Origin of the sequence: Streptomyces rugosispiralis (assembly GCF_024505145.1) — a bacterium.
GTDB lineage: Bacteria > Actinomycetota > Actinomycetes > Streptomycetales > Streptomycetaceae > Streptomyces > Streptomyces rugosispiralis.
Genome location: NZ_JANIAA010000045.1, coordinates 1 through 57,671, shown reverse-complemented (window position 1 = coordinate 57,671; position 57,671 = coordinate 1). Strand labels below are relative to the sequence as shown.

General features: G+C 69.6%; 46 protein-coding genes and 3 pseudogenes (1 of these 49 running past the window's edge). 25 read left to right on the top strand and 24 right to left on the bottom strand.

Going from position 1 to position 57,671, the window contains the following annotated elements:
• Positions 1–24: pseudogene (locus tag NP777_RS48315) on the top strand (transposase) (its annotated part extends 81 nt beyond the left edge of the window); the annotation flags it as partial.
• Between the two features lie 29 nt (positions 25–53).
• On the opposite strand, the gene NP777_RS40020 reads toward NP777_RS48315, so the two are convergent.
• Positions 54–683 (bottom strand): TetR/AcrR family transcriptional regulator, encoded by a 630-nt coding sequence (locus NP777_RS40020; RefSeq protein ID WP_256655088.1) that lies wholly within the window; start codon positions 681–683, stop codon positions 54–56.
• Positions 684–753: 70 nt separating this feature from the next.
• On the opposite strand from NP777_RS40020, the gene NP777_RS40015 reads away from it, so the two are divergent.
• The 3 genes from NP777_RS40015 (at position 754) to NP777_RS40005 (ending at position 3,436) form a co-directional block, all read left to right on the top strand.
• Positions 754–1,623 carry a ketopantoate reductase family protein gene (locus NP777_RS40015; RefSeq protein WP_256655087.1) on the top strand — a complete coding sequence of 290 codons (870 nt, stop codon included), beginning with the start codon at positions 754–756 and terminating at the stop codon, positions 1,621–1,623.
• A gap of 365 nt (positions 1,624–1,988) precedes the next feature.
• Positions 1,989–2,582: a TetR/AcrR family transcriptional regulator gene (locus NP777_RS40010; RefSeq protein ID WP_256655086.1), complete on the top strand. Its 594-nt coding sequence runs from the start codon at positions 1,989–1,991 to the stop codon at positions 2,580–2,582.
• Positions 2,579–3,436 carry an alpha/beta fold hydrolase gene (locus NP777_RS40005; protein WP_256655085.1) on the top strand — a complete coding sequence of 286 codons (858 nt, stop codon included), beginning with the start codon at positions 2,579–2,581 and terminating at the stop codon, positions 3,434–3,436. The genes NP777_RS40010 and NP777_RS40005 overlap by 4 nt, the downstream gene beginning before the upstream one ends.
• Before the next feature lie 164 nt (positions 3,437–3,600).
• Here NP777_RS40005 and NP777_RS40000 read toward each other — a convergent pair whose 3' ends face one another.
• A complete protein-coding gene (locus tag NP777_RS40000; RefSeq protein ID WP_256655084.1) occupies positions 3,601–3,951 on the bottom strand; it encodes a hypothetical protein in 351 nt (116 codons plus the stop codon).
• A gap of 153 nt (positions 3,952–4,104) precedes the next feature.
• Between NP777_RS40000 and NP777_RS39995 the strand changes: the two are divergent.
• The 3 genes and pseudogenes from NP777_RS39995 to NP777_RS39985 all read left to right on the top strand — a co-directional run.
• Positions 4,105–4,212: pseudogene (locus NP777_RS39995) on the top strand (IS5/IS1182 family transposase); the annotation flags it as partial.
• Positions 4,213–4,339: 127 nt separating this feature from the next.
• A complete protein-coding gene (locus NP777_RS39990) occupies positions 4,340–5,281 on the top strand; it encodes an oxidoreductase (protein WP_391858669.1) in 942 nt (313 codons plus the stop codon).
• 2 nt (positions 5,282–5,283) lie between these two features.
• Positions 5,284–5,859 (top strand): TetR/AcrR family transcriptional regulator, encoded by a 576-nt coding sequence (locus NP777_RS39985; protein ID WP_256655083.1) that lies wholly within the window; start codon positions 5,284–5,286, stop codon positions 5,857–5,859.
• A gap of 519 nt (positions 5,860–6,378) precedes the next feature.
• On the opposite strand, the gene NP777_RS39980 is transcribed toward NP777_RS39985, so the two are convergent.
• Positions 6,379–7,350 (bottom strand): alpha/beta fold hydrolase, encoded by a 972-nt coding sequence (locus NP777_RS39980; RefSeq protein ID WP_256655082.1) that lies wholly within the window; start codon positions 7,348–7,350, stop codon positions 6,379–6,381.
• Positions 7,347–8,039: a DsbA family oxidoreductase gene (locus NP777_RS39975; protein ID WP_256655081.1), complete on the bottom strand. Its 693-nt coding sequence runs from the start codon at positions 8,037–8,039 to the stop codon at positions 7,347–7,349. The genes NP777_RS39980 and NP777_RS39975 overlap by 4 nt, the downstream gene beginning before the upstream one ends.
• Positions 8,040–8,119: 80 nt before the next feature.
• Here NP777_RS39975 and NP777_RS39970 point away from each other — a divergent pair, with 80 nt between their 5' ends.
• A complete protein-coding gene (locus NP777_RS39970; protein ID WP_256655080.1) occupies positions 8,120–8,512 on the top strand; it encodes a winged helix-turn-helix transcriptional regulator in 393 nt (130 codons plus the stop codon).
• Positions 8,513–8,639: 127 nt separating this feature from the next.
• Here NP777_RS39970 and NP777_RS39965 read toward each other — a convergent pair whose 3' ends face one another.
• On the bottom strand, positions 8,640–9,407 hold the full coding sequence (locus NP777_RS39965) for a MerR family transcriptional regulator (RefSeq protein WP_256655079.1): 768 nt from the start codon (positions 9,405–9,407) through the stop codon (positions 8,640–8,642).
• A gap of 53 nt (positions 9,408–9,460) precedes the next feature.
• On the opposite strand from NP777_RS39965, the gene NP777_RS39960 reads away from it, so the two are divergent.
• The 4 genes and pseudogenes from NP777_RS39960 to NP777_RS39945 all read left to right on the top strand — a co-directional run bounded on the left by NP777_RS39960 (position 9,461) and on the right by NP777_RS39945 (position 12,120).
• Positions 9,461–9,739 (top strand): hypothetical protein, encoded by a 279-nt coding sequence (locus NP777_RS39960; protein ID WP_256655078.1) that lies wholly within the window; start codon positions 9,461–9,463, stop codon positions 9,737–9,739.
• Positions 9,736–10,749 (top strand): ATP-binding cassette domain-containing protein, encoded by a 1,014-nt coding sequence (locus NP777_RS39955; protein ID WP_256655077.1) that lies wholly within the window; start codon positions 9,736–9,738, stop codon positions 10,747–10,749. Before NP777_RS39960 ends, NP777_RS39955 begins: the two co-directional genes overlap by 4 nt.
• On the top strand, positions 10,746–11,531 hold the full coding sequence (locus tag NP777_RS39950; RefSeq protein WP_256655076.1) for an ABC transporter permease: 786 nt from the start codon (positions 10,746–10,748) through the stop codon (positions 11,529–11,531). Before NP777_RS39955 ends, NP777_RS39950 begins: the two co-directional genes overlap by 4 nt.
• Before the next feature lie 67 nt (positions 11,532–11,598).
• Positions 11,599–12,120: pseudogene (locus NP777_RS39945) on the top strand (transposase).
• A gap of 9 nt (positions 12,121–12,129) precedes the next feature.
• Here NP777_RS39945 and NP777_RS39940 read toward each other — a convergent pair.
• The 4 genes from NP777_RS39940 to NP777_RS39925 form a co-directional block, all read right to left on the bottom strand.
• Positions 12,130–13,317, bottom strand: coding sequence for an MFS transporter (locus NP777_RS39940; protein ID WP_256655075.1), 1,188 nt, complete (start codon positions 13,315–13,317; stop codon positions 12,130–12,132).
• A gap of 132 nt (positions 13,318–13,449) precedes the next feature.
• Positions 13,450–14,046 (bottom strand): TetR/AcrR family transcriptional regulator, encoded by a 597-nt coding sequence (locus NP777_RS39935; RefSeq protein ID WP_256655074.1) that lies wholly within the window; start codon positions 14,044–14,046, stop codon positions 13,450–13,452.
• A 524-nt stretch (positions 14,047–14,570) separates the two neighbouring features.
• A complete protein-coding gene (locus NP777_RS39930) occupies positions 14,571–14,996 on the bottom strand; it encodes an EamA family transporter (RefSeq protein ID WP_256655109.1) in 426 nt (141 codons plus the stop codon).
• 539 nt (positions 14,997–15,535) lie between these two features.
• Positions 15,536–16,129: a DinB family protein gene (locus NP777_RS39925; RefSeq protein ID WP_256655073.1), complete on the bottom strand. Its 594-nt coding sequence runs from the start codon at positions 16,127–16,129 to the stop codon at positions 15,536–15,538.
• Positions 16,130–16,246: 117 nt separating this feature from the next.
• Between NP777_RS39925 and NP777_RS39920 the strand changes: the two genes are divergently transcribed.
• The 3 genes from NP777_RS39920 (at position 16,247) to NP777_RS39905 (ending at position 19,777) form a co-directional block, all read left to right on the top strand.
• Positions 16,247–16,510, top strand: coding sequence for a hypothetical protein (locus NP777_RS39920; protein ID WP_256655072.1), 264 nt, complete (start codon positions 16,247–16,249; stop codon positions 16,508–16,510).
• Between the two features lie 904 nt (positions 16,511–17,414).
• A complete protein-coding gene (locus tag NP777_RS39915) occupies positions 17,415–17,927 on the top strand; it encodes a phosphotransferase (RefSeq protein WP_391858667.1) in 513 nt (170 codons plus the stop codon).
• A gap of 728 nt (positions 17,928–18,655) precedes the next feature.
• Positions 18,656–19,777, top strand: coding sequence for an MFS transporter (locus NP777_RS39905; RefSeq protein ID WP_256655107.1), 1,122 nt, complete (start codon positions 18,656–18,658; stop codon positions 19,775–19,777).
• A gap of 377 nt (positions 19,778–20,154) precedes the next feature.
• On the opposite strand, the gene NP777_RS39900 is transcribed toward NP777_RS39905, so the two are convergent.
• The 3 genes from NP777_RS39900 to NP777_RS39890 all read right to left on the bottom strand — a co-directional run bounded on the left by NP777_RS39900 (position 20,155) and on the right by NP777_RS39890 (position 25,665).
• Entirely contained in the window at positions 20,155–21,612 is a 1,458-nt protein-coding gene (locus NP777_RS39900; RefSeq protein WP_256655071.1) for a short-chain fatty acid transporter, read from the bottom strand.
• Positions 21,609–22,061, bottom strand: a complete 453-nt coding sequence (locus NP777_RS39895; RefSeq protein ID WP_256655070.1) for a hypothetical protein — start codon at positions 22,059–22,061, stop codon at positions 21,609–21,611. The genes NP777_RS39900 and NP777_RS39895 overlap by 4 nt, the downstream gene beginning before the upstream one ends.
• A 217-nt stretch (positions 22,062–22,278) precedes the next feature.
• On the bottom strand, positions 22,279–25,665 hold the full coding sequence (locus NP777_RS39890) for a molybdopterin-dependent oxidoreductase (RefSeq protein ID WP_256655069.1): 3,387 nt from the start codon (positions 25,663–25,665) through the stop codon (positions 22,279–22,281).
• 237 nt (positions 25,666–25,902) lie between these two features.
• Between NP777_RS39890 and NP777_RS39885 the strand changes: the two genes are divergently transcribed.
• Both NP777_RS39885 and NP777_RS39880 read left to right on the top strand, forming a co-directional pair.
• Positions 25,903–26,568, top strand: coding sequence for a tetratricopeptide repeat protein (locus tag NP777_RS39885; RefSeq protein WP_256655068.1), 666 nt, complete (start codon positions 25,903–25,905; stop codon positions 26,566–26,568).
• Between the two features lie 36 nt (positions 26,569–26,604).
• Positions 26,605–27,264, top strand: a complete 660-nt coding sequence (locus NP777_RS39880; RefSeq protein ID WP_256655067.1) for a class I SAM-dependent methyltransferase — start codon at positions 26,605–26,607, stop codon at positions 27,262–27,264.
• Positions 27,265–27,400: 136 nt separating this feature from the next.
• On the opposite strand, the gene NP777_RS39875 is transcribed toward NP777_RS39880, so the two are convergent.
• Genes NP777_RS39875 through NP777_RS39865 form a run of 3 tightly spaced genes read right to left on the bottom strand, consistent with a single transcriptional unit; the run spans position 27,401 to position 31,907 of the window.
• Entirely contained in the window at positions 27,401–29,002 is a 1,602-nt protein-coding gene (locus NP777_RS39875) for an N-acyl-D-amino-acid deacylase family protein (RefSeq protein WP_256655066.1), read from the bottom strand.
• Between the two features lie 51 nt (positions 29,003–29,053).
• Positions 29,054–30,472, bottom strand: a complete 1,419-nt coding sequence (locus tag NP777_RS39870; protein ID WP_256655065.1) for a Na+/H+ antiporter NhaC family protein — start codon at positions 30,470–30,472, stop codon at positions 29,054–29,056.
• A 1-nt stretch (position 30,473) separates the two neighbouring features.
• Entirely contained in the window at positions 30,474–31,907 is a 1,434-nt protein-coding gene (locus NP777_RS39865; RefSeq protein ID WP_391858668.1) for a diaminopimelate decarboxylase, read from the bottom strand.
• Between the two features lie 154 nt (positions 31,908–32,061).
• Between NP777_RS39865 and NP777_RS39860 the strand changes: the two genes are divergently transcribed.
• Positions 32,062–33,087: an Lrp/AsnC family transcriptional regulator gene (locus NP777_RS39860; protein WP_256655064.1), complete on the top strand. Its 1,026-nt coding sequence runs from the start codon at positions 32,062–32,064 to the stop codon at positions 33,085–33,087.
• Between the two features lie 92 nt (positions 33,088–33,179).
• On the opposite strand, the gene NP777_RS39855 is transcribed toward NP777_RS39860, so the two are convergent.
• The 5 genes from NP777_RS39855 to NP777_RS39835 all read right to left on the bottom strand — a co-directional run bounded on the left by NP777_RS39855 (position 33,180) and on the right by NP777_RS39835 (position 40,103).
• Complete coding sequence (locus NP777_RS39855) at positions 33,180–33,803, bottom strand: TetR/AcrR family transcriptional regulator (RefSeq protein ID WP_256655063.1); 624 nt, start codon at positions 33,801–33,803, stop codon at positions 33,180–33,182.
• Between the two features lie 756 nt (positions 33,804–34,559).
• Positions 34,560–35,393 (bottom strand): SDR family NAD(P)-dependent oxidoreductase, encoded by an 834-nt coding sequence (locus NP777_RS39850; RefSeq protein WP_256655062.1) that lies wholly within the window; start codon positions 35,391–35,393, stop codon positions 34,560–34,562.
• Positions 35,394–35,420: 27 nt separating this feature from the next.
• Complete coding sequence (locus NP777_RS39845; protein WP_256655061.1) at positions 35,421–36,623, bottom strand: glycoside hydrolase family 1 protein; 1,203 nt, start codon at positions 36,621–36,623, stop codon at positions 35,421–35,423.
• Positions 36,624–36,779: 156 nt separating this feature from the next.
• A complete protein-coding gene (locus tag NP777_RS39840; protein ID WP_256655060.1) occupies positions 36,780–38,930 on the bottom strand; it encodes a beta-galactosidase in 2,151 nt (716 codons plus the stop codon).
• A 144-nt stretch (positions 38,931–39,074) separates the two neighbouring features.
• Positions 39,075–40,103, bottom strand: a complete 1,029-nt coding sequence (locus NP777_RS39835) for a LacI family DNA-binding transcriptional regulator (protein ID WP_256655059.1) — start codon at positions 40,101–40,103, stop codon at positions 39,075–39,077.
• 277 nt (positions 40,104–40,380) lie between these two features.
• Here NP777_RS39835 and NP777_RS39830 point away from each other — a divergent pair, with 277 nt between their 5' ends.
• From NP777_RS39830 to NP777_RS39810, 5 genes are all read left to right on the top strand, one after another.
• On the top strand, positions 40,381–41,718 hold the full coding sequence (locus NP777_RS39830; protein WP_256655058.1) for an ABC transporter substrate-binding protein: 1,338 nt from the start codon (positions 40,381–40,383) through the stop codon (positions 41,716–41,718).
• Entirely contained in the window at positions 41,718–42,623 is a 906-nt protein-coding gene (locus NP777_RS39825) for a carbohydrate ABC transporter permease (protein WP_256655057.1), read from the top strand. Before NP777_RS39830 ends, NP777_RS39825 begins: the two co-directional genes overlap by 1 nt.
• A 104-nt stretch (positions 42,624–42,727) precedes the next feature.
• Positions 42,728–43,528, top strand: a complete 801-nt coding sequence (locus tag NP777_RS39820; RefSeq protein WP_256655056.1) for a carbohydrate ABC transporter permease — start codon at positions 42,728–42,730, stop codon at positions 43,526–43,528.
• A gap of 202 nt (positions 43,529–43,730) precedes the next feature.
• Entirely contained in the window at positions 43,731–45,452 is a 1,722-nt protein-coding gene (locus NP777_RS39815; RefSeq protein WP_256655055.1) for a hypothetical protein, read from the top strand.
• Between the two features lie 125 nt (positions 45,453–45,577).
• A complete protein-coding gene (locus NP777_RS39810) occupies positions 45,578–48,283 on the top strand; it encodes a family 78 glycoside hydrolase catalytic domain (protein ID WP_256655054.1) in 2,706 nt (901 codons plus the stop codon).
• Between the two features lie 245 nt (positions 48,284–48,528).
• Here NP777_RS39810 and NP777_RS39805 read toward each other — a convergent pair whose 3' ends face one another.
• Positions 48,529–49,182 carry a trimeric intracellular cation channel family protein gene (locus tag NP777_RS39805; RefSeq protein ID WP_256655053.1) on the bottom strand — a complete coding sequence of 218 codons (654 nt, stop codon included), beginning with the start codon at positions 49,180–49,182 and terminating at the stop codon, positions 48,529–48,531.
• A gap of 248 nt (positions 49,183–49,430) precedes the next feature.
• Here NP777_RS39805 and NP777_RS39800 point away from each other — a divergent pair, with 248 nt between their 5' ends.
• On the top strand, positions 49,431–50,672 hold the full coding sequence (locus NP777_RS39800) for a metal-dependent hydrolase family protein (protein ID WP_256655052.1): 1,242 nt from the start codon (positions 49,431–49,433) through the stop codon (positions 50,670–50,672).
• A 19-nt stretch (positions 50,673–50,691) separates the two neighbouring features.
• On the opposite strand, the gene NP777_RS39795 is transcribed toward NP777_RS39800, so the two are convergent.
• From NP777_RS39795 to NP777_RS39785, 3 genes are all read right to left on the bottom strand, one after another.
• Positions 50,692–54,057: a type 2 lanthipeptide synthetase LanM family protein gene (locus NP777_RS39795; RefSeq protein WP_256655051.1), complete on the bottom strand. Its 3,366-nt coding sequence runs from the start codon at positions 54,055–54,057 to the stop codon at positions 50,692–50,694.
• Between the two features lie 144 nt (positions 54,058–54,201).
• Positions 54,202–54,426: a mersacidin/lichenicidin family type 2 lantibiotic gene (locus NP777_RS39790; RefSeq protein WP_256655050.1), complete on the bottom strand. Its 225-nt coding sequence runs from the start codon at positions 54,424–54,426 to the stop codon at positions 54,202–54,204.
• A gap of 328 nt (positions 54,427–54,754) precedes the next feature.
• The gene (locus NP777_RS39785; RefSeq protein WP_256655049.1) at positions 54,755–55,156 is read right to left on the bottom strand and encodes a hypothetical protein; all 402 of its coding nucleotides are present in this window, start codon (positions 55,154–55,156) and stop codon (positions 54,755–54,757) included.
• Between the two features lie 205 nt (positions 55,157–55,361).
• On the opposite strand from NP777_RS39785, the gene NP777_RS39780 reads away from it, so the two are divergent.
• Positions 55,362–57,671: bifunctional [glutamine synthetase] adenylyltransferase/[glutamine synthetase]-adenylyl-L-tyrosine phosphorylase (locus NP777_RS39780; protein ID WP_256655048.1), on the top strand; the 2,310-nt coding region annotated here is incomplete at its 3' end.

Below are 57,671 nucleotides of genomic sequence, written 5' to 3'. Positions count from 1 at the left end.
GTCCACGGGGCGAACGCCGCCTGAGCCGCGCCGTCGGGGTCTGTCTTGGGTCGTCAGGTCCGGGGCGGTGGCGCACTCATCGCTGCCGTCAGGAACGTGATCGCCCATCGCCGGGCCGCCTCGCCCGCTACCGGGGACACGCAGCCAGGGGAGGGCTGCTGGTGGACCTGGAGGCGGTCGACGGCCGTCACGGCAAGGATCCCCCGCATCCGGAACCACAGCTCCTCCGGGGAAAGGCCGGGCAGTACGCGCGCGAAGGCTGCGAAGTAGCGCTCGCGGACCGAGTCCTCGGCCGGGCCGGTCCAACTGCGCACCTCCTCGGCCGGGTCGCTGAGGATTGTCACGATCAGCCGGGACGTCCGGGCGCCGCCCTCGTCGCCGGCCGGCATCTCGTCGAACAGCGGCCCCGCGAATGCCTCCACCAGTTCGCTGACCGGTGGGTCGGGGGTCCGGGCGAGCAATTTGTCGAGCCCGGCGCACTGGGCAGCGGTGATGGGCTCGATCACGCGGTGGGCGACTGCGGCCATCAGCTCCGCCTTCGAGCCGAAGTGGTAGCCGACGGCGGCCAGGTTCGCTCCGGCGAGTTTGGTTATCGCGCGGACCGAGGTGCCGCGGTATCCGTGCTCGGCGAAGAGGTGCTCGGCCGCGTCGAGGATCTGGGTGCGGGTGTCTGGGGTCGCCACACGAGGGACTCTACATATGCTTGAATAAAACGAACGTATGAATGAAACGAACGTATGAAAGAGGGCTGTCATGAAGCTGCTCGTGTACGGCGCCGGGGTTTGCGGCAGCCTGTTCGCCGCCCGCATGCACGAGGCCGGCCACGACGTCTCGCTCCTCGCCCGGGGCGAGCGCCTGACCGCCCTGCGCTCACAGGGAGTGCGACTCGCCGAGGAAGACGGCCCTGCCAAGCGGGTGCCGGTACCGGTGACAGAACACCCGGACGGCGGGTACGACCTGATCACCGTCTTCGTCCGCGCCCACCAGGTGGATGCGGTGCTGGCATCACTCGCTGGTGTCCAAGGTGACGTGCTGTTCCTGCTCAACTGGGCAGCCGGCCCGGAGACGCTGGGTGCGGTGATCGGCCACGAGCGGGTGCTGCTCGGCTTCCCCACGACTGGCGGCACGATGGACGGCGACGTGGTCCGCTACCGCAAGAGCAATTTCATCACCCGCCGGGTCGCGATGCCGATCGGCGAGGCCGACGGCCGTACCACCCCGCGACTGGCACGGATCGTGGAGACGTTCCGTACCGCCGGGTTCAACGCCAAGGCCGAGCCGCGGATGGATGCCTGGCTCAGGACGCACGCCGCGTTCGAGGTCCCGCTCGGTCAGGCGGTGCACGCGGCGGGCGGCCCGGTGGCGCTGGCCGACGCCCCGGACGCGGTCCGCGGCATGCTCCACCTCATGCGGCAGAACCTCGCCGCGCTGGAGACGCCGCCGGTGCCTCGCGCGTTCGCCGCGTTGCGGGCTCTGCCGCAAGGGCTCCTTGTGGCCGTGCTCCGGCGCTTCCTGAAGAGCCCGACGGCCGTGCACAGCGGACTCAACGACCTCTCGCCCGCCACGGCGGCCGAACTCGAGCGGCTGGCCGGACAGCTCCGTGCCCCCGCGGGAACCCGCTAAGCGACCCAGGACGGCGAACACCTCACCACGCACACCACCGCCAGTCCCACAGTCCTCGAACCCAGCTCCGCCGGCTCCACGGACGGCGACCGACCGTTTCCATGAGGTCGGCGCACTACAACAGGACGGACGTTGGTTGATGCGGCACCAGGGTCCGTCGCCTGGTCACCTGCCCCGATCAGGACCAGGCGGCTGCAGGCCGGGCCCGAACAGGCACCGGCCTTCCTGAGTGATGCCCTGATCAGCCCACCACCGAGGAACTTCAAGCCGTCCGTGAGCCCGCGGACGCCCCTGCTGGGTGCGCGCGATTGCTTTCCTAGGGGGCCTAGGATAAACCTAGAGCCTCAAGGATCTTAGGAAGGTGCATGGTGCGGGCCGGGCTGACAACGGAGCGGGTGACGATCGCGGGCGCGGAACTGGCGGACGACGTCGGGCTCGACCAGGTGACCATGTCTCAGGTCGCGCGGCGGCTGGGCGTGAAGGACGCGAGCCTCTACACGCACGTCCGCAGCCTGGAGGATCTGCGCGGTCGGATCGCGCTTCTGGCGGCGGACGAGAAGACCATCCGCATTGCGGAGGCGACCGCCGGGCGAGCAGGCAAGGACGCGCTCATCGCGTTTGCGAACGCCTGGCGGGAGTACGCCCATGAACATCCGGGCCGCTACACGGCAACGCAGACCCCGATCCAGATCGCCCCCGAGCTGGCCGCAAAAGCGCCCGGTCCACGGCGCGCTGTCGAGCTGACCTACGGCATGCTGCGCGGCTACGGACTGGCCGAGCCGGACCTGACCGACGCGGTCCGGTTGCTGCGCAGCACGTTCCACGGGTTCGTCGCCCTGGAAGCGGCGGGCGGATTCGCGCACGAGCGTTCGCCGCAGCAGTCCTGGATCCGCGCCCTCGACGCCCTGCACACCCTCCTGGAGCACTGGCCCGACTCCCGAGCAGGAGACTCCCCATGACCGACCGGACCAACGGCAGCCTGCGTGTGAACGGCGCGACCCTGCACTACGAAGTGCGAGGCCAGGGCCCGCTCCTGCTGCTGATCCCCGGAGGGACGGGCGGCGCGGCATCCTTCGACGGCATCGCCGCTGACCTGGCCACCGAATACACAGTCGCGACCTACGACCCGCGCGGCATGTCCCGCAGCACACTGGACGACCCCGACGCCGAGCAGCAAGTGGCCGAGCACTCCGATGACGCGTTCCGGATGCTGGAACTGCTGTCGCCCGGTGAGCCCGCCCAGGTATTCGGCGCCAGTTCGGGCGCGATCGTCGCCCTGCACCTGCTCACCGCCCACCCCGAACGCATCGCACGCGTTGTGGCGCACGAGCCGCCAGCCGTGGAGGTCCTGCCGGACGCGGCCGAACACCGCGCACTCCTCACACGCGTGCAGGACACGTTCCGCACCCAAGGGCTCATGCCGGCGATGGCCGTGTTCTCTGCGGGCCTCAAGAAGGACGGCGCCGCCGCCGAGCCGAAGGCCGAGCTCAAGCTTCCGCCTCAAGCCGCGGCACGGGCCGAGCAGACGATGGCCAACTTGCCGTACTTCGTCGGCCGCATCGTGCCCGGCTTCATGTCCTACGCCCCGGACATCCATCGGCTGGAGGGGCTGTCGGACCGGCTTGTGCTCGCCGGCGGACAGGACTCACGCGGCGAGTTGCCCTACCGCTCGGCCGCCTTCCTCGCCGAGCGTCTCGGCACGGAGCTTCAGCACTTCCCCGGCGGGCACATCGGCCTGACCACGCACCCCGCAGAGTCCGGCGAGCTGCTGCGGAAGGTCCTCCACACCGGAGGACCTACATCGCTGTTGTAGGTCCTCCGGAACGGGGCCATATCCTCAGAGCTGACTGCATATCAGGGCCACGTGCGCGCGTGCTCCCACTTCGTCCGTGGCCACGACACACAAGGCCGACGAGACATCCTCCAGGGCAGCCGGACAGAGCTGGCAGCCCTGGCTGCGGGGTCGGGTGTGAGTGGTCAGTCTCCCTGGGACCAGGCGGCACTCGGCAGTGACAGGTAGACGCCGAAGTCGACGAGCCCGGTCGCGGCGCGGATGTCCGCGTGGAGCGCGTCCACGCGCTCCTGCCGGTTGGCTTCCCTGCTGGCGGACCACTTCGACTTGATCTCGATCACCACCGTCAGGCCACTACGGTCCAGCGGGCTCAGCGGCCGGAAGCGGATCTCCACATCCCCGGGTCGCAGCTCGCCGTCGTACGGTTCCTCGGGGCACTCCACTGCCAGGGACACCAGATGTGGCAGCACCGAGCCGAGTTCGCGTAGCTGGGGCTCGGGCACCGTGGGCGCATAGGTCACTTCGACAAGCGGCATCCTCGACACTCTAGACGGAGCCCTCCCCCACCAGAACACCGAAACTCCACCGCCCCGGCCCCGGACGACCGCCCGGCGCCCCGAACGTGTGGTCGCCCTGGAGGCCGGTCGGCGATGCTGACGGAATGAGTGAAACGGCGTTGCCGGCTGTCGGCCGGCTGCCGCCGCCTGTACCGCCGGTACGAGCGCATGGCCGAGCACTTCCCCGCCTTCGTCGGCATCGCCGCAGCCCTCATCCGCCACCGAAGACTCACCAGGTGAGAGGCCGTACCGCGAGGCCGCGCCGCGAAGGACTCGCCGGCGGCGCCCACCGCACAGACCGCAGGCATGACGCATGCGGTTGACAGTCATGACTGAATTTGTCAACTTTGCCTACGTCAATCCGAACATGGAGGTGGTTGGTCTGTCCTCGTGGACTCTTCATGACGTCCCGGATCAGCGCGGCAGGTCAATGATCATCACCGGTGGCAACACGGGCCTGGGTTTCCAGGCCGCGTCGATGCTCGCCGACAAGGGCGCGGACGTCCTGATCGCCTGTCGCGACACGGTCAAGGCGGCCGCAGCGGTCGATCGGATCCGGGCCCGCCGCCCCCGCGGAACCGTACGGGCGGGCTTCCTCGACCTCGCCGACCTCGACTCCGTGGAGGCGTTCGCGCGCGAAGTCCTGGCGGGTCAGGAGCGCCTGGACGTGCTGGTCAACAACGCCGGCGTGATGTGGACGCCATTGACGCGTACGAAGCAGGGCTTCGAGTTGCAGTTCGGCACGAACCACCTCGGGCATTTCGCACTCACCGGCCACCTGCTTCCCTTGCTGCTGCGCACTCCCGACGCCCGGGTGACGACCGTGACGAGCCTGGCGCAGACACAGGGCCGCATCGACTTCGACGACCTCAACTGGAGCACTCGCCCCTACTCGACGGCAGCCGCGTACGGGCAGAGCAAACTGGCGAACATGATGTTCACACTCGAACTCGACCGCCGACTGCGCGCCGCCACCCTCGCCCTGACCGCAACGGCGTCGCATCCCGGCTGGACCAGCACCGAACTGACCCGCAACTCCCCCGCGTTCCTCCAGCGGGTGAGCCCGTGGTTCGGCATGCGCCCGGATAAAGGTGCTCTGACCACGATGCGTGCCGCCACCGACCCGGCGGCGCCCGGCGGAAGCTATTGGGGGCCGCGGCGCTTCTTCGAGACCAAAGGCCATCCGAGCCCCGGACGGATCATCCGGCGGGCGCGCGACACCACGGTCGCCGCCCGTCTGTGGGAGGAGAGCACCCGGCTGACCGGAGTCCGGTATCCCTTGGCCACGCCGACCGGTCAGGCCGGCTGACCATGCCGGACACTCCACAGCCTGCCGGGCGGCGAGACGGCATCGTCCGCGCGGCCGTCGGTGTCTTCCTGCGATACGGGCCCCGCAAAACCTCGATGGACGATGTGGCCCGCGCCGCGGAGATCTCCCGACAGGGTCTCTATCTGCACTTCACGACCAAGGACGCCCTCTTCCGAGCGGTCGTGACCCAGATGCTCGACGACCTGCGCTCAACGACCTGGCAGGCACTCGGTCGAGACGACCACACCGTGGAGGAGCGTCTTGCCGGAGCGTTCGAGGCATTCCACGCCGTCACTGTCGGGACCGTCGACCGGGAGACCTACGCAGAGATGCTGCGGGCAGCGCAAGCCTTCGCCGCGGCGCCGATGAGTCAGCTCGAACAAGACCTCGTCACGGACGTCGCCGCGCTACTGGCGCGGGGAGGGCACGCGAAGGCGTGGAAGGCGGCCGGGGTGTCCGCCGCCGACGTCGCCCAGCACCTCTTCGACGCCTCCGCCGGAGCCAAGTACGAGTCGGTGTCACTCGACGAATACCGCCGACGACTGGGCGTCTCCGTACGCATTGTCACTCGTCGATAGGGTCCCGGCACTCCTTTGTGCGTAGTGACCCGCCACGGCAGAGGGCCGGCACCGTGGAGTTCCTGGACCAGGCCACCGACCCCCACTCGGCGCTCGCCCTGAACACCCCCGGCCCCAGACCCCCGCGCCCTTGCCCCACTGATGGGTTCAAGTGCGGTGGGGCGGGGTCGTGATACCGACGCGGCCGAACCGGGTGTTCCCGGCCGACGACGCGGGAGGGCGGAATGTTGTGCCGATATATGCATGTTTCCGTTCCACTGCTAGGCAATGTGACTGGACCTGATTGTCGTACAGCCGACGCACAATGCTCGTGCGCGGGACCCCTTGATTTCTCAGCCCCAGAAGGGACAGTTATTCAAAGGGTCCCGAACCGCCGGTCGTCAGGCGGCAGCGCGCGGAGGCGCGATCTCCCACAGTCCATCCGGCGCGATTCAGCTCCATGTGCCCCGCCCCACACCCAGACCAACGCCCGCCTCACCGTATAGGACGCGGTCCCAGTGGAGTGCTACCGCCAGGCGATCAGCCTTGTGGCAGGGACCGTAGAAAGGCAATCAACGCTTCGTTGACGTCCTCGGGTCGCTCTTGTTGGATCCAATGGCCGCAGCCGGGCAGCACGATCGCGTCGCGCGCGTGCGGTACCGCTGCCGGACGGCCCGCGAGGAGTTCCGCGGCGCCAGGCAGGGTCCTTGCCAGATCCCGGTCACCGGTGATGTAGAGGGCGGGCTGTCGGATGACGGCGTTGTGCCAGGGATGGGTGAGTGCCCAATTGCGGTCGAAGTTGCGAAACCAGTTCAGGGCAGGGGTGAAGCCGGTGCGGGCGTAGTCTGCGGCGACGGTGTCGATGTCCTCCTCGGTGAGCCAAGGGGGCAGCGTGCTCGGCTCCGCCCAGATGTCCAGCACGTGTCCGCCCGCGGGAATGACCGGGCTCCACGGATACCCCTCGCCGGAGGCCCCGTAGAGCGCACGGCGCACTGTCGCGTGCGGGTCTTGTCCGAGTTCACGGTCGGCGACGCCCGGCCGCTGAAAGTAGGCGGAGTAGTAGTTCTCGTAGTCCTCCCCCGCGGCGGCGCGCAGCGCGGCCAGATGAGGGCCGTCCGCGTGCGGCTGGAAGGGAGTGCTCAAGGACACGACCGCGCATATCACCTCGGGCCGCATCAGCGCCGCGTGCCAGGTGACCGCCCCGCCCCAGTCGTGTCCGGCCAGGACAGCCCGCTCCTCGCCGAGTACGTGGATCAGCTGGATCACGTCGCCCACGGTGTGCAGGATCGTGTAGTCCTCGATGGCGTCCGGCTGGTCGGTGCGCCCGTAGCCGCGCTGGTCCGGGGCCACGGCGTGATATCCGGCCGCGGCCAAGGCCAGGAGTTGGTGGCGCCAGGAGTACCAGGTTTCCGGGAAGCCGTGGAGCAGCACCACCAGCGGCCCCGAGCCCGCCTCGGCGATGTGCATGCGGAGTCCGCCCGCTTGGACGAAACGGTGGGTGATCTCGGTCATCGGGTTGCGGGGCCGTCCTGGCCGGGGCCGACAGGCGCGTGGGCGGCGGTCCGCTCCCACGCCATCCGCAACATGTCGAGGAATGTGCCTGCTGGTTGGGCGCCTGAGACGAGGTAGCGCCCGGCGAAGAGGAACGCGGGTACGCCGTTGATGCCGAGCCGCCGCGCCCGCTCTCCGTCCGCCTGGACCGCCTCGGCGTAGTCGTGGCCGGCGACGATCCGACGTGCCTGGTCGGGGTCGAGCCCGGCCTCCGTGGCCAGTTGTACAAGGCTTTGTGGCGAGCCGAGGTCGGCGCGTTCCTCCGTATAGGCCCGCATGAGCCTCTCCCGCACGGCGTCGCCGATTCCCACGTCGTCGGCGTACGCCTGCAGTCGGTGGACGTCGAAGCTGTTCACCACCCGTGCGTCGCCTACCCGGTAGTTCAGTCCCAGCTCTGCGGCGAGTCCGGTGATCCGGTCCAACTGGGCCCTGATCTGCGTTTGGTGCATACCGAGGTTCCGGCCCATGCGCTCGGAGATGGTGGTCGTGCTCCGCGTCGGGGCGGCCGGGTCGAGCTGGAACGCCCGCCACCGCACCCGCACGTCCGCGCGATGCTCGAATTCGCCCAGCGCCAGCTCGAACCGGCGCTTCGCGATGAAGCACCACGGACATACCAGGTCCGACCAGATCTCCACGCCCAGTTCACTCATGGGCCTACCGTAGCTCCGGAGCTATATTCTGGTAAGTACGTACCTGAGAGTGCGCCCCTAACCAAAACGCAGGAGCCCAGGTGGCCGACGCAGCTACACCCCGCCGACATGACGTGTTCCACAGCGACTGCCCGGCTCGCGAAATCCTCGATCACGTGGCCAGCCGCTGGGGGGCGCTCATCCTGTGCGCCCTGGGCACCGGATCGCACCGGTTCTACGAGTTGCGCGACCGGGTCGACGGCATCAGCGAGAAGATGCTGTCGCAAACCCTCCGCGCCCTCGCTCGCGACGGCCTTGTCGAGCGCACCGTCGAACCAGCCACGCCACCTCGCGTCAGCTACGCACTGACACCGCTCGGCGTCGAACTCGCGGGCCGGCTGCAAGGGTTGATCGAGTGGATCACCGTGCGCGCCCAGGACGTCGCCGCAGCGCAGCGCGGATACGACCGGGCCGCGGCCGCACGAAGCCGCTGACCGGCTCGGTCACAGATCTCGACGAGGAGCCCTCTCTGCCGAGCGCCCGTTGGTTCTGAGAGAGCGGGATATCGAGCACGGAGGGCCGGGGAGCCGCCCTCTGATCAATTGTGGTTCCGCGGGAGCGTTATCCGGTCGTGTTGGTATTGCGGACTTGTGTGGCGGTCGTGAGCCGCCGGGTGATGAGTTGGTCGAGGCGTTCCCACGCGGGGCTGTCGATGCCGAGGTGGCCGGTGAGAAGGTCAATGGTCTCCGATGGCACGCGGTCGAAGCCGGGGAGGTCGGAGACCATCGTCATGCGCAGGGCGAGCCGCGTCGCCGCGTCGGCGAGCTCATCGAGTCGGGGATCGTCCGGGCTCCAGTCGATGGCGTCGTCGTAGCCGCGGAGGACGGCCACGTACTCGTCGTCGCCCAACAGGGCCGTACGTGAGGGCAGGATGGTTCGGGTGAGGTCGGCGGCGAGGGCGTAGCCGAGGATGAAGCCGTCGCGGATCGCGTGCTCGTGGCGTTCGGACAGGCCGATCCCACGTAGACGGTCCATGAACTCGATGGCCTCGGGGGGTAGGCAGAGGCGGTCGGGCCGGTCGAAGTGACGCAGCCGGGTTCGGCGTTGCTGGAGCCGGCGAATGTGGGCGCGCAGTTCGGCGTCGATCCGGTCGATCTGTTCCGTGGCCTGGTCGGTATCGGCGTCCAGCACGTCCCGGATGCGGGCCAGCGGGACACCGGCTTGCGCGAGGGTGACGACCTGGGTCAGGTCGATGATCGCCTGCGCATCGTAGCGCCGGTATCCGGAGGCGTCCCGGTCCGGTTCGGGTAGTAGGCCCTTGGCGTGGTAGACGCGGATGGCCTTGGTTGACACGCCGGCGTGTTTGGCGAGCTGCCCGATCGTAAGCATCCCCCATCATCGTCCTTGACCTTGCCCTTGGGGCAAGGTCGCAGGCTGGTTTCATGACCGCTCACGACTTCGATGAAGACACCCTTCGCGCGCTCGCGGACGAAGGCAACGAGACCGCACTGGACCGTCTCGCCGACCTCGCCGACGCCCGCGGTGACCTGGACGAGCTGTCGGAGCTGCTCGATGAGGGCAGCCGGCACGCCGGGCGACTGCTGACCCGCCGTGCCGTCGAACGGCGCGATCCGCGCGAGCTGCAGCGGCTCTCCGACGCCGGAAGCAAGGACGCCGAGACGGAGCTGGAACGGCTCCTCGGCGACGGGTGTCAGTCGTGACCAGTGACGTGTCCGGACCGGCGCCGGCATCGTCGCGGGCCGGTGCGGCCGCACCCGCGATCGTCGCGACAGGCCTGAGCAAGGCGTTCGGGAAGAAGGTCGCCCTGGACGGCGTCTCGCTCACGGTGCCGCGCGGGTCGGTGTTCGCCCTGCTCGGCCCGAACGGGTCCGGGAAGACGACTCTGGTGCAGGTGCTGTCCACCCTCCGCCTCCCCAGCGCCGGAAGCGCTGAGGTACTCGGCCACGATCTGCGCACGGCACCCGCCGAGGTGCGGGCCGGGATCGGAGTGACGGGCCAGTTCTCCGCCGTGGACAGCATGCTCACCGGGCTGGAGAACCTGCTGCTGATGGCGAAGCTCTACCACCTCGCCCGTGACGAGGGCGAAGCCCGGGCGCGCAGTTTGCTGAAACGCTTCGACCTCAGCGAGGCCTGGTCCCGACCCCCGTCGACCTACTCCGGCGGGATGCGGCGGCGGCTCGACATCGCCATGACCCTGATGGGCGACCCGGCGCTGATCTTCCTGGACGAGCCGACCACCGGGCTCGACCCGCGTAGCAGGCAGACGATGTGGCAGATCGTCCGCGAGTTCGTCGCCGAGGGCGTGACGGTGTTCCTCACCACGCAATATCTCCAGGAAGCCGACGAGCTCGCCGACCAGATCGCCCTGCTCGACCACGGCCGCGTCGTCGCCCACGGCACTCCCGCCGAACTCAAACAACACGCACCCGGCGCGCACATCACCCTGCGCTTCGCGACATCCGCCGGCCTCCACGCCGCGGCCCGCTCGGTCCCGGGCAGCACCCCGGACGCGGACGCGTTCACTTTGCGGTGCCCGATGGCAGCCGACGGCGGGGCGGTCAAACGAGTCCTCGACCGGGTTCCCGACGGCCTGCCCATCGAGGACATCACTGTGCACACGCCAGACCTGGACGATGTGTTCTTCGCCCTCTCCGGCACCACCCCGCAGACCCGTACCGAGGACACCGCGCGGACCGGAGATCACCGATGACGCTCGCCACCGCTGCCCAAGACTCCTCCGCCATGGTCGGCCGGGAACTGCGACACCTACGCCGCTACCCGCTGTTTCTGGTCGCCTCCGTCGCCCTGCCGGTGCTCATGTTCGTGCTGTTCGTCTACGTCTTCGGCGACTACGTGGGAGCCGGCCTATCCGGGTCCGGCAGCACCCTCAGCTATGTGGGCTTCCTCACCCCCGGCATCCTCGTCATGACCGTCGCCGCCGGAGCCCTGCCCTCCGCGGTCAGCGTGTCCACCGACATGTCCGAAGGCATCATCGACCGGTTCCGCACCATGCCCCTTGCCCGCGGCGCTGTCCTGATCGGACACGTCGTCGGCGGCATCTTCCGCACCGTCCTCGCGGCCATTCTGCTCACCCTGGTCGCCTTGTTCGTCGGGTTCCGGCCCGCCGGCGGCCCCCTCGCCTGGCTCGCCGCCGCCGGGATCATCCTCGCCTTCGCCTTCGCGCTCACCTGGCTCGCTGTTGCCATCGGCCTCGCGGCCAAGACCCCCACCGGCGCCAACAGCATGACCCAGATCATCTCCACCGTCCTGCCGTTCCTGTCCAGCGCGTTCGTGCCCACCGAGTCCATGGCCGTCGGCATCCGCTGGTTTGCCGAATATCAACCCTTCACCCCCGTCGTGGGCAGCGTCCGCGCGCTGCTGACCGACACCCCGGTCGGCAACAGCGTGGTCTTCGCTCTCGCCTGGTGTGCCGTCATCGCCGTCGTCGGCTACGCGTGGGGCCTCCGCTCCTTCCGCACCAAGACCGCATGACAAGGCCACTGAACGCCTGAAACGCCCTCATGAGGCGTGATCGACAGGCTGTATGTCCATGACGATCATGGAGCGATTGGTCCCGGACGGACTGTGGGAGTTGCTCCAACGGGTGGTGCCGGTCGCACCGGTCCGGCGACAAGGCGGTGGCCGTCGACGCTACGGCGACCAGGAGGTACTGGCGGCAATCATGTTCGTGGCTGCCTCCGGCTGCACTTGGCGGCAGACAAAAGGGGGAACTGACGGGCCCGAATCCCGTAGACCGGGGCAAGAAAGGATCGAAGATCCACTTGGTTACCGAGCGGACCCGCGTCGGCGCCGCCCCGCCAAACTCCACGCCGACAAGGGGTACGACTACGACCACCTGCGGAGGTGGCTTCACAGCCGGCCCATCACACCCCGTATCGCCCGTAAGGGCGTCGAGTCTTCGACTCGACCCGGGCGACACCGGTGGACGGTCGAGCGCACCGTGAGCCGGCTGGGCGGCTTCCGTCGGCTGCATCGCCGTTACGAGCGCAAGGCCGAGCACTTCCTGGCCTTCACCGGCATTGCCGTAGCCATCATCTGCTACCGCCGCCTTGCCGAATGACGTGACCGCTCACACTCGTTCTGCCTCTTCGGCGGGGTATGAGGCAAGGCCTGTTGTGGGGGTGGAGCGGCGGGCAAGATCGGGCAGGACGGTGGCCAGGCCGGCCACCGCCATGGCCGCGCCCAGCCAGAGCGGGGCGCGCAGACCCCAGGTGTCGATCACGGCTGCGCCGATGGAGGAGCCAAGGATGATGCCGAGGGTGATGAAGGAGGAGTGGACGGTGTTGACCAGCGGGCCGGCGTTTCCGGTGCGCTGGACGCGGGTCACCATGGCCGGGTTCATGGTGACGCCGACCAGGCCGATGCCCATCATGCAGATGACGGCCGGTGCGGGCAGGTCGGCGAGCAGGGCGAAGCCGGCCAGGAACACGGCGTTGAGGACGAGGCCGATGGCGAGGACAGGGACGGTGTGGCGGTCGGCGAAGCGGCCGACAATGTTGTTGCCGACGACGGTGGCGGCGCCGTAGGCGATCAGCAGGACGGGGACGGTGCCGGTGGAGAAACCGGTGACGTCGATGAGGATGGGGTTGAAGTAGCTGAAGGCGGAGAAGGTGGCGCCGATGATGAGCGTGCTGGTGGACAGCACCAGCCACAGCTTGGGCTTCTTGAAGACGCCGACCTCCTGTCCGAAGCCGCCGCCGCCCTCGGCGCGCTCGATGCGGTCCACGCCGAACAGGGTCGTCACGGCGGCGATCACGGTGATGGCGGTGATGGTCCAGAACGCCGCACGCCAGCCGAACCGCTCACCGACCAGGGTGGAGAGGGGCAGTCCGAGCAGAGTGCCGAGCATGAGGCCGTTCATCGCGACCGCGATCGCACGGCCGCGGATTTCGGGGCGGGTGATCTGGGCACACATCGAGATGCCCACACCGAAGAAGGCCTGCGAGGCGATGCCGGTGATGATCCGCGCGGCCATCATCGTGGCGTAGCCGGTCGCGGTGGCCGCCAGGACGTTGCCCGCCAGGAAGATGACGAACAGCACCATCAGTGCCGTCCGCGGCGGGAGTTTCATGACCGCCACGGTGAGGAACGGCCCGCCGGCCGCCATGGCCACCGCGAACGCGGTGATGAGGTATCCGATCTGCGGGATGGTGGCGTTCAGGCCGTCGGCCATCTGCGGCATCAGTCCGGCGACCACGAACTCGCTGGTCACCATGGCAAAGATGCCGAGTGCCAGGACGTATACGGCACGGGGCACGGTTCGGTCTCCTTTGGGGACGCCGCCACCGGCGTGGGAGCCGGGTGGCGTGATGATGAAGGGTTATGAATCGATCAGTTCAAAACTTGGGCATGGGCAAGCACCGCCCTGGGCGGAGCGTGGGTCAGCGGGTCAGTGGGTCAGTGCGTCGAGGGCGACCTCGGCGATCGACTCCAGCGCGGTCCGGTCGGCGCCGCCCTGGCTTGAGATGCGCATGCCGCCGATCGCCGCGTTGATGAAGCGGGCGAGTGCTCCGGCGTCCCGCTGGGAGGTGATGCTGCCGTCCCGGCGGCCTTCGTCGATCACCGCGCGCAGCACCGCGAGTCTGCGGGCGGTGTCGCGCTCCAGCATCCCCGCCGCCCGGCTGTCGCGAGCGGCCAGTTCGACCGTGGTGTTCACGGTCAGGCAGCCCAGACTGCGGCCGCCGGCCCGGTGCTCGGTCTCGCCGTCGACGACCATGGCGAACAGGGCTCGGATGCGGTCGGCGGCGCTGTGTCGAGTGTCCTCCAGGGCGGCCAGCTGGGCGGTGGCCATGGTATCGATGTAGTGGGCCAGCGCACGCTCGAACAGGTCGTGCTTGCTCTTGAACGTGTTGTAGATGCTGCTGCGCCCCAGTCCGGTGGCTTCGCACAGGTCCTGGGTGGAAGTGGCCTCGTAGCCTTTCTCCCAGAACGTGCGCATCGCCGCGTCCAGGGCCCGCTCCTCGTCGAACATCCGCGGTCGGGCCATGATGTCACCCTAGCCGTTTTAGATCGGTCGATGCAATACATGCATGCAAGCCTCCCCTTCACTGCCGCCTTGGGCCCACTGGCGCGGAGCGAGCCGGCGGGACCGAAGCCCCTCTTTCTGAACGCGACGCCCGCGCAGCCCTCCCGTCGCCAAATGCAACGACCTCTAAGCCATCCGTGGAGGTGTTCGCAAGTCGTGCGCACCCAGTCCCTGGCGGGCAACGCGACCGCCTGACGAAAGATCTGCGGCATTCACACCGACCCGTGATGAAGTCGGTCGAGCGCGTCAAGGGCCCTGGCAGTTCCCAGCGCGCGTCGATCTCCCCGACTTCCGCGGGAGCAACGTCCTTCACCGTATCCACTATCGGTCGACCGGCCCGGAGGGCTTCCGGTGTGAACCGTGATGTGTCCGGGGTGGCGACAGAACTGCTGGTCTCAAAGAGACCGGGCTCGGGCCGGCCAACGGCCCGGCCCGCGTCGCAGTGCGTCTCGTGGGTCCCTGCCGGGAGCAGCACCAGCTCCCGCTCACCAGTGCGCCGGGACGGAGGGGCGACGGGGCCGTGTCATCACGGCGAGGCCGATGAGAACGACGGCAAGGCCGAACCAGCGGATGGGTGTGAGGGTCTGGTCGAGCCAGGCGGCGGCGATGACAGCGGCGGCAGCGGGGTCCAGCAGGGAGATGGTGACGGCGGTGGGCGCACCGAGGTGATGGATGCCGTAAGTGAACAGCAGGTAGCCCACGGCGGTGGTGACCGCACCGATGTACAGGACGCTGATCCCGGCGCGAAGGTCTCCACCGGCCCACGCCAGGCCACTGGGCAGCCAGGGGATGAGAAGGAACGCGCCGACGCCGAAGGAGGTGGCGGTGGCGGTGACGGCGCCATGCCGCCCGGCGACAATCTGCAGAGCGCTCGCCTGCCCCGCGTAGAGAAGGGCTGCGAGAAGAGCCAGCGCGGCCCCCGGCAGGCTGAAGGTGGTGTGCTCACCGGGAAGCGCTACGAGGGACTATGCCTGTGATGGCAATGGCGGTTGCGACGGCCCAGGCCGCAGTTCGGCGATGTGGAAGGACCGACCGGAAACCTGGCGGTAACCGGCCCCAGGGTGCCCCAGATGACAGCACACAGCGCGGTGGCCACGGCGGCCCGCCCTCGCTGAGTGCAATCTTCGCCACGCACGCGGCACGCGGACGTGGGCGCGTCGAAAGCCAGCTCATCGTCCTGGGTTCGTCGAGTGAACACGGAGTCCTCGTTGGCGTATCGGGATTCGAACGGTGACGGGTGAGCCTGACCGTCAAGCGGAGAGGCGGGGGCCCGACTTCGGCGGCCGGCGTCGCCGGACTGCGGCTGATCCTCTACGCACAGAAGGTCCCCACCGTCAGCCAACTCACCGTCAATGACGTCCACGTCGACGGCGACACCGTCACGACCACGTTCGGCAGCTCACCCATCGTCCTCCCTGCACCACTGACCACGGCCCTCGCACGAACGACTTCAGCTCTGCTTGGCCTGAGCCTCCTTGGCGGACGCCTCGAGTCGGTTCCAGTAATCCTGGTACCACGCCTCGTCGCCGCCATCCATGTTGCTGTTGCCCTCCCGCATCCCGACCTTGCCGTCGATCAGCTCGCGGACGATGTCGGCGTGGCCGGCGTGCCGGTTCGTCTCGGCCGTCATGTGCAGCATGATTCGCTGAAGCGTCACGTCTCCGCTGTCGCCCCACCATGCGACGTGGCCCATCGCGTCGAGCGGCAGCGCCTCGATCGTCGCGTCCGCGTGCGCCCAGGCGCGGTGGTAGAGGCTGAGAACATCCTCACGCGACTCGTCGGTGGTCGCCCACATGTCCGAGTTGGCCTCGGCTCCCTCCTCGTGCCAGGGAAGCGCTTCGTTGTGCGGGCGGTCGAAGGTCGGGCCGAAGTACCCGAACTCGACGCTGGCGAGGTGCTTGACGAGGCCGAGGAGGTTGGTGCCAGTCGGCGTCAGGGGGCGGCGGATGTCGTACTCGGACAATCCATCCAGCTTCCAGATGACGGCTTCGCGGGCCGCTTTGAGGTAGCGGTGCAGGTCGTCTTTAGGATCATTGGGCTTCATGGGCCCGAGTCTCGCATCACCTGCCGACAGCGGTCGCGTGAGTTTTGCCCGGTGCCCAGGAAACATCAGCCGACGGCTGGGGCCGTCCACACCGCGAACCGGCCACTGATCGAGGCCATGGACCATCTCTTGGGCGGCGCCCCCCAGCACAGCGACGGCAGGCCCACCATCGCCTCCCTGGCCCGCGAGCCGGGCATCTCGCGGGCGACCGCCTACCGGGCCGACGAGATCTTGGAATCCTTCCGGCAGCGGGTCGCCGAAGGCTGCGAGTTCTCGGCCCAGCAGCAGCGGACTGCCGCTGGATGGGCGGAGGAGGTGGTCCGGCGTGGGGCCTCGGATGCCGTGGACGGTGGCGTGGCCATCGGGGCGGCCAGTTCGTGAAGGAACAGGAACTCACCGTCGGCCTGGCCTCCGGGTCAGGCTCCAGAAGTCGGGGTGCCGGGGCCCGGTGGGTGCCGGGAAAGGGGGTGAGGCCGCTGGCCGGGGGTCGCCTTCGGGGGTGCAGTGGAAGATCGCTTCGATGCGATGTGGGCCGGCCTCGGTGTCGGCGTGTTCGTGGTCGACGCCGATGTACTCGCGCAGCCACAGCGTCTTCTCGACGATGGCGGGCAGACCGGTCTCTTCGTGAGACCGACGACGGCGAGGGCACATAGCCGCAGGCCCGTACAGTCGAGGGAGATCCGGCCCGGAGCCCCCACCCATGGCTCCGGGCCGGACCGCCTTGTGCGCGATGGTGAGTCGAGGCGTCAATGAGCCGACCGCCTCACCGACGCCGAGCGCAGAGCCGTCTCCCCCGCTGGTGTGGACCTACGCGAGCCCTTCCTTACGGCCGCGTCGACTCACCTCGAGCGTCCGGGTCCACCTCACGCGGACCTGGAGCGTGTCCGGCTCTCGTACCAGTACGACTCCTGACAAAAGTGGTGGGCTTGACCTCGTCAGAGGTCGTGTCGTGCACGAGGCCGCCGGGTAGCGGGCGCGTTCAGCCGCGTAATCGCACGCGAGAAACCTGGCGACGTCGGCGATCACCCCCGGGATACTGGTCGCCCATGGATGAGGTCAAAGTCGTCGTCGCCCATTCCGAGCGTGCGACTCTGCGCGTCGGCGACGTGTTCCTGAAGGTGGACTCCGATCAGGCGCGCATCGACGTCGAGGTCGAGGCGATGTCCCTCGCGCCGGTCCCGACCCCGGAGGTCCTGTGGCGTAAGCCGCCCGTACTCGCGATCGCCGCGGTCCCGGGGACGACGCTCGGGCGCCTCGGCGGGCCGTCGACCGGGTCGCCGGCGGCGTGGGCCGCGGCGGGCGCCGCCATCCGGAAGCTGCACGACGCGCCGCTGCCGCCCCGGCCCGGCCGGGCCGGGCCGGGCGGAGCATCGTCGCGCTGGCGGCGGAACTCGACGACGAGTGCGAGTTGCTCGTGACGAACGGCGTCCTGCCCGCCGACCTGGTCACCCGCAACCGCCAGGTCGCCGAGGCCGCGCTCCGGCCGTGGACTCCCGCGTTCACACACGGCGACCTGCAGATCGCGCACGTCTTCGTCGACGGCGACGAGGTCACCGGCATCATCGACTGGTCCGAGGCGGGCCAGGGTGATGCCCTGTACGACCTCGCCACCTTCACGCTCGGACACCAGGAGCACCTCGACGACGTCATCGCCGGCTATGGCACCGACATCGACCTCGACGTGATCCACGCGTGGTGGTCGTTGCGAAGCCTGCTGGCGGTTCGCTGGCTGATCGAGCACGGCTTCGACCCGTCCGCACCGGGCTGTGAGGTCGACGTTCTGAGATCCCGGATGTGAGGCCGCGCGGGCCCGACGAGTGCCGATCGAACGCGGTGCGCGGAGTGGTAAAGGCGACTCCGGTGAGCGCATAAGACGCGTGAGAGGCAGCATATGAGCGGTGGGAACGCGGCGGCGTCATTGACCGCGCCACCAGTGGGGCGAAGAAGAGCGGTCCGGTGGTGGCCCGGTGGAGTGATCTCTTCAGGAGCGGCACGTTTTGGTGGTCGGCGCACGGTGGTCGGCTTCTTGCGACCGCGTCGGTGACAGTCGGGGCGATGTGCGCACGGTCGGTCGCGCGGCGCGAAGCGACGACTTCGCTTCCCGGGGGCTCAGTGCTTCGTCCGCGATGACGTCGGTGACGCTGCCCGGTCCGGCGATGTAATGCTCCACGGCGCGCCTGAACAGTTTCCCTTGGAGCCGTAGGCGCCGTAGCGGCTCGCGGAGGACAGCCCTGTCGCCTCGTGGAGTTGTGCGAGCGACGTGGCTTCGCAGCCCTGACACCAGAAGAGCGGCATGGCCGCTTCGAGGACGACAGGCTCATCGAAAGTGCGGGGACGGCCGACGGGTGGCGCTGAGCACCCCCAGAAATACGGATTGAACGATCCACTTTTGACCCGGCGAGCCGCCGGTGTCAATATGAGATCGATCAATCCATAAATATCGAGGAGACGTCCCCCGTGGCCACCACACCTCTTGCCCCGCCCCCCACCCATGCCCGACAAGGCCTTCCCGTGCCGGCACTGGCCATGATGGCCTGCACCGGATTCCTCGTGATCATGACTGAGACGCTGCCGGCCGGTCTGCTGCCTCAGCTGGCATCGGGACTCCAGGTCTCCGAGGGCGGCGCGGGCCAGTTGGTCAGCGCCTATGCGCTCGGCACGGTGCTCGCGGCGATCCCCGCGGCCGCGCTGACCCGCGAGTTGCGGCGGCGGGGCCTTCTCCTGGCCGGCCTCGGGGGATTCCTGGCGACGAACGCCGTCACCGCCCTGGCGCCCTCCCTCACCCTCGCCCTGGCAGCCCGCTTCGTCGCGGGAGCCTTCTCCGGCCTGCTGTGGGGCATGCTCGCCGGTTACGCACGCCGCATCGCGGCACCCGAGCACGCCGGGCGGGCCCTGGCCGTCGCCATGGCCGGAACCCCGGTGGCACTGTCCGTCGGGACGCCTCTGGGGGCATGGCTCGGCAGCACACTCGGCTGGCGATGGTCTTTCGCCGCGATGTCACTGCTGGCGGCGTTGATCATGATCGCTGTCCGCGCCGTAGTGCCCGACGCCCCGGGACAGCGCGCACAGACGCGGATGCCACTCCGGCGAGTGTTCGCATTTCCCGGGGTGCCCACCATCCTGGTGGTCGTCTTCACGTGGATGCTCGCCCACAACCTTCTCTACACCTACATCGCCCCCTACCTGCGGGAGTCGCACCTCCCGCTCCGCCCGGACCTCGCGCTGGTCGCCTTCGGCGTCGCCGCTCTCATCGGGATCTGGATCACCGGCCTGTTCATCGACCGTGCTCTGCGCAGGCTCACGCTGGTGAGCGTGGCACTCTTCGCCGTCGCCGGGGCGATTCTCCTGGCCGCCCAGGGTTCTCTCTCCTGCGCACTCCTCGCCATCGCTCTGTGGGGAGTCGCCTTCGGTGGCGCGGCAACCCACCTGCAAACAGCCATGAGCGCGGCAGCCGGTGAGAACGCCGATATAGCGAACGCGATGCTCACGACCGCCTTCAACGCCGCGATCTTCGGCGGTGGAGCCCTCGGGGCGGTCGTCGTCGACGGTCTTGGCGCCCGAACGCTTCCGGCAGTACTGATCGTCCTCGCCCTCATCGCGCTCGTCGTCGGCTTCGGCCGACGCACGGCCTTCCCCGTGAACACATGAGCGCGGACGAACGGACAGCAACCCCCGGTCATGGGGGTCTCCTGTTCGGCCGGACGGAACCGCAGCCGGACCGGCCCGGGCCCCAGTCCGGAGGCGAACCCCGCGGTACGGGCCGACCGTTCCACCGAGGGCTGCGGCCAGGAGGCCGCCGACCGCTCTCCCCTCAGCAGCGCGGCTGGGTCCGCGTCCACATGACGGGATCGGCCGAGCCCGCCCGCGACTCCCGAAGGTTCCGGAACACCGGCCAGACCCGAGAGGCCGTCCCAACAGTGTTCCGGAACCTGTCCGCCGCCCCCCAACAGGCAAAGGCTCCCTGGCAGTTGCGGAGCCCCAGCCGAAACGGCACCGGACAGCCGGGCACAGGTTGAAACTCAGGCTCAGGGCTGGACGGGCGGGTGGTAGGGCAGCGTGGTGGACAGCAGGGTGAGCAGGCCGAGCACAATCGGCAGCAGGGCGACGAGGTAGAGGAAGGTGTAGCCGACGATATCGCGGGCCTTGAGGCCGAGGACGCCCAGCAGCGGGAGCATCCAGAACGGGTTGATGAGGTTGGGGAGTGCTTCAGCCGCGTTGTAGACCTGGACGGTCCAGCCAAGGTTGACATTGAGGTCATTGGCGGCCTGCATGACGTAGGGCGCCTCGATGATCCACTTCCCGCCGCCGGAGGGGATGAGGAACCCCAGGATGATGGAGTAGCCGCCCATCATCAGTGGGAAGAGGGCCGAGGATCCGACGCCGGTGAAGGCTGAGGCCAGGTAGTGGGACAGGCTGTCGCCCGAGCCATTGGTGGCCTTGGTCATGATGGCGGCGATACCGGCGTAGAAGGGGAACTGGATGAGCACGCCGGCCGTGGCCGGAACCGCCTTGGTCACCGCCGCGAGGAACCGGCGCGGGCGCCAGTGCAGCAGCATGCCGAGCGTCAGGAAGAGCAGGTTGTAGGTGTTGAGTGCGGAGATCGCGACGATGGGGTCCTTGTCGGCGAACTCCTGCACGGCCCATCCGGCGACGAGGGCGACGACGACGAAGGTGAGCAGAGGGCTGTACTCCAGCCACTCCCCCGGCCGGGTGCGGGGCTGGTCGTCTTCGACGGGGTCGCTGGGGTCAATGCCGAGGTCGGCCGCGGTGCGCACGCTGTCGCCACGTGGCGCGGTGAGGTAGGCGATGGACACGCACACGACGATCACGACAGCCGCGAGGGTGAGTGACTGCCAGGTGAAGATGGTCTCCCGGAAGGGGATGACGCCGGTGATCGGCAGCAGGGAGGGTGGCAGGCTCTCCGCGTTGGCCTGGAGCTGAGCGGCTGAGGAGCTGAGACCGAGCGCCCAGCTACCGCCCAGGCCGAGGTATGCGGCTGCCGAGGCGGCCCGGTAGTCGATGCGCAGATCGCCGCGTTCGGCCAGGCGCCTGACGAGCAGGGCGCTGAAGATGAGGCTGAAGCCCCAGTTCAGCAGGGCGGAGGTGAGGCTGATGGCGGCGACCATGGCGACGGCGCCCCGCTCTGTGGCGGGGACTTGGGCCAGGCGGGTGATGACTCGCTGGATGGGGCGGGCGGTGGCCACGACGTAACCGCCGATGGCGACCATGGCCATCTGCATGGTGAAGGGGATCAGGTCCCAGAAGCCGTCGCCGAAGACAGAGGCGACCTTTGCGGGGCCCGATCCGATGCTCATTGCCGCGATGGCCACGATGGCCACGGTCAGGAGTGCGAAGACGAGGGTGTTGGGGAACCACCGTTCGGCCACGGCCGCGCTGCGGGTAGCGGCGCGGGCGAGGAATCCATCGCGTGGCGGTCGCTGAGGTGCGGAGTCGTCGCCCCCTTTGGGCCTCTGCTCGATCATGTTGGCTCCTGGCAGGTGTGGGCCCGGGGGGACGGACCGGGTGAGCGGTGGACCGCCGAGGTGGCGGTGAGGTCGGTGAGTGCGCTGCCGACCGCGTTGAAGACGGTGATCCCTTCCTGGGTACGGCGGCCGGGGATGGTGCCGGCGCACAGGTCGGGCAGGGTGCCGGCGATGTCGTCCGGGGTGAGGAGTCCGGCACCGATGGGCTGAGTCAGATCACCGGACTCGTGCGGGGCCTGTGGCGTGTCGATGAAGATGGTGCCGCGGCATACGCACTGGTCGTCAGCCTCTCGCATGGTGGGGCGAAAGCTGCCGACGAGGTCGAGATGGGAGCCGGGTTCCCGCCAGTCACCCTTGATCACGGGCCCGGTGGCAGGGGTGGCACAGCTGATGATGTCGGCTTCACCGGCCGCGGGAGCCAGGTAGGCCTCGGCGACGAGACTGCTCACATGCCGTGCTCACGATGGGACCAGGCGGGCATCAGCAGGATGGTGGCGCCGGTGTCGGTGTCGGTGTCGACGGTGTGGTGGTGGCGGGCAGGAGTGTTGGGGCCGGGAACGAAGCCTTACCGGAACGCGGGGACGGGGTCGTGGAACGGCGGTGCGCTGATGGTCTGTTGGGCGTCGATGTTCAGCATCGTTGTCTTTCGATCAGACGGTCAAGCGGTCAGGCGTCGAGAGTGACGTCGGTCACGGGCACGGCCTGACAGGTCAGGCACTGGTCGTCGGCCAGGTCCTCCGGGCGGGTGACCAGATGCGCGACCTGCCCGTCCAGAACGGTGATGGCGCAGCTTTCGCACTGGCCCAAACGGCAGCCGCTGGGCAGGCGGATCCCTTCCCTCTCCGCCAGTTGCAGCAGCGTGCCGTCTTCTCCGCGCCAGGTGATCTCGCGGTTGGCGCGGGTGAAGCGGACGGTGGCCTGTGCGCTGTCGGGGATGTCGACGCGCTGTGGGGCGGCGTGGAACTTTTCGGCGAAGATGTCGAAGCGTGGCACGCCCCGGTCGACAAGGCCGGCGGTGATGTCGGAGAGCATGCTCTCCGGTCCGCATAGGTAGAACCGGGCGCGGTGTTCGATGAGTCGGGCATCGACATCGGCGGCGCTGACGCGTCCGAAGTGGTGGTAGTCGCGGCCGAGGGCGTCGTGGGGTTCCGGTCGGCTGTAGTGGGTGTGGACGCGGAGCCGGGGGACGATGTCCCGTAGTTCGCTCATACGGTTCCGGAAGGCGTGTGAGGTGGAATTTCGGCTGCCATAGTGCAGTACGACCTCGGGGACGCTGCCGCCGCCGCGGGCCAGCGTCTCGAGGTAGCCGATGAACGGCGTGATCCCGATTCCGGAGGCGAGGAGCACGACCGGCCGACCGATGTCGGGCGGGATGGCGAACAGCCCTGCCGGCGCCGTCAGTCGCACGCGCTTCCCCGCACGTGCGGTCGCGTGCACCTGGCCGGAGACCTGTCCGTCCGGCAGGCGGCGCACGGCGATGCTGTACGACGTGCGGTCCTTGTCCTGCGCGGGGCCGGTCAGGGAGTAGCAACGTGCCGGTGATCGCTCCGCGGCCGCGGGGCCCGTGGTGGGGAAGCTGAGGGTGATGTGCTGGCCCGGCCGGAAATCGGGCAGTTCCGAACCGTCGGCAGGTTCCATGCGCAAGGCCAGGACATCGGCTCCTTCCGGTACGACGGAGACGATGGTGAACTCCTTGGTTCCCTCCCAATGAGACGTCACGATGGGCTGGATGTCGCAACTGCTGGACCTCATCGGCACCGACCCACTGATCGGGTCGCGTACGTCGTCGCCGATGAGGAGGTTGTAGTTGCTGCCCGTTTCGTCATAGGGATCGAAACTCGGCAGTGCCAGGTCCGCGGCCTGCTGCCACCAGCCGTATTCGGCGCATACGACGTCATCGTGCAGATCGTGGTCGATACGTGCGCGCATGCGGATCATCCCCATGCGCGTGGACAGCGCCACCCATTGGCCATCGCGGATGTCGCGCCGCTGTGCCAGTGCCGGGCTGATGTCGACAGTGGGTTCCGGGCTGCGCTTGCGCAGAGAGGACAGTCCCCGGTGCTGACTGTGGCAGAAGTAGCCGTTCTTCGCGCAGGTCAGCGACAACGGGTAGCGGGAGTCGGGTCCGGTACCGGGCGCGGAATGGACGGGGACGGCGGAGTAGCCGTGCAGCGCGAGCCGTTCCGAGTACAGCTCGACCCGTCGGGTCGGCGTGGCGAACCCGGTGACCTGGCCGTCTTCCGCGCTCTGGGCGTACTTGCGATAGACCGTCTCGAGGGGGACCCGGAGGCCGCGAGGATGGCGGCGGAGTTCGTCGACGGTCAGGCCCAGGGGCTCGAGCTGGTGATTCCAGCCGTCCGTGACGTCGCCGTCGAAGAAATCGGCGCCCATACCCAGACGCCGAGCGAGGTCGAAGACGACTTCGGTGTCGGAGCGGGACTGCCCCACCGGCTCCACCATGCGCGGCCGGAGCTGGACGTGTTCCTGGGCCCGCCGGCTGATCTCGAATCCGGCCCTGATCGCCTCGTGTTCCCAGGGGCTGTTGACCGGAAGCACGATGTCGGCGAACTGGGAGGTGGGGTTGGGGAAGAGGTCGAGGTGTACGTAGAAGTCGAGGTCGCGAAGAGCGGCGGCCGTGCGTCGCGGATCCGGCTGTGAGAGCACCAGGTTGCTGCCGAATCCGACCAGGGCTCGTACCGGGTACGGATCCCGCGACAGGATCGCGCGGCACAGATCCCGGCCGCTGATCCAGCCCTGGGCGGGAGGGCCGAGCGGGTGTTCCGCCATGCCGAGGGCCTTGGCCCGCTGGCCGTGTGGGAGCTGGGTAAGGTCGGTGGCCGGATTCAGGGCGTGCCGCGGCCATATGACGTTGCCTCCGGGCGCGTCGTAGCTGCCGGTCAGCGCGTACAGCGTGGCGATGGCTCGCTCGGTCTGGGTGGCATTGGCGTGTTGCCCGACGCCGGTCCACGCGTGGTAGGACACGGACCGTGCCCGGATGAGTGCGTCGGCGAAGGCGGTCAGCTCCGCTGGGTCGATGCCGGTGGTGCGGGCGGTTTCCTCCACATTCCATGGCCGGCAGGCGTCGCGGTATCGCTCGAAGGCGGGCTCGCAGTCGACCGCGCCGGTGCGTGTGCGCACTCGATGGGTGCCGCGCAGGGCGAAACGGCCGGGGTTCCGCGCGGCGCGGAGAGTGTCGTACGGCCGCCAGGTGTCGTCAACGGTGTCCCAGACGACGTAACCGTCGAGATCCGGATCAACCTCTTGGGCACGCAGAAAGCGTCCCGTGTCACGGCGAACGAGCAGGGGAGCGTTTGTCCAGCCCCGAACGAATCCGTCGTCGTAGCCCTGACGTTCCAGCACGAGCCGGGCGATGCCCAGGGCCAGGGCCGCGTCCGTACCAGGACGGACACGCAGCCAGTGATCCGCTTCCAGCGCACTGCTCGAGCGGCGGGGGTCGATGACCGCCAGGCGGGCTCCATCGGCTCGGGCTTGGGCGAGGGCCGCCGACTGAGCCAGCCATGTCTTGGCGGGGTTGTGCCCCCAGAGCACGGCGAGGTCCGTTGCGGCGAAGTCCGCGGTCGGCAGTGAACTTCCGAACGTGAAGGCGTGGGCCCAGTCCTTGTGCCAGTTGCAGACTTCGGTGGAGTAACAGGTGTTGGGGCTGCCGAAGAGGCGGATGAAACGCTCGATCCAGTCGATGGAGTCCGACAGTGGGGTACCGCTGGGCGACGTCACGGCGAAGGCCACGGCTTCCGCGCCGTCCCGAGCCTTGATCCGTCCCAGTCTTTCGGCGGTCTCACTCAAGGCTTCCTCCCAGCCGATGGGCTCCCACTTGGGGTCCGGATCGGTCTTGGGGGTGGTCCGCCGAAGCGGCTGGGTCAGGCGGTCCGGGCTGTGCACGATTTCTGGTGCCGCCCGTCCTTTCGGGCACATCGCCGCACCCGTCGGATGCTCGGGGTCGGGCCGCACTCCCCGCAGAGCGCCTGCCTCGATGGTGTAGACGGCACCGCATCGAGAGCGGCACAGCGTGCAGTATCCGTGCTTCTCAGTCATCATTACTCCTGAGTAACCGACTACCGGCCACCGGTTGCCGGTAAGACGTTATCCCGGTCGGATCTCCCCGGATACCAAGGCCTGCCGGACCAGGGCGAGCCTGGTGGCCACGACCAGAGCCGGCTGTACGGCATCGAAGCACTCGCGGAACGGGGCCCGGCCCGACAGCGTCTCCCCTGCTCGCGATCGCCGACCGCGAGCCTCTTCCGGCCCAGATCACCGGGCCGTGCTGACCACTTGCCCCACGCCTCCGCGCTGGCCCGCACGATGGCCGCCTTCCTCGACCAGGAGGGCCACTGGGCCGAAGCCATTGCCCTGCACCAGGCCGCCGCCCACGCTGCCCACACCCTCAACTCCCCTGACGCCGAAGCCCACGCCGTCCTGGACCTGGGCTGGGTACGGCGGCGGACGGGTGACTATCCGGAGGCCGCCCAGTTGGCCCAGCGGGCCTACGGCCGCTACCACACCCTCGACAACCGCCAGAACGAAGCCTGGGCCCTACTCGAGTTGGGCCAAATCAGCAGAGAGACGAGGAACTATGTCAAGGCTGCTGATCTTCTGGAGCGCTCCCGCGCCCGGTTCCACGAACTCGGTGACCGTAAAGGCGAGGCTGAGGCCCTCGCCGCCGCCGGGGACCTGCAGGCCGCCACCATCGGACCGGGGCCCGCGCTCGCCACCTACCAGCAAGCCCTCACCCTGGCCCGCCAGATCAACAGCCCCCTGGACCAGGCCCACGCGCTCGAAGGCACCGCCAACTGCCACGCCACCCTCCGCCACCACCGCGAGGCCGTCCAATCCCTGGCGGAAGAGGGAACGAACCACAGCACTGAAAGATCACCGGAGGGGTGTGATGGCCGGGTGTCTACGGCGGTGGATGTCGCGCGGGTCAACTCAAGGTCGTGACACGGCCTGTCGGTCCTCTGGTCTAGGGTCGCCCGCATGGCTGAGCCCTCGTTTCTGACCGCTGTGCGCGAGTCGTACGACACCGTTGCCGCTGACTACGTCGAACGCGTCCCGCCTCCAGCCGCGCTGGACCCGCTGTCACGTGCGATGCTGGCGGGGTTTGCCGAGCTCGTGCGGACGGCTGGTCCGGGGCCGGTCGCGGATCTGGGATGCGGCCCCGGCCGCGTGACGGCGCACCTGGCCGGGCTGGGAGTGTCCGCCTTCGGTGTCGATCTGTCACCGAAGATGATCGGGCTGGCCCGGCGCGCCTATCCGGACCTGCGGTTCACCGAGGGCTCGATGACCGCGTTGGAGATCGGGGGCGACGAACTCGGCGGCGTCCTGGCCTGGTACTCCACCCACCACACTCCCCCGCAGTGGCTGCCGGCGGTGTTCGCCGAGTTTCACCGCACGCTCGCGCCCGGCGGCTACCTGCTCTGGGGAGACTACGTCGGCGATGAACGGCTGCAGCCGACCCAGGGCTATGGCCGTCCGGTGTCCTACGAGTCGTACCTCCTGCCACTGGAGCGCGTGGTCGGCCTGCTGGAGCAGGCCGGACTCCTCGTCACCGCGAGGCTGGAGCAGGAGCCCGGCGGGCGGGTGAACAGACCGCACGCCTGCCTGCTGGCCCGCAAGCCCGCACCAATTCCGATATGACCGGAGATCAACAGCAGGTCACGGATCACCATGCCGATCACGAACATGACCGCGGGTTCGGCACTGAGCACGGGCGCCGAGCGAACGGTGTCCGGATGAGTTGGCCCGGGACGTAGACGCCTGGCCGACTTCGACATCACCGTCGCGCGGCCGTCTTGCGAAGCACCATGCCGGGGCGGTGCGCGGTGAAGGCACCGTCGCGCAGTACGGGGCGGCCGTTGACGAGGACGTGGCGGGTGCCCTCGGCGTAGCAGAGCGGTGCGTCGTATGTGGCGGTGTCGCTGACCGTCTTGGGATCGAAGACGGTGAGGTCGGCGACCGTGCCTTCGCTCACGGTGCCCCGGTCGGTGAGGCCGAGGCGGGCCGCGGGCAGTGCGCTCATCTTGCGGATGGCGTCCTGGAGGGTGAGGATCCGGCGGTCGCGGGTGTACCGGGCGAGGACCCGGGCGAACGTGCCGAAGTGACGGGGGTGGGGGTGGCCGTCGGTGGCCGTGTCCAGTTCCCAGCCGTCGCTGACGACTGCGCTCAGGGGGTGGCGGAGCACTGTGTCCACATCCGCCTCGGACATGGCGTGGTTGACGATCCAGACCTGAGCCTGGTGGGCACGCAGCACGTCGAGGGATGCCTCGGCTGGGTCGCGGCCGGTGGCGACGGCGATGTCCTGGACCGTGCCGCCCACCCATGAGGAGTAGCGGCCCGGTGGCATCGCGGCGATGACGGTGCCTTCGGGCAGGAAGGTGTGTCCGGTCTTCGCCCGGAGTTCCGCGGCGATCGCCTCGCGGGTCTTCGGGTTGTCCAGTCGGGCGAGGAGCGCGTCGAGGCCGCCGTCCAGCGCCCAGTCGGGAAGGCGGGAGGTGAGTCGCGTGGAGGACGCGGCGTAGGGGTAGACGTCGCAGGCCACGTCGAGTCCTTCCGCGGCGGCGGACTCGATGAGGGCCAGCGCCTCGTGCACCTTGCCGTGGTTGGCGGGGCCCATCGCCTTGAGATGCGAGACCTGGAGGCGCACGCCGCTGCGCCGGGCGGTGTCCAGGGCTTCGGTCACGGCTTCGACGAGATGGTCGCCCTCGTCGCGGATATGGGTGCTGTAGAGCAGCCCGGCCCGCCGGGCCTCGGTGGCCAGCGCCACGACCTCGTCCGTACCGGCGAACGATCCGGGGGCGTAGATGAGCCCGGTGGACAGGCCGAACACTCCCTGTTCGGCGGCCCGGACGAGGAGTGCACACATGTGGGCGGTCTCGTCGGCCGTCGCGGGGCGCAGTTCTGTGCCGACCGCGGCGATGCGGAGGGCCGAGTGGCCGACGAGGGCGGCGAGATTGACGCACGGTTCGGCCTGCTCCACCGCGTGTGCGAAGCCGGCGAAGTCTTCCCAGGGCATCTCGGCGCTGCTACTGCCGCCGCGGGCGAGCGTGGTGTCCAGCGCGTGGCGGCGTTCCGGGGTGATGGGGAAGGGGGAACTGCCGCAGTTGCCCGTGACGATGGTGGTGACGCCCTGTCTGACGCACGCTTCGGCGCTGGGCGTGTCGCATACGGTGAAGTCGGCGTGCGAGTGCAGGTCGATGAAGCCGGGTGCGACGACGTGGCCGGTGCAGTCGAGCACCTCCCGCGCGGTGGCGCCTGGCGCGGCCCGGCCGAGGAGGACGATACGGTCGCCGCGGATGCCGACATCGGCCCGTCGGGTGGGGCCGCCGGTGCCGTCGATGACGGTGCCGCCGACGGCGAGTACATCGAATTCGTACAACGTGCTTCCTTCGCGGTGGAATGCGGTGCGGGTACCTGGGAGCCCAGCCGGTCAGAGGAGCAGGGCGAGGATGAGGGCGTACATGGCCGCTGCCGGGATGAGGAGCGTCCAGCCCACCGTGAGCAGCGTCCTCAGCCGGGTGCCTTCGGCGAAGCCGAGAGCGGCCATCATGTTCGCGTTGGGGTAGGGGCCGTAGGTGTCGGCCTTCGATCCCCACAGGTAGGTCACCGCCCAGGCGGCGGGCGTGAGGCCGATGCTGGTGCCGAGCGGTCCGAAGACCTTGTTGAGCAACACCACGTGCGCGGCCGTGGCCCCCGGGACGCCGAGCCAGCCCAGGAGCGCCACGGCGATCGCGAAGGGCAGCGGGGCCAGGCCGTGCAGCTGGGGGCCGAAGCGGTTTAGGAGGACCTCGTAGGGCTGGAGTTCGTTGACCGCCAGGAAGAACGCGGCGAGCATCCAGAACAGCAGGAACGTCTCGACCATGCGTGCCGCGCCCCGGCAGAACGCGTCGATGGTGTCCTTGACGGACAGTCCACCCGCGGCGGCGGTGAGCGCGGCCATGGTGGGCAGGGCCAGCAGCGGGAACGCGGTACCGGACTTGCCGGCGGTGGCATACCCGACGGAGACCACGAGCGCCACCGCGAACGCCCAGGTGGCACGCGCACCACGGGCTCCGGACGGCTCGTCGCCCGCGCCCGTGTCGATGTCCTCGTAGAAGTCGTCGCCGGCGGCCGCGGAGCGACGCTGGACGCGCGGGACGACGACGAGCGAGAGGGCCAGGGACAGGACGGCGAGCGGGCCCGCGCCGACGAGCACGTACGTGCCGTAGTCCAGGCCGGAGGCGTCGAGGATGGCGATGTTGGATCCGGCGAAGGGGGCGAGGGCCAGCCCCGCGCAGCCGCCGAGGAACATGACGGTCGCGGTCGTGGAGCGGGTGAGACCCGCGCGGGCCATCACCGGGACGACGATCGGGGCCGCGATGGCCAGCGCTCCGGCGAGGGTGCCCAGGGCGAACGTGAGGACCAGACAGGACAGCATCACGCCGAAGTGGATGGCGAGTTGGCTGTCCCGGCGGGCCATGCGCAGGATGCCGTGGACCAGGATGCCGGCCGCGCCGGTCTGCCGCAGCACCTCGCCCAGACCGGCGCCGAGCAGGCAGATGAGGCCGATGAGGGTGACGGTGTCGCCGAGCGAGGTGCCGAGGAGGGTGCCGACGTCGGTGGGTGAACGGTGGACGAGGAGGATCGCGGCCAGCAGGGAGACCACGGTGGCCAGCAGAAGGTTCATGCCGCACAGCGAGAGCACCGCGTACATGCCGATCGGGAGCAGGCCCCAGATCGTCGGCGCGTGGATGACGAAGCCGAGTACCAGCGCGGCGATCAGTCCCGCGACGGCGATGGCGTAGGGCGCGGCGGCCTTCGCCGCGGGCATGCGACGGACGGCCGTCGCGGGCTCTTCGGTCAGTGCCACGTCAGTCTCCTGTCGGTACGAGCCGCGCGTGGGCCGCGTCGCTGCCCGCCTCGCCGAAGTCGCCGAAGTCGCCGAAGAGGAGCGCGTCCGCCTGGTCGACGCCGCTTTCGGCGAGGATCTCGGCGAGGGTCTGCTCCCGTCGGACCGTGGCGAACCGCGGGGCCGGTCCGTGTGTGGTGAAGCCGTGTACGGCGGGCCGGGCGAGGCTGTTGTACGACCAGGGGGTGGAGAAGTAGTAGCCGCCGGTGTCCAGCAGCACCACGAGGTCGCCGGGCGCCAGCTCGGGCAGCGTGCGCCCGCGGGCGACGAGGTCCCCGGCGAAGCAGCACGGACCCGCGACGTCCTGAACGCGCTCGGGAGCATACTTGGGCCGGCCGTCGCGGTCGTACACGGCGATCCGCAGCGGCCAGGCATCCGGCATGAAGACGGTGCGGGTGGCGATGTGCGCGCCCGCGTGCGTCAGCGCGATACGGCGGCCACCGGTGTCCTTGGTGTACTCCACGACCGCGGCCGTGAAGCCGTTCTTGGCGACCAGGGAACGGCCGAACTCGGTGACCAGGTCGTAGCGTCCGGTGAGGAGTCCGGGAACCGCGGCGCGCAGCCGCCGGACGTAGGTCTCGTACGTCGGGCGGATCTCGTCGTCGTCGAAGTTGACCGGCAGGCCGCCGCCGATGTCCAGACTGGTCACCTGCTGCCGTCTGGCCGCCGCGTTGATCTCCTCGGCGAGTTCGAACGTGGCGCGCACCCCTTCGCCGATCAGTTCCAGGGAGCAGCCCTGCGAACCGACGTGTACGTGCAGCCGGGTCAGCCAGGGCCGCTCGGCGAACGTGTCGAGGACGCGCTGCCGTGCCCCGGGATCCCGCAGTGGCACGCCGAACTTCGAACTGGCCGAGGCGGTGCTCATCGCGTCGATGGCTCCGGCGCCGACCTGCGGGTTGATCCTCAGCCCGAGCACCGAGGCGCTCTCGCTGACAGCGAGCAGTTCACCGATGCGGTCCACCTCGGCGAAGTTGTCGGCGTTCACCGCCACTCCCAGCTCCAGCGCATGGGCCAGTTCGGCATGGGTCTTCGCCGGTGAGTCCAGCACGATGCGTTCCGGCGGGAAGCCGGCGGCGACGGCCTGGGCCAGCTCGCCGGGGCTGGCGACCTCGCACCCCATGCCGGACCGGGCGAGCAGCCGCAGCACGGGGACCAGCGACGCGGCCTTGACGGCGAACGTGTGCAGTACCGGCGCGTCGCCGAAGGCCCGGTGCAGGTCGCGCACGGACTCCTGGATCCCGTCCGCGTCGACGAACCCTGACACCACCTGGGCCGGGCCGACCAGACCGGACCGCACCGCCTCGCGTACGACCAGGTCGCGCCGCTGCCGGCCGGCTCCGCCGTCTTGGTCGCGCCGCCGCCGGCCGGGTCCGCCGTCCTGATCGGCTCTGGCAATCCTCACGATCTGTGACCTCCTCGATGACACCAAGCGGGTACGGGCCACCAGAATCGGCAGACCGCGTGGAGCGGCCGCCGATACGCAGCATTCCGTCACGACAGCCGGGTAAATCGGCACTGTCCACCACACGCACACCGTGATAAGCAGAGGCATGCCGCACGAATCCGTCGACGAGAAGGATCTGGAGCTGATCAACGCGCTCCAGCTCACTCCTCGCGCCTCCTGGGCCCAGTTGGGCCGGGCCCTCGCGCTCGACCCCGTGACAGTGGCGCGTCGTTGGCAGCGGCTGACCGAAGCCGGGCTGGCGTGGGTCACCTGTGTGGTCGGCCCCTCCCTGCACAGCGAGTTCTGCGTGGCGTACATCGAGATCGAGTGCGTTCCCGACCGGTTGGACGACACGGCCACCGCTTTGAGCGCCGAGCCCCAGGTGCACTACGTCCACCACCTCACAGGCTCGTACGGGCTACTGGCCATGGCGGCGTCGCGCACATCCGCGGAGGTGTCGGGCTACCTGCGCGGCTTGGTCGGGCGGCTGCCCGGTGTCCGGGCGTACCGGGCCGAGATGCGGACCGTGGGCTACAGCGAGCCGAGCCGGTGGCGGCTGCGCAGCCTTGAACGGTCGCAGCAACGCGCGCTGGAAGCGGGCCGCGCACCGTCCGCGACGGTGGGCGGTGCTCGGGTGGACGCCGTGGACCGGGAGCTGTACCGCCTGCTGCACGAGGACGGCCGTATGTCCTACGCGGAGCTCACCGAACGCGCCGGGATCAGCGAGCCCACGGCGCGCCGCCGTGTGAAGCGCCTGCTGGCCCACCGGTTGCTCCGGCTGCGTTGCGAGATGGCTCAGTCCCTGTCGGGCTGGCCGCACTCGGCCGTCCTGTGGGCGAGCGTGGCACCGCAGCACCTGGAGGCCACGGCGCGCTCGCTGGCCGCCCTCCCTGACGTACGCCTGTGCTGCGCCCTCACCGGAGAGCGGAACCTCCTGCTGATGGTCTGGCTACGGTCGCTCGGAGATCTGCCGCGGCTGGAGGCGACGATCACCGAGCGCTCCCGTCACCTCACCATCGTGGATCGGGCCGCGTGTCTGCACACCGTGAAACAGATGGGCCGACTACTCGACAGCGAGGGGCGCAGCATCGGGCATGTGCCACCCGATGTGGAGGTGTTCCCGAACACCTGAAGCGATCATCCCGCAGTGGGCGGAACGCCCAGTGCCGGGCTGGCCCGTGTTCTCCCGCTCCGGCCGAGGGGCCGAAATGGGTGTGCTCCGCTTCAGGCGGTCGGCTCCGCGGTGCCGTTCCTCGGTTGTGGCGCGACGGACGGCTGCTCCGCACAGTCGAGCCAGGCCGAGGCGAGGGCGCGGTCGAGGATTCGTTGCCATCCGGCCGGGCGGGAGGGCTCCCGGCTGGCCGTGCCGGCCAGCCACAGCAGGCGGAGCAGGTCGTCCTCGGTGAAGTCGGGTGCGAGCGACCCCTCCTGGTGTGCGTCACGCACCAGTTGCCGCCCCAGAGCGGTGGAGACCTCGCACACGCCCTGCACGGCGGTCGCGTCCGGGAAGCGGCGCAGGATCGCGTCGTTGAGGGCCGGGTCGTCCTGCTGCAAGGCGATCATCCCGCGCACGAACGCCTCCAGGCGTCCGCGGGCCGTGGGCTGTGCCTCCACGTCGGAGCGCAGGGACTGGAGGCGGTGGCCGGCGACGTCGGGAAGGACGGCGTTGATCAGGGCTTCACGGGAGCCGAACCGGTTGTAGAGGGTGCCGATGCTCACGCCCGCGATTTGGGCGATTTCGTCGAGCGGTGCGTTGAGCCCCTTCGCCGAGAAGACCTCCAGCGCCGCGGCGCGGAGCTTGGCGATGTTGTCGCGGGCGTCGCGTCGCAGGGCCTTCGGGCTGGTCATGTCTGGTCCCCTCGCATCTTGAACTCGGTCTCATGTTAAGTGTTACAGTCCACCTTGAGGCTCGACTCAACTTAACGGAGGAATCGTTCGCCGTGCTCGACGTCGCCGGGATGAACTACGGCGAGTCCCGCTACGGCTCGATCATGACCTCTTCCCCGACCGGGTCATCGTCGGAACGGAGACCTTCCCGACCGTCATCGGCCGCAACTGGGCGCTCGTGCGGCAACATCCGCACGTGATAGGTGATTTCACCTGGACGGGGCTCGACTACCTCGGTGAGACCGGCCTTGGCTCCGTCCGGTACGCGGACCAGACGGACCAGGGGAACGGGTTGACGGCCGGCTACCCCGGCCTGACAGCCAACTGCGGCGACCTCGACATCACAGGGCATCCCGTCCGGTGTCGTACTACCGCGAGATCGTCTTCGGGCGCCGGTCACCGAGGAGGCATTCGGCGCGCACGTCCGTCGGACGTTCGACGGACGCGCCCTCGCGGTCATCCGGCCGACGGCCGTGGGCACGATCACGGTCATCGCGGAAGCCGGGGGCTGCGAACCGGTGAGCCGTACACTCCACGTCACCTCGTCCGGGCGGCGGCGCACCACGGCCGGCACCGCACTGGAAGGGGCCGTATGACCGGCTCGCGCGCACTCGCCGCGAGGTGACCGTGTCCTGTGGCCGTGCGCAGAGCTGGGTCCCCGCGCGTCCGGCGTGGGCCGCGGACCCGAGGGGGCCGGAGCGGCTGCGGCGATACGGGTCAAGCCGTTTCGCCGGCATCGGCCAGGAGGGTGCTGCCCGTCATGAAGGCCGAGAGGTCGCTCGCGCAGAACAGCACCACGCGGGCGATGTCGTCGGGCACGCCGAGCCTGCCGAGCGGGCCGGGCCGCATCACGGCCTTGATGGCTTCGGAGTCCATAGGAGTCCCGGCGGCGGCAGTAGCCTCCACTGCCGCCGACATGTTCCCCTCGGTCGGCACGAACGTCGGCGCGACGCCCAGCACGCGGATGCCGAACGGCGCGAACTCGAGGGCGAGCTGCCGGGTGATGCCGCGCGACGCGTGCTTGGAGCCGACGTAGGCGGCGAGCCCGGGTGCCGTCCCCCGGAACCCGGCTGTGGAGACGACGTTGACGATGACTCCCGTCGTCCCGGACTCGCTCATCCGGCGCGCGGCCTCCCGGGAGCCCAGGAAGACCCCGCGGGTGTTCACGGCGAACACCTCGTCCCATGCCTCGCCGGACATCTCGAGTGCGGACACGCTGGGGAATATCCCGGCATTGTTGACCCAGATGTCGACCCCTCCGAGTTCCCGGACCGCGAGGTCGGCGGCCGCGACCACGCTTGTGGGGTCGGCGACGTCCAGATGCGTGGCCAGCGCGCGACCCTCGCCACGGCGGTCGAGCTCCTCGGCCACGGTGGTGGCGAGCGTCGTCTCGATGTCGGCGACGAGGATGTCCGCTCCCGCCTCGGCCAGGCGCTCGGCGATGGCCCGGCCCAGGCCGCGGGCTGCGCCGGTCACCACGGCCCGTCGCCCGGACAGGGAGATCAGTTCGGCCAGGGACCGGGACGAGACGTCAGGTACGGGCAAATGCATGGTGTGTCCTTCCGGTGGCGGTACAGGTCAGATGCGGTTGCGGCGGGCGGTTTCCCCCAGCCAGGCGAGGCTGGGCTTCGGACGGCGCTCGAACGTCTCGCGGTCGACTTCCACCAGACCGAATGTCGGGTCCCAGTGCCCCCACTCGTAGTTGTCGAGCAGGCTCCAGTGCAGATAGCCGCGAACGTCGACACCGTCGGAGATCGCCTTGCCGAGGTGCTCCAGGGCTTCGCCGGTGTAGGCGATCCGGCGGGTGTCGTCCCGGGTGGCGATGCCGTTCTCGGTGACCAGGATCGGCAGTCCGCCGGTGACCTCGGTGGTGTGCCGTACGGCGATTCCCAGGGCGTCCGGCCGGTACGCGTTTCCCACGAGTGTGTTGTCCGGGTGTGCCGGATGCGGCTCGACGCCGTCCGCGCCGACCCACTGACTGGAATAGGACTGCACACCGACGAAGTCGTCGCCACGGCTCCCTTCCAGGTAGAGGTCCTCCCAGATGTACTCCAGTTCCCGCTTCTTCTGTTCGGCCCCGGGGCGGGCGACGAAGGCGCGGTTGGCGACCGTCCAGCCGATCTTCGCGCGGGTGTGCTCCCGCAGTACCTCCCGGACGGCTTGGTGCGCCTCGACCAGCCGCTCGCCGATCTTCACGTCGGGAGCCGGTAGTGGCGGCCGCGCTCCCCCGTTCTCGACGGTGGGACTCTGCCAGTCCTCGGCCGCCTCCTGGGTCCGGGCGGCCTGCGCCTTGCCGAGCATGGTGGCGAAGATGTTCGGCTCGTTCATGGTGACGACCCACTCGACGCCGTCCAGGATCGGGGCGACAGCCTCGGCGTACGCCCGGAATCGCGGTACGGCGCTCTCGCCGAGCCAGCCGCCCTCCCGGGCCGACCAGAGCGGGTTCGTGAAGTGGTGCAGGGTCACCACCGGGGTCAGGCCGAGTTCGAAGGCCGTCTCGATCATGCGCCGGTAATGGGCGAGTTCGGCCTTCGAGATCACGCCGGGGACGGGCTCGATCCTCGCCCACTCGACGCCGAATCGGTAGGCGTTCAAACCGGCGTCGGCAAGCAGACGCATGTCCTCGCGATATCGGTGGTAGCTGTCGCAGGCGTCGCCGCTGCGCTCCATTCCGGGTGTGCGCCCCTCGTTCGCCCAGAAGTCGCTGTTGAGGTTGTTGCCCTCGATCTGGTGCGGTGCCGAGGAGGCGCCCCAAAGGAATCCGGGGGCCAGTTCAGTCATCGTCGGCTGCCTTTCTGAGTGTGGGTGACGGCTGGTCGCGCGGCGCCGGGTGCTTGCCTGCGGTGCGTACGACCGCGTGCGGCAAGGGTGATCGGTGCTGGGGTCCGGGGCGCTCGCAGACGGCCGGGCAGTACGGAAGCACCGACGGCCGCTTCCTCATGCTGCGGGCGCCGCCTCGCCGGCGGTGACGAAGATCCGTACGTCCCAGGCGCCCAGGCCCAGTGCCGTACCGGCGGGCGCGGCCGTGGCGTCCAGGACGTCGGACAGTGCCACCGGCGCCGTGACCTGAGTGGGCTGCCAGCTCCAGTTGTGGACGACGTGGACGCGGTGTCCGTCCGGTGAGGTCGCGGTGGTGACGGTGACCGACGGCGGCAGGTCCTGCCAACCGTGGCGCGGGGCGGGAGCGAGCCAGACGGCCAGCGCCTGGGCCAGTTCGCGGCCGGGAACCGTGCCGACGCAGGTCACCCGGCCCGCGCCGTGTCGGCGGGAGGTGATGGCGGGCCAGCGGCCGAAGTGCGGATGGTCGTAGGCGGCGAGCACCTCGCTGTCCACAGCGGTGAGGCCGTCGGTCCAGCGTGTGGCGGTGGCCTGTTCCGGAAGCCGCAGCGGACTGCTGGGCACCGTGCGCAGCGGGATGTCGTCCCTCAGATTGCTGAACTCCTCGTAACTCGCCCCGGCGGCTTCCACCAGCCGCCCCGGTGCCGGCTCCTGGCGGGCCCGGCCCTCGTGGTCTGCGTACCCGGTCCGCGGTCCGAGCACCAGGTGGCCGCCCGCCTGCGCGTAGGCCGCGAACCAGTCCAGCGTCGAGTCGGCGGCCAGGTACAGCGCCGGGACGACGAGGACAGGGTGGCGGCGCGCGGCCTCCTCGGCGCTCATGCCGGGGCCGTCCCCGCGTGGGTCGTGCAACTGGCGGGCGTGCATGATCCGGACCTGGCGGCCGGAGTCGAAGGCACCGCGGTAGAACGGATCGAAGATCTGGTGGTACGAGGCGTCGTCGGGCCCGCCGTTGCGGTCGGCCAGCGGCGGGTGCTTCTGCATCAGCCACTTGCTCGGCGTCGAGTAGACCATGGTGAGGTCCGCGTCCGGCTCGAGGCCGGTGACCAAGGGCCCGGCCGTTTCGAACTCGGCTCCCAGCCGGGCGAGTTCGTCGTAGGTGCGACCGGGTCTGCCGCTGTGCGGGAGGACGCCGCCCCAGTAGGTCTCGGCGCCGAAGTGCAGGGTGTGCCAGTGCCAGTACTCGATCATTCGCGCCCCGCGGGCGACCAGCGCCCATGCTGCTTGACGCCACTGGCCGTCGTAGGCGGGGCGGTTGTTCCAGGGGGCGCCGATGTTGGCGGCGTTGGTCTCGGTGACCAGGAACGGGGCCTGGCGGGAGGAGTAGATCCGGTCCGCGATCTGGAAGATCGTCCAGACGCCAGTCGGCTTGTTGTGCTCGGTCTTGCGTTCGTCGGGCAGCAGCAGGGCGTCCTGCATGTCGTAGTAGGGGTTGCCCGCGGTGACGTCCAGGGCGTCGGTGAGTTCGTCGTCGTCCATGGCCGGGAGAGGGTGGGAGACGCACGTCGTGACGAACTGGTCGGGGCGGGCGTACTCGCGGACGATGCCGGCCTGCCAGGCGATGAACTCGGTCGTCTGCCTGGCCTGGAACTCCCGCCAGGCGACGTCGTACTGCGGCTGTGCGTTGCCGTCCGGTGTCCACAGATCGGCCCAGGTGGTCAGGCGATGTGACCAGTGGACCAGGCCCCACTCGCGGTTGAGGGTCTCCACGTCGCCGTACTTGTGGCGGAGGTGGTCGGTGAAGCGCTGAAAGACGCCGTGGTTGTGGAGGAGCCGCAGACCGGGCTCGTTGTCCACCTGGAATCCGATGACCGTTGGGTGCCGGGCGTGGCGGCTGAGGATGCGACGAATCACCCGCTCCGCGTGGAAGCGGAAGGCGGGGTGGGTGTAGTCGACCTCCTGGCGGGCTCCCCAGTCGATCCGCTCGCCGGTGCGCCGCTCACCCGCGATCTCCGGATACTGGCGCGCCAGCCACGGCGGGACCGCGTAGGTCGGGGTACCCAGGATGACGGCGATGCCGCGTTCGTGGGCGCCGTCGAGGACGGGCTCGATCCAGTCAAGGTCGAAAACGTCGTTCTCCGGCTCCCAGGTCGACCAGACCGACTCACCGACACGGATGACGGTGAAGTGCGCCTCGGCCATCCGGTCGAGGTCGGACGTGAGCCGCTCCTCCGGCCGCTCCGCGAGGTAGGGGGGCCGATACTCGTGATAGTAGGCGGCGCCGAACAGGACCCGCTGAGGCAGCTGGAACATGACTTTTCCTTCGGATCGGGTGGAGCGCCGGCCGCGGGTGGCGTGCGGCTGGGCCCCGTTGAAGGCGTCGGGATTCGGACGGCGTGCGGCGGGTGCGGAGTGGCCGGGCAGCGGGCGGCGGCGTGCCCGGGGTGGCCGCCCGTATCAGTCACGCGGGGGCCGGGTGGAGTCTCGTACGACCAACTGCGTGGCCAGTTCGACGTGGTGGGAGTCGATCTTCTCCTCGGCGGCCAGCTGAAGGGCGGTGCGCAGGGCCACGGCCCCCATCTCGCGGACGGGGCCGTGGATCGTGGTCAGTGGCGGGGAGGTCACCTGGGCCAGCGGGGTGTTGTCGAAACCGACGACGCTCAGGTCCTCCGGCACGCGCAGGCCGCGCCGCCGGGCAGCCTCGATGACACCGGCGGCCAATTCGTCGGAGGAGGCGAACACCGCGGTGGGTGGCGGGCTCACGGCAAGGAGCCGCCCTCCGTGCTCGATGCCCTCGGCGGCGTGGAACGTGCCGGCATGGCGGATGAGTTCGGGCAGCACCCAGGCGCCGGCCGCGTCCATCGCGCTGCGAAAGCCGTGCAGCCGGGCCTGGTTGGAGCCGGCGTGCTCGGTGCCGCCGAGGTAGGCGATACGGCGGTGGCCGAGGGAGAGCAGATGCGTGGCCGCGGCGTGACCGCCGGAGAAGTTGGTCGCACCGACGCTGACGATCGAGTCGTCGGGCAGCGACTCCGGATCGAGCAGCACCAGCGGCATCCGGACCCGGTTCAGGGCTTCGCGGATCGGGGGTGACAAGGTGTTCGCCGTGACCGCGATGACGGCGCGCCGGCCGGCGGCGGCCAGGCCGCGGGCCCAGGTGGCGGGATCGGCCGCCGGATCGTGGTCGCCGCGCCTGCCCACCACCACGGCGATGCCCTCACGGGCCCCGGCGTCCACCACGCTCTGAATGATGTCGGTGTGGTAGATGCTCAGCCGCTCGAACCCGAAGAAGAGCTCCACGGTGGGGTGCGAGCGCAGGTCGTCCCGGTATCCGCCGTAGTTGTAGCGGCGCAAGAGTTCCAGGACCTTGTCGCGGGTCTGCTGCGCCACGTCGCGGCGACCGTTGATCACCTTTGAGACGGTGGCCACCGATACGCCGGCGGTCTCGGCGACCTTCGCAAGGGTGACGCGTTGGGGATCGGATGCCATAGCTCTCCCGAGGCGAGGTGCGGGTCAGCGGGCCCGCGCTGCGCAACACCGTAGCACCGAAATTATTTTCGTAATGTCTCAAGATCAGGGCCGTTAGTACACAGGGAAATTGATGGCGCGGTAAGGCTTGACGGGCCTGTGTCGCCCACTTAGCGTTCACCGCCAGCACGACAGGTAGAAATTAGTTTCGAGCAATTGGGACCCATCTTTCGGTCCTTGATGACTGGTGGCTCCTCGCGCGATGTCTTCGCTACCGATCCAAAGGGGCAGACCCGAGATGACGCGATTCCACACGGCGGACCCGACGGGTCCGACCAGCACCACGGGACCTTCCCGACGCCGCTTCCTCCTGGGAGCGGCCGGTACCGGTCTTGCCACCACCTCGCTGGCGGCCTGCGGTTCCGGCGACTCGGGCAGTTCGGGCGGCGGCTCGGAGATCGTGTTCATGAACCAGTCCCGCGGCCAGGCCGCGACGCTGAAGGCGCTGGCCAAGCAGTACACGAAGCAGACCGGCGTGAAGATCAAGATCGATGACGCCGGCCCTACCGACTTCCTGGCCAAGCTCCAGTCGAGCTCCCAGTCCCGCAACATGCCGGACATCTACTCGGCGGTCGACGGTCACTCCATGGCGCCCTACTACAAGGCCGGCTGGGCCATGGACCTCACCGACCGGATGAAGGGCAGCTGGGGCGACAGCTTCCGGCCCGCCACGCTCAAGACGACGACGTTCGGGGCGGACAATCCACAGGGCGTGAAGCCGGGCATCTACAGCGCCCACTGGGAGACCCCGGCCCTGGGGGTGTTCGTCAACGCCGCGATGTACGAGGCCGCCGGTCTTGAGCCGGACCGGTCGCCCGCCACCATGAGCGAATTCATCGATCAGATGCGGAAGATCAAGAAGTCGGGGAAGGGCCCTTTCTGGTTCGCGACGAGCCTGTCCAACCAGTTGGTCCAGTCGTACGCGTCGAACTACATGAGCGACGAGGAGCTGAACGCCACCTTCGTGGGCAAGAACAGCTGGAAGAGCGAGGGCTGGCGCAAGACCTTGCAACTCGTGGTCGACCTGCGGGACGCCGGTGTGATCGCCAATGGCTCGATTCCGAGCGGCACCACCGACAACCCCACCGTGGAGAAAGCCTTCTTCAATACCCAGGGCGTCGCGGCCATCTTCGACGGCACCTCGGTCGTCGGCGTGGCCCGTGCGACCGCTCCGGACTTCACGGACTTCCGTTCCTTTCCGCTTCCCAAGGCCGATGACGGCACCCGGACACCGCGTCTGGTCGGCGGCGCGGCCAAGGGCGCCGCGGTCAACCCCCGCAGCAAGAACGCGGCCAAGGCGCTGAAGTTCCTTCACTGGCTGACCGCTGCGGACCAACAGCAGGTCTGGGCCGATGGGGTCCCGCTGATACCCTCGGCGCACGCGGTGCCAAACAAGAACATCCCCAAGCAGCTCACCGGCATCGCCGCGAAGATCTCCGATGTCCAGCTCGTCCAGAACCAGATTCTGGAACAGGTCAACACCGCCCTGCAGAAGGGCACTCAGGCCCTCGTCCTCAAGGAACGCACGGTCGACCAGGTCCTCGGCGACCTCGACGCGGCGCAGAAGAGCGCGTAGTGAGGCGCCGCAGTCGCGTGCTGGCGGCCTGGCTCTTCCTGTCGCCGGCGCTGGCCGTGATCGCAGTGTTCACGGTGGTCCCGTTCGTGCAGGGCATCCTGCTGAGTTTTCAGTCCTGGGACGGGGTGAGCCTGGACACGCCCTACGTCGGGCTCGCCAACTACCGCTATGTGCTGCACGACACCCTGTTCTGGGGCTCTATGAAGAACGCCGTCTTCTACGGCGTGGTCGGCCTGGTCGTGGCCAACGCGGTGTCGATGGCCATGGCGCTGGCCGTACACCAGGCCCGCCGAGGTGCGGCGTTCTTCCGCACCGTCTACTACCTGCCCGGAGTGTTCTCCACGGTGGTGGTGGGCGTGATGTTCTCGTGGTTCCTCGACCCGAACATCGGGATCATCAACCAGACGCTCAAGGCCGTCGGTCTCGACGGTCTTCAGCACAACTGGCTGGGTGACCCCAAGACGGCCCTGATCGCGGTCGCCGCCGTGTTCGTCTGGTACCACTGGGGCTTCGGCTTCATCCTCTTCCTCGCCGGTCGGCAGGATGTGCCCAGGGAGCTGTACGAAGCCGCGTCGCTGGACGGGGCACGGGGCTGGGCCCAGTTCCGCAACGTCACCTGGCCCGGGATGTCCCACGTCACCGGCATCGTCAGTGTGCTGACCCTGCTCAGCGGCCTGCAGATCTTCGGCACCGTCCAGGTGCTGACCAACGGCGGCCCCGCCGGCCACACCGAGGTACCCACCCTGCACATCTACCAACAGGCCTTCCAGTACAGCGAGTACGGCCGCGCGGCCGCGATGTCCGTCATCTTCGGGCTGTGTCTGGTCGTCCTGGCCTGCGTCCAGCTCTGGGTCTCCCGCAGGCTCGGCGGAAGCACCGACTCCCGGACGGAGAAGGGACGTTGACCGTGAACACGCTTCTCGATCCGGAACGGGGCTCCACCGCGAAGCCGGTGCCGACGCCCACGCCGAGCACACCACGCCGTGGCAGTCGCCCGCGCGGACCGCGCGTGGCACTGTACGCCCTGCTGATCGCCGGAGCGCTGGAAGCGCTGGTGCCGGTGGTGTGGGTGCTGAGCGGATCCCTGCAAAGCGCCGAGCAGCTGTACAAGGGGACCGACCCCATCCCCCACCCCTTCGAATGGGGCAACTTCGCCGCCGCGTGGAACGAGGGCGGTTTCAGCCAGTACCTGCCGAACAGCCTCCTCTACACCACGGCCGCGGTCGTCGGCATCCTGATCATCGCGAGCCTGGCCGGATACGCACTGGCGCGCATCGAGTTCCCCGGACGAGGCGCCGTCGTGGCCGCCATTCTCATCATCATGATCATCCCGTTGCCGGCCTCGTTCATCGCCCAGTACAAGCTGCTGATCACGCTCGGGCTCGCCAACACTCGCATCGGCTACGTCCTCGTGCTCATCGCAGGAGGGCTGCCGATCTCCATCCTGATCATGCGTGGGTTCTTCGCCGGCCAGCCCAAGGAACTGGAGGAGGCCGCCGCCATCGACGGTGCCTCCCTGCTCGGCACCTTCTGGCGGATCATCCTCCCACTGGCCCGGCCAGGTCTGGCCGCGGTGGCCGTCATCCAGGCGATGCAGGTCTGGAACGAGTACCTCATGGGCCTGGTGCTGTTCAACGACAGCTCGCTGATGCCCGTGCAGCGCGGGATCACCAACTTCGTCTCGGCGGAGTCCCCGCAACAACAGATCCTGCTCGCCGCCTCGCTCATCGCGGTGCTGCCGATCGTCGTCTTCTACGCCATCGCACAGCGCCACATCATCAGCGGACTTTCGGCGGGAGCGCTCAAATGACCAGGCAACGGCCAGTCAGGAAGCGGCAATGACCATGAGAGTTCGGCGTGCACGTACTCTCCTCACCAGAGGCACCGCGGCCGCCGTACTGACACTCGCCGCGGCCCTGTCCAGCACCCAAGTCCCGGCTCCCGCCCCGGCGTCCTCTGTCACAGACGCGGCGGACGCGACCGGACCGCGGGTCGACATCAGGGAACTGCCGGTGCCGCCGACTGTCCCGCAGGACGGCGTGTGCACCCACCCCACCGGCTGCGTCTCGGCCGACTGGGGCGGCATCGGAACACCCGGCTTCTCCTGGGACCCCCACTACGTTCTCCTGGGCCTCAGCTATGCCGGGGCATCCGACTCCGGCCCCGCGAGCGTTTACAGCGGACCGCAGGTACTTGTGGTCCGTACCGACGGCACGACCTTTCCGAACGGTGAGGCATGGAAGTGCATCACCTGCGGGGTGTCCTTCGGGTCGGACATCGCCACCAGCCAGTTCGTCTACCCACCCGCGAACGAACTGCCCGACCGCAAAAGCGTCCTGGTGGGCAACGGCATCCTGGAATGTGGCACCGAAGGAGCCGAATACGCGGTCACCGACCCGCGCTGCACCCCTGCCAATACGCGTATCACCCCCATCTACTGGAACGACAAGCCGCTCTTCGCCACCAACGATGACGGCGACAACAACGGCCGGGAGTGGCGGCTGAGTCCCGACGGGGTGCACATGGTGTTCAACGTCGTCGACTTCAAGGCCCTCACGGAGATCCCCTACGTCGGCCGACTCACCTACGACAAGCAGAACCGGCGCTACCACCTCACCAACGTCTCGGTCCTGCAGAATCCGTCGTCGGCGTATCAGCCGCTGGTCGTCACGTCCGGTAACCAATTGCGTTTCAGTCAGGTCGGCATGGTCGGCGAGCCACGCGGCTTCACCAGCGACGGGCGGGCGACCCTTGGCATCCAGAGCCTGAACTCCGACAGCATGGACGCCTGGGCCACCGACCTGGCCACCGGCGTCTCCCGGCCGCTGACACGGCAGGCCCACTACACCGACCCGATGTCGATGTCACCCGACGGCAAGTCGCTGCTCGCCGAAGAGGTCAACGGCTCGGGACGCCTGGACTTCCTCTCCGGGATGCCGGGCATCCCGCCGATCACCGCTCAACTGTCCACCGCCCCCTACGTCTCCGGAATCCGCAACAACGGCAACCGCCGCTTCTTCTCACCGTGGCTCGTCGATGCCGAGACCGGTCGCGGCTTCCAGCTCAACGCCGGATCCGACCCGAGCTGGAACGCCGCCGCGGATCCGGTGTGGCTCGCCGACAGCACCGCCGTGGTCTACGCCGAGAACCTGGCCTGTGGGGCCAACCCGACCCCGCACCGCTGTGCCGACTCGACAGAACCCGGCGGGCGCAACAGCCGGTTGCTGATCGCCCGCTTCCCGGACCTCAAACCCAGCGCACCCGTCTCTCCCGCGCCGGTCTCCGACCAGACCTGGGGCCTGCCCTACGACCCGGACACGACTCCCCAACCGGCGAAGCCGGTGCCGACCGGCACGTACGCGCTGCCTGGGCGCGCCCAGGGCTCGGCCACCGTACAGATCGCCAACAACAGTGCCGGCACTCGGACCCTCAGCATCGCCGTCGACTACCGCGACTACAGCGACGACGGCACACACATCATCAACGGCTCCGAGAAGGTGGAGCGGGTCTCCGACCCGACACTCGGCTGCACACCTGGGACAGCCACAGCCCTTGCCTGCGTCACCTGGACCGAGGACCTGACACTCTCCGGCCGGCACACCGGCGCCAAGCGCACCGGCCCCGATGGCTTCACCCTCGGCCCGTCCACACTGTCTCAGAACTTCCAGGCGGTTGGCACACTCACCACCACCATCGACGGGACCGCCTATACCCAACCGGCCAACGGCAACTGATTCGCGTGACATTCCGCCAGTGTCGGCAGTCGCGCGGTTCTGACCCGCACAACCACCGATGTCGGGCTCCCTGCGAGGGGTTCCCACCGCCCACCCCCGACCGGACACCGGAGAAGACAGACCTCATGGCCCCCAGCGCTCACGACGCCCCCAGCGCCCCCTACGACCTCGCGATCGATTTCGGCGGCGACCGGTTTCCGGTGTCCGGCGGCCGCCCTCGGCTCTCCTGGAAACCACCCAAGAGCGCCGCGGCCCCGAGCGAGTACGAATTGGAGATCCACAGCGACGGGCGTCCGCCGCACTACGCCCGTGTCGCCGACCACCTGTTGATCGACTGGCCGACGCGCCCACTGCGCAGCGGCGAGCAGGTCTCCTGGCGCGCCCGATCCCATGCCCCCGACGGGACCTCCGCATGGAGCACCTGGCACACCTTCGAGGCCGGCCTGCTCGACGAGGACTGGACGGCGCGCTGGATCACTCCAGCGCACGATCCGGAGGTGGCCCGCCGTCCGCCCGGCACGCGGCCGGCGCACGTCCTGCGTGGCACGTTCCATACCTCCGACGTGGTCCGCGCCCGCCTGTACGCCACGGCGCTCGGAGTGTACGAAGCCTTCGTGAACGGCGAGCGCGTAGGCAGCGTGGAGCTCTCGCCCGGCTCGACCTCCTACGACCGCACCCTGTACGCCCAGGCCGCCGACGTCACCTCATCCGTTTGTCCCGGCACCAACACCATCGAGGTCGTTCTGTCCGACGGCTGGTACCGCGGCCAGGTCGGTGCCTTCCGTAAACCGGCCGGCTGGGGAGAACTCCTCGCCGTACGCCTGGAACTGCGTCTCGAACTCGCCGACGGGACGCGGCAGGCCGTACGCAGCGACGAGCACTGGACCTCCGCCGCCGGGCCCGTCACCCGGGCTGACCTGATGGACGGCCAGATCACCGACTTCCTGGCGGCCCGAGGCCCGGAGCGCCCGGTCCTCGCCGACGCCGTCACCGCGCCCGCGATCGACTGGTCCCCGGCCCCGCCCGTACGACGTATCGAAGACCTCCCCACCGCCTCCCTCACCCGGCTGCCGAACGGCGCCTGGATCGCCGACTTCGGCCAGAACGCCTCCGGCTGGATCGCCCTGGCCGACCTCGGCCCGGCCGGCACCCGCAGCGTGATCGACTACGGTGAGCACCTCGACCCCGCCACCGGCGACCTGACCACCTCACATCTCGACATCCAGCGCCCGGGCGACCCGGTGACCGTCTTCGTCCAGCACGACGAGGTCGTCTCCTCCGGAGCGGCCGACGACGTCTTCGAACCCCGCCACACCATCCACGGATTCCGCTATGCCCGCCTGGTACGGGGCGACACCCCGCTGGACGCGTCGAGGCTCACCATGCGGGTGGTCCATACCGACCTGCGCCCCACCGGCACCTTCGCCTGCGCCAACGAGGACCTCAACCGCCTCCACGAGGTAGCCCGTTGGAGCTTTCGCGGCAACGCGGTCGACGTGCCCACCGACTGCCCCACCCGCGAGCGCATCGGCTGGACCGGCGACTATCAGGTCTTCCTCCCCAGCGCCACGCGCCTCTACGACGTGTCCGGGTTCAGCCGCAAGTGGCTGCGCTCGGTCCGCGACGACCAGCTCGACGACGGACGCATCGCCAACTTCTCCCCGGACGGACGGCGCATCAAGCTCCGCGGCGATCAGCGGCTGGACATGATGACGGGCTCCGCGGGCTGGGGCGACGCCATCGTGCTGGTGCCGTGGGAGCTGTACGAGACCTACGGCGACCGCCGGGGGCTCGTCGAGAACTGGGACGCGATGGTCCGCTGGGTCGAGTGGGAGCTGGCCACCGCCCGCACCGCCCGCCACCCCTCCCGGGTGGCCCGCTCGACCGAGCCCCTGCCGCACGAGGAGTTCATCTGGGACGGTTCCTTCCACTGGGGCGAGTGGGCCGAGCCGAAGCCCCGCGCCGAGGACGGCTCGCTCGTCGAACCCACGCGGGGCGACCCCGACGCCTGGATGAGGTCCGACAAGGGCGAGGTGGGCACCGCGTTCCTGTATCGCTCGACCGCCACCCTCGCCAGGATCGCGCGTGTCCTGGGCCGCGAGGCCGATGCCGCCCACTACACCCGGCTGGCGGAGCGGATCAAGGAGGCATGGCGGACGGAGTTCCTCGACGACGCCGGCCACACCACCGTCGACACCCAGGCGAGTTACGTCCGCGCCCTCGCCTATGGCCTGGCGCCCGAGGCGCTGCGCGACGCCGTCGCCGCGCGTCTGATCGCGCGCATCGAGGCGGCCGGCACGCACCTGGGCACGGGGTTCCTCTCCACCGCCGACCTGCTGCCCGTCCTGGCCGACACCGGCCATGCCGACCTCGCCTACCAGATTCTCCTCCAGCGCAGTTCGCCCTCCTGGCTCGGCATGCTCGACCGCGGCGCCACCACGATCTGGGAGGACTGGGACGGCGTCGACGAGAACGGCATCGCCCGGGACTCGCTCAACCACTACAGCAAGGGCGCCGTCATCCGCTTCCTGCACACCCACACCCTCGGACTGCGGCAGGCCGAGAACTCGGTGGCCTGGGAACGGTTCGTCGTCGCGCCCGTACTCCACCCGTCGGTCGACTGGGCGCGCGGCACCTACGACAGCCCGCGCGGCACCATCGCCGTCGCATGGCGCACCGAGGGCAGCGAACTGTACATCTCCGTCGATGTCCCGCCCACCTCCACCGCCACCGTCGTCTTCCCTGACGGCGAAGCACTGACGGCGGCCCCGGGCCGGTTCACGGCGCATCGGCGCCTGGGTGCGCGGCGCATGGCGGATGACCACCGCTGAGCGCGCTCGACAGACGCTCACCAATATCGTCTGGTCGACGTGAAGAAGCGGTCGTGGTCGGAGCAGTGGTGTCCGTCGCTGCTCCGGCTTCTGTGGGGAACGCGCTGGGGTTCGGCCGATGGGCGACCGCGGTCGTCGGACACTGTCCACGCACCGGGCGCCAACGCAGGGATAAGTCGGCCGGGCCGCGTCCCCCGTCCCGGAGATCATCACAGTGTGCCGGTGTGGCCCAGGATGACATCGGGTCATGGCGCGGCGTCGCTCGGGCTGTCGTCGGACCCGGTGGTGCCGTCGGCGCGGTGCGGCCCTGGTGCGTTGAGCCGGTAGTGGTCGCCGATCATCCGCAGTGTGAAGCACGCGACGGCCGCCCCCAGCGCGGCGGGCACACCGTAGACCCCGCCGCGTTCGCACGCGACGGTGATCCCGGCGCCCAGCAGCGCGGGGATGGCGTACAGGTCTGCGTACAGCACCGTCGGCAGGCGCAACACCAGCACGTCGCGCAGTGTGCCGCCGCCGACGCCGGTCACCACGCCGAGCAGCACCGCCTGCGGTGCGCCGATGTGATACTCCAGCGCGGTGGTCGCACCGGTGACCGCGAACAGGCTGAGGCCGGCCGCGTCGAACACCGTGATCAGCGTCCTGTAGCGCTCCAGGTGCCGCCACAGCAGGAACGTGACCATGCCGCCGGCCACCGCGACCGCCAGGTACCGCCAGTCGCTGAACGTGGCCGGGGGCAGTGCGCCGGCGAGCACGTCCCGGAGCACGCCACCGCCCAGGGCGGTCACCATGGCGAGCGTGAGCACGCCGACGATGTCCAGGCGTGCCACTCGCGTCGCCGTGAGCGCGCCGTTCAGCGCGAACGCGAACGTGCCCAGCAGGTCGAGCACGAGGTGCAACATTCCATAGCCATGCATCGCCGGCCCCTCACGCGTCCCGCCGTCGCTCGTCTTGACGCCCTCGGCACTCTCTCACCAGGTCACAGTGGGCGCACCGCGTTGACCCGAACGGCCGACACGCGATGCGCGACCTGCCGCCCGCTGACACCCTGGACCCCGGCGGGATCAATGGCGGACGAGTGACATCCGGTGGGGGCGCGAGCGGAGGTAACGCCGTGACAGCACGTGGCCGTGACACGGAACAGGGCGCGGTGGTGCTGATCGCCGGACGGAGCTGGGACGGACTCGCGGACCGGCCCTCCGGGCACACCGAGGTGGCGGTGCGCAACGGTCGGATCGCCCAGGTCGGGCCGGCTGTCGACCGCGCCGGCGCCGAGGTGGTCGAACTCGGCGATCGCATGCTGCTGCCGGGACTGATCGACTGCCACGTCCACACCACCGTCGATCCCGGCCGGCTCCTGCGGGCCTTCGTGTCCGACGGATCGGCGGCGATCGCGCTGCGCGCCTTGCCGGTATTGCGTGACCTGCTCCACCGTGGCTTCACCACGATCCGCGACCTGGCCACCTTCGCGGCCGAGCCGGTCACGCTGTACCTGCGCGACGCCATCGCCCGTGGTCACATCGTGGGGCCACGGATGATCGTCGCGCCGTACCTCATCTCCGCGCGGGGCGCGCATGGCGACGCCTCGACGCTGCTCGCGTCACACTTCAACCGTGAGATCGGCGCGCTGGCGGACGGTGCGGACGAGATCACGCGCAGGGTGCGCGAGAACATCCGTGCCGGCGCCGACTGGATCAAGTTCGGCGCCACCGGCGGCTTCGCCACTCCAGCCGACGATCCCACACAGACCACCTACACGCAGGAGGAGATGAACGCGCTGGTCGCCGCAGCCCGCGACCTGGGCATCCCCTGCACCCCGCATGCCTACGGCGACGAAGGCGTCTCACGTGCCGTCGCCGCCGGTGTTCGCTCGATCGAGCACGGCAACCTCGCCTCGGCATCGACACTGGCCCGAATGACGGAACGGGGCGTGTTCCTCGTGCCGACCCAGTTCATGGTCCTCGACGCGCTCGACCACCTGGACGACGACAGCTACTGGGAGGGCAAGGACCCAGCGGAACGAGTGAAGTTCACCCGCCACGCCGACCAGCTCCGTCGCTCCGCGCACAACGTGGCCGCGAGCGACGTGCGCATCGCGTTCGGCACCGACGCCGGCATGTTTCCGCACGCCGACAACTGGCATGAGTTTCCGGCGATGGTCAAGTCCGGTATCGCCACCGTGCGGGCCCTGCGCGCTGCCACCAGCGTCGCCGCCGACCTGCTCGACCGGCCCGATCTCGGACGCCTCCGGCCCGGCGCGACCGCCGACCTGGTCGCACTGCCCGCCGACCCCTTTGACGACATCACGGCCGTTGCGGGCATCGACTTCGTCATGCGGGGCGGTATGGTGCACCGCACTCCCCCACCTGGTGTCGCCACGGCCACGCCGTAGCCGTAGCCGAAGAAGGTGTTCACCCCGTGGTCAAGGGATCCTTGCCTGCCCTGGGAGGCCGGAAGGGATCGTGCACGGGGTCATGGGAGGTACGAGCCCAAACCGGTGCGCGAGGCGGTTCGAAGGACAGGACGACCGGGGTCCGCTCCAGCGCGGCGAGCCGGAGCAGGCCGTAGCCGATCCCGGCGACGCCGGTCATCAGGCCGGGCGTGCTGAGCCCTTCCGGCACGCCGCAGATCGGACCGTGTTCGTCGAGCGTGACGCATACGGCATGGATGAGCCGCTCGGCGAGGGCCTGCCCACGCCCGTTGTCCGAGGAGTGCGACGCGGTGACGAGGAACTCGAGGTTGCCGAGCTCCCCGTGGCACAGGGAGAGATTGCGTACGGTGACAGCGCCGCGGTCGGCGTAGTGTGCCGCGGTCGCGTCCAGTGCAATGCCCAGGCCGGCGAGCGCGGCCCCGGCCGTGGGGTGGTCACCTCGTGCCGCCGGCACCGAACGGGCGATTCCGATGCCCGGCGCTCCGTGGCACCACGCCGTCATGGTCGTGCCCGCGGCCGAGCCGGGCCGCAGATCGGGCCAGCGCGGGAGGCCGGGGGTGAGAAGGCTGTCCTCATACCGGAAGGCGTCCTGGACGGTTTCGTCGTAGCGCGAGGTGCCCGTCACGGCGGACCACCGGCTGAGCGCCAGGGCGATTCCCGATGCCCCGTGCGCCATGCCACACAGCGGACGGTCCCCGGCGATCTGGGAGTTCCACCCCATACCCGCGTCCTGGGGGCGCCCGGCCCGCACGAGGGCATCGGCGCAGCGGGTCGCCAGGTCGGCAACGGAGTCGCTGGGCAGGACCGCCTGTACGGCGCTGAGACCCAGCAGGACACCGGCGAGGCCGTCCACGAGATCCGGCTCCGTCGCATCGGCGACCGCTCGGTCCAGCCTCGGTACGACATCGGCGGTCAGCTCGGCCAGGAGGTCGAAGTCGCCCGTGGCGGCGGCCCAGTGGGCGGCGAAGTACATTCCGCAGTCGACCTCTCCCGTCAGCCCGAGCGCGGGCACACCGCCGGGTGGGGCGGGCAGGTGCGCGAGGCGGCGGGCCCTGCGGGCGAGCGAGCGCGCCACTTCGGCCGCCGTCTCCGCGTAGGAGTCGGCTCCGGTGACCAACCCGAGGTGAAGCAGGAAGAACGCGATTCCGGCCGCTCCCGAGTACATGCCGGAGGAGGTCGGCGCCAGCCGCCAGGCCGAGGGCCCGGACGGAGAGATCCCCAGCCAGCCGATGTCGTCGGCGGTACGGAGCGCGGTGGTCACGAGCGTGTCGCCGATCCTCCGCGCCCGAGCGACCAGGGCTTCCCGGCTCACCGGGCGCGCGGCACCGGTCACCCTGTGGACGGGCCACGACGCGTCCAGGCTCTCGGCCGCCGTGCAGGCGAACGCCGACCTGATCACCCATTGCTGGTGCCGCATGTCAGTCGGCGAGAATCCGAGGACGCGGTCGCGGACGGCTCGCAGTCCCGTCGTCTCCAACGCGTCGTCGATCGTCGTCCCGTCGCCGCCGAGCAGCCCGCGTCCGTCGACGATGCTGGTGAACAGGGGAATGTCACCGTCGGCCAGCTGCCGCCGTTCGCTGGCCGTCACCGCGGCACCGGCGTGGTGGCGACCGAAGCGGGCGAAGGTCCGATCGAGGTACTGGTCCCGGTCCACGGCGTTGCGCAGCAGGTTGGGGTGGTAGCTGTCCCACAGGAACGAGCTGTAGGTCTCGGTCGCCTCCAACACACGCCGGACGGAGTCGTCCCGGAACCGTTCCAGCAGGCCGCCGGGTCCGGCGAGTGCGGACTTCCGCCGTTCCAAAATGCGGTACATCAATGCGAAACCGGCGGTGATGTCCTCAACGTGATCAGCCGGGCGTACGGTTTCCCCCGCCAGGGTCGGGGCGTTGCGGGACTGGCCGGTCCGTATCCGGCGGTGGACGATGCGCATGGTGTCCGTGGCGGGATCCGCCCAGGTCGGCACCTGCCCAGGCGTCAGCTGGCCGGGCCGGTAGCTGATGCCGGACAGGTCGGTCGGTACCTGGTCGGCACCGCCGAGCCGGACAACGGGGTTCGGCAGCAGGCCGGTGGCCAGCACGGTCGACAACACCAGCCTGCTGGTCACCTCGTCCTCGGCGCCCTCGGAGCGGCGCAGCTCGGCGCCGAACAACGCCTCGAGATCGACCAGATAGGGGTACTCGCCGGCGGCGATCACGTTCTCGAAGTGCAGGTCGGTCGCCCGTAGGGCGTGTGCCAGCGCGAGATAGCCGCCGTGGCGGCGGTAGAAGCGCCCGACCTGGCCGGTGTCGGAGCACCCTGACGGCGCCACGAACTCGGACCAGCCGTGGTCGTCCCGGCATACCAGCTCCAGGGTGGGAAAGGCCGGCTCGAACCCCTCGTCGTTGGCCCACGCCAGCAGGGTCTGGAAGTGCTCGTCCACCCGGAGGGAGCGCGGCTTGTAGACGATCTTTTCTCCGCCGTGGAACGTGACGATGCCGACCGAGCGTCCTCCGCGATGGCTGTCCCCGACGTCGAAGGCGATATCGGCCAGGTCGCCCCGGCCGATCGCGTCCCAGTCGGCGCAGAGGTGCTCGCAGAACTCCAGCCGTGCGCCGACCCAGGCGTCCACCAGGGCGCCGCACTCCCTCAGCAGCGTGGGGTACGTCCGCCATATGGCGAGCGCACGACCGGGGTCGGAGAGCCAGGAGGCGAACGCGGCGAAGCGCTCCGCGCCGTCGGCACCGGGCAGTCTCCCCCGCAGCCGAGCGATGTTGAGCTCCAGGATCAGAACGCGCAGCACCAGGCGCGTCATGGCCCGGCGTGGCCACGTGCGGGCCAGCAGCGCGCACAGCCGATCGGCGTCCACCGGGGTGCCGACGGCTCGTACGGCAGCCCGGACACCCGTCGCCAGGGTGTCGACCCCGCGGTCGACGAGGGGGCGGACGAAGTCGAGCAACCGGCCGATCCGCTGCCGCTCGGGATCGCCCTCTGTGCTCCAGACCCCGAGGGCCCGCGATGCGGCCGACGCACCAGGATCGCTCCCCCACGGAAAGCCGTCCAGCCGCGAGAGCCACACCGGGGGCCGCACGAAGCGGCCGCGGACCTCGTCGGCAGTCTCCCGGCAGAGTCGCGCGAATCCTTCCGGGGTCAGCCCGCGCCGCCGCAGAACAGCGGCGAACGTCTCATCCTCCGAGTACGGGAACATCTCGCGGAGAGCGGCCAGCTCTTCGGAGACGCCGTCGCCGCCGCCGGGCTCAGCGGGCGGCTCGCCATGAGCGGTGAGCCGCTCCCCCAGGCGGGTCGCCAAGTACCACTCACTGGTACGTGCGTCGAGATGGTCACCGGTGACGTCCAGGTCTGACGGCATGGGAAATTCCAGGAGGGGTTCGGAGGCAGCGGCAGATGACGGTCCGGGGCGCGCCGCTCTGCGGCGCGCCCCGGACCCGAAGACGGGCGGCACACGTCCCGGGAGCCGCGGTCCCGCGCTCTTCAGTGGGTGACGGGACGATCCTCAGCCCGCGCAACAGTTGTCGGAACTGTCACCAAAGGTCATGACACAGGACGTAATGCAGACGACGGAAACGGTGCTGGCCTCCACGGCCTGTGCCCCATTGAAGGACACGATGTCCTGGAACATGCCCGCGGGGTTGGCGGGAATGGCCCGGAGTTCCGCCTCGGACAGCGAGTCACGGAAACGCTGGTCGGTCCAGGCTCGCACGACGGTATCGACAGACATGGACTGCATCCCTTCCTCTCGGTGCTGCCGATCAGGCTTTCGGAGGGAAGGGCGCGGTGTCATTGACCCCGAACGCAGAACTGTTGACATCGCGCGCACGCCGGTACCGGACCGCCCACCCCCCCTGCAGCGCGCGACCGACCCACCGCACGTTCACATTGCGCCATGTCTCGCCCCTCGCTTTCCGGACAGCCCGCCGGTTCGCCTCCCGCCGAACCTGAACCAGCACGGCCACGGCAATGGGAATCTCTTTACCACGACGGGAATCCCTTTACCGCCCCCAGGGAACTAACGCGGACAGCCGGGCCGGAACCGGCTACCGTACCCACTACACATTAAAACAGAGATAAATGCTCGGTGAACATTGATTCAAAGAGCCGCCGAAGAGGCCGGGGCAGCAACGACGGAAGGCGCTGTCCAAAACCTCGCGGACGCGGTGTCGAGCGAATCCAGTTTGCCCCCATTCGCGCATCAATGCAGCACTCAACGTTTTATCCCCTCCGCCTTGACCGCCCCCGACGCCGCCTCCTACGTTTCTGCCGTCGGATTCGGGCGATTCGCCTGATGCGGGGAACGGCGAAACATCTGCCGAAAAACGGCGGGAGGGTGCGGCGAAGAAGATCGCAAGGCCGCCTGTGACCGCATTTTTGCCAACCAGGCAAAGGCAGAGTGCGGCGACCACCGAGCCGCCGAGCAGAAAGGGCCGGATGACCCCATAAAAAGCGGCCATCCGGCCCACCCGGTATGAGACACATTGGAGGCGAGGGGATTCCATGATGACTCGGCGCGGCCCGGTCGGTACGGCGACGTCGGTAAGAAATCATTTTTCTCAGAAATGATCTGGGTCGGCTTTGCAATGGCGTTCGCGCAGGGCTCGTGAGCGGGCCTTGGCCATGGCAGGGCGCGAATGTGGGACAGGGATGGAGGCGGCGCGCATGGCCCTACCGCAGGGACGCAGGAGCAGCAGCTTCACCCGGCTGCTGCGGCATGGTTTCACCGACGCCGCGGCGGCGCAGCGGCTGCTGGACGCGCCCGGTCTGGCCTCGGTGCGGAGCGATCCGGTGCTGTTGGATGCGCTCGGGGCAAGCGCCGATCCCGATCTGGCGCTGCGCGGGTTGGTACGGCTGATCGAGACGCTTCCGGAGGCCCCCGCGGACAGGGACGACAAGGAGTGGGCCGACTCGCGACAGACGTTGCTGGACACCCTGGCCGCGGCGAAGCCGATGCGCGACCGGTTGCTGGGGGTGCTCGGGGCCTCCGAGGCGCTGGGCGTCCATTTGGCCCGGTATCCGCGCCACTGGCAGGCGCTGGTGACGTACGAGCCGGCCGATCTGCACCTGACCGCTCCTGGCTTCGAGCAGGCGCTGACCGAGGGGATCTGGGGCGCGCCGGGGGTGCGGCTGACCCGGTCGGACGCGCTGCGCGTGGCGTACCGGCGGGCGCTGCTGGCGATCGCCGCGCGGGAAGTGTGCGGTACGACGGACGTCACCCGGGCCGCCGCCGAGTTGGCGGACCTGGCGACCGCCACGCTGCGGGCCGCACTGGAGATCGCGGCGGAGGAGCGGCCCGAGGACGCGGCGGCGTGTCGGCTGGCGGTGATCGGGGTGGGCAAGTTCGGCGGGCGGGAGTTGGACTACGTCTCGGATGTGGACGTCGTCTTCGTCGCGGAGGCCCTGGACGGGGTGGAGGAGTCCAAGGCCGTACAGGCGGCCAACCGGCTGGCCGCGCGGCTGATGCGGATCTGCTCTGATGAGACGGTCGAGGGCACCATCCGGCCGGTCGACGCGAGTCTGCGGCCGCACGGGGGCGACGGCCCGCTGGTGCGGACGCTGTCCAGCCATCTGGCGTACTACCAGCGGTGGGCCAGTACGTGGGAGCCTTGGGCGCTGCTGAACGCACGGCCGGTGGCGGGTGACGGGGCACTGGGCCAGGCGTACGTGGCCGCGCTGATGCCCCTGGTCTGGCAGGCGGCCGAGCGTAGGAACTTCGCGCCGGAGGCGCGGCAGACGCGCCGCCGGGTGGTGGAGGACATCCCGGCCGCGGAGGCCGACCGAGAGCCGAAGCCGGGCCCGGGGGGCCCGCGGGACGTCGAATGCGCGGTACGGCTGCTGCAGTTGGTGCACGGCCGGTCGGACGAGTCGCTGCGCGGCGGCACCACGCTGGACGCGCTCGCGGCGCTGGCCGCGGGCGGTTACGTGGGGCGTTCGGACGCGGCGGCCCTGGACGAGGCGTACCGGTTCCTGCGCTCGGTGGAGCACCGCGTCCAGCTCCGCCGGCTGCGCCGCACCCATCCGGTGCCAAGGGACGAGGCGGAGCTGCGGCGGCTGGGCCGGTCACTGGGGTTCCGCACCGAGCCGGTGACCGAGTTGGGCGCGGCGTGGCGGCGGCACGCGCGCGAGGTGCGGCGGCTGCACGAGAAGCTGTTCTACCGGCCACTGCTGGGCGCGGTGGCACGACCGGAGACCGGAGAGGCCCGGTTGAGCTCGCAGGCGGCGGGCCGGCGGCTGGAAGCCCTGGGCTATGCCGACCCGTCCGGCGCGCTACGGCATCTGGAGGCCCTGGCGTCCGGGGTGACCCGTAAGGCGGCGATCCAGCGGACGCTGCTGCCCGTGCTGCTGGGCTGGTTCGCCGACTCCGCCGACCCGGACGCCGGGCTGCTGGGCTTCCGCAAGGTCTCCGACGCGCTGGGCAGGACGCCGTACTACCTGCGGCTGCTGCGCGACGAGGGCGCCGCGGCCGAGAACCTGGCCCGGGTGCTCTCCGCCGGGCGGCTCGCCCCCGATCTGCTGCTGCGCGCCCCCGAGGCGGTCGCCCTGCTCGGCGACCCGGAGGGGCTGCGCCCGCGCGGCCGGGCCCCTCTGGAGCAGGAGGTGCTGGCCGTCGTCGGCCGCGCCGACGGCGCCGAACAGGCGGTCGCGGCAGCACGCAGGGTGCGCCGGCGCGAGCTGTTCCGCACGGCCGCGGCGGACGTGATCGAGAGCGCGCGGCCGGCCAACGGGGCGGTACGGCCCACCGTGAGCTGGCCGCCGCCGAGCGGCGACGACGCCCCGGCCACCCCGCCGACCCCGCGCGGCACGCGGCCCGCGGCCGAGATACCCGGCGCGCTGCGCGACTTCGAGCCCCGCGTCCCGGCCCGCCCGTCGAACCGTACGGCGCTGCCCCAGGAGCCCGCGGGCCCGGGGGCGCTGGCCGACATGGTCGGTGACGCCGTCTCCGACATCAACGCCGCGACCCTGGCGGGCGTG

What these genes read in the sequence shown, in the direction of transcription:
- NP777_RS39905 (WP_256655107.1), top strand. Translation starts at nt 18,656, where the DNA reads ATGATGGCCTGCACCGGATTCCTCGTGATCATGACTGAGACGCTGCCG.
- NP777_RS39860 (WP_256655064.1), top strand. Translation starts at nt 32,062, where the DNA reads ATGCCGCACGAATCCGTCGACGAGAAGGATCTGGAGCTGATCAACGCG.
- NP777_RS39805 (WP_256655053.1), bottom strand. Translation starts at nt 49,182, where the DNA reads ATGTTGCACCTCGTGCTCGACCTGCTGGGCACGTTCGCGTTCGCGCTG.
- NP777_RS39810 (WP_256655054.1), top strand. Translation starts at nt 45,578, where the DNA reads ATGGCCCCCAGCGCTCACGACGCCCCCAGCGCCCCCTACGACCTCGCG.
- NP777_RS39840 (WP_256655060.1), bottom strand. Translation starts at nt 38,930, where the DNA reads ATGTTCCAGCTGCCTCAGCGGGTCCTGTTCGGCGCCGCCTACTATCAC.
- NP777_RS39835 (WP_256655059.1), bottom strand. Translation starts at nt 40,103, where the DNA reads ATGGCATCCGATCCCCAACGCGTCACCCTTGCGAAGGTCGCCGAGACC.
- NP777_RS39845 (WP_256655061.1), bottom strand. Translation starts at nt 36,623, where the DNA reads ATGACTGAACTGGCCCCCGGATTCCTTTGGGGCGCCTCCTCGGCACCG.
- NP777_RS40005 (WP_256655085.1), top strand. Translation starts at nt 2,579, where the DNA reads ATGACCGACCGGACCAACGGCAGCCTGCGTGTGAACGGCGCGACCCTG.
- NP777_RS39925 (WP_256655073.1), bottom strand. Translation starts at nt 16,129, where the DNA reads ATGAAGCCCAATGATCCTAAAGACGACCTGCACCGCTACCTCAAAGCG.
- NP777_RS39830 (WP_256655058.1), top strand. Translation starts at nt 40,381, where the DNA reads ATGACGCGATTCCACACGGCGGACCCGACGGGTCCGACCAGCACCACG.
- NP777_RS39950 (WP_256655076.1), top strand. Translation starts at nt 10,746, where the DNA reads ATGACGCTCGCCACCGCTGCCCAAGACTCCTCCGCCATGGTCGGCCGG.
- NP777_RS39900 (WP_256655071.1), bottom strand. Translation starts at nt 21,612, where the DNA reads ATGATCGAGCAGAGGCCCAAAGGGGGCGACGACTCCGCACCTCAGCGA.
- NP777_RS39980 (WP_256655082.1), bottom strand. Translation starts at nt 7,350, where the DNA reads ATGACCGAGATCACCCACCGTTTCGTCCAAGCGGGCGGACTCCGCATG.
- NP777_RS39935 (WP_256655074.1), bottom strand. Translation starts at nt 14,046, where the DNA reads ATGGCCCGACCGCGGATGTTCGACGAGGAGCGGGCCCTGGACGCGGCG.
- NP777_RS40015 (WP_256655087.1), top strand. Translation starts at nt 754, where the DNA reads ATGAAGCTGCTCGTGTACGGCGCCGGGGTTTGCGGCAGCCTGTTCGCC.
- NP777_RS39990 (WP_391858669.1), top strand. Translation starts at nt 4,340, where the DNA reads ATGGAGGTGGTTGGTCTGTCCTCGTGGACTCTTCATGACGTCCCGGAT.
- NP777_RS40010 (WP_256655086.1), top strand. Translation starts at nt 1,989, where the DNA reads ATGGTGCGGGCCGGGCTGACAACGGAGCGGGTGACGATCGCGGGCGCG.
- NP777_RS39960 (WP_256655078.1), top strand. Translation starts at nt 9,461, where the DNA reads ATGACCGCTCACGACTTCGATGAAGACACCCTTCGCGCGCTCGCGGAC.
- NP777_RS39795 (WP_256655051.1), bottom strand. Translation starts at nt 54,057, where the DNA reads ATGCCGTCAGACCTGGACGTCACCGGTGACCATCTCGACGCACGTACC.
- NP777_RS39880 (WP_256655067.1), top strand. Translation starts at nt 26,605, where the DNA reads ATGGCTGAGCCCTCGTTTCTGACCGCTGTGCGCGAGTCGTACGACACC.
- NP777_RS39985 (WP_256655083.1), top strand. Translation starts at nt 5,284, where the DNA reads ATGCCGGACACTCCACAGCCTGCCGGGCGGCGAGACGGCATCGTCCGC.
- NP777_RS39920 (WP_256655072.1), top strand. Translation starts at nt 16,247, where the DNA reads ATGGACCATCTCTTGGGCGGCGCCCCCCAGCACAGCGACGGCAGGCCC.
- NP777_RS39890 (WP_256655069.1), bottom strand. Translation starts at nt 25,665, where the DNA reads ATGACTGAGAAGCACGGATACTGCACGCTGTGCCGCTCTCGATGCGGT.
- NP777_RS39785 (WP_256655049.1), bottom strand. Translation starts at nt 55,156, where the DNA reads ATGGCCGCTTTTTATGGGGTCATCCGGCCCTTTCTGCTCGGCGGCTCG.
- NP777_RS39965 (WP_256655079.1), bottom strand. Translation starts at nt 9,407, where the DNA reads ATGCTTACGATCGGGCAGCTCGCCAAACACGCCGGCGTGTCAACCAAG.
- NP777_RS39850 (WP_256655062.1), bottom strand. Translation starts at nt 35,393, where the DNA reads ATGCATTTGCCCGTACCTGACGTCTCGTCCCGGTCCCTGGCCGAACTG.
- NP777_RS39790 (WP_256655050.1), bottom strand. Translation starts at nt 54,426, where the DNA reads ATGTCTGTCGATACCGTCGTGCGAGCCTGGACCGACCAGCGTTTCCGT.
- NP777_RS39975 (WP_256655081.1), bottom strand. Translation starts at nt 8,039, where the DNA reads ATGAGTGAACTGGGCGTGGAGATCTGGTCGGACCTGGTATGTCCGTGG.
- NP777_RS39855 (WP_256655063.1), bottom strand. Translation starts at nt 33,803, where the DNA reads ATGACCAGCCCGAAGGCCCTGCGACGCGACGCCCGCGACAACATCGCC.
- NP777_RS40000 (WP_256655084.1), bottom strand. Translation starts at nt 3,951, where the DNA reads ATGCCGCTTGTCGAAGTGACCTATGCGCCCACGGTGCCCGAGCCCCAG.